Source organism: Bradyrhizobium sp. SZCCHNPS1003 (assembly GCF_032381555.1).
Lineage (GTDB): Bacteria > Pseudomonadota > Alphaproteobacteria > Rhizobiales > Xanthobacteraceae > Bradyrhizobium.
Genome location: NZ_JAUHIU010000007.1, coordinates 288,358 through 340,460, shown reverse-complemented (window position 1 = coordinate 340,460; position 52,103 = coordinate 288,358). Strand labels below are relative to the sequence as shown.

Here is a 52,103-nt window from a genome sequence, read left to right as displayed (position 1 = left end):
AGCGCGCCGACCCGGGATCCATAACCACAGGGTTCAGTTGTCTTGCACGGGACTCGCAGCCTGCCTCTTACAAACATCGCGCGGTATGGGTCCCTGCGTTCGCAGGGACGACACCGGTTATTTGGCGCGCGCTCGGCCCTCACGATCCAAACAAAAAGAAAGGGGCCCCAGCTTGCGCTGGAGCCCCTCAACGGTCAGGGCATTGCCGGGTATTTGCCCGAACCGAAGTTGCGGACCTGGTCGCGTACGACCAGTCCCGGGAGAACTCAGTAGTTGTAGGCGCGCTCGCCGTGGTCGGTGATGTCGAGACCCTCGCGCTCCTGCTCCACGGTCGGGCGCAGGCCGATGACCACGTCGACGACCTTGTAGAGGATCGCCGAGCCGACACCCGACCACACCAGCGTGGCGACGACAGCCTTGAGCTGCGCCAGCATCTGCGTGGCGAAGTCGTAGGTGCCGGCGTTGTTGCCGGTGATGTTGGTGTAGTCGGTGATGCCGACGCCGCCCAGCGCCGGGTTGACCAGGATGCCGGTGGCCAGAGCGCCGATGATGCCGCCGATGCAGTGCACGCCGAACACGTCGAGCGCGTCGTCATAGCCGAGCGCGTTCTTCACGGTGGAGACGAAGAACAGGCAGACCGGGGAGACGATCAGGCCGAGCACCAGCGCGCCGATCGGACCGGCATAACCGGAGGCCGGGGTGACGGCGACGAGACCGGCAACCGCGCCCGAGCAGATGCCGAGCAGCGAGGGCTTGCCCTTGACCGCCCATTCGCACAGCAGCCAGGACAGCGCCGCACCGGCGGTGGCGACCATGGTGTTGACGAAGGCCAGCGCGGTGACGCCGTTCGACTCCAGGTTCGAGCCGGCATTGAAGCCGAACCAGCCGACCCACAGCAGCGCGGCGCCGATCATGGTCATGGTCAGCGAGTGCGGAGCCATCAGCTCCTTGCCGTAGCCGGTGCGCTTGCCGATCAGGACCGCGCCCACCAGGCCGGCGATGCCGGCATTGATGTGGACGACGGTGCCGCCTGCGAAGTCGAGAGCGCCAGCGCCGGCGAGCCAGCCGACAGCGCCGGTGACTTCGTCGAGCTTGGCCTGGGCAGCGGTCTTGGCGGCAGCGTCGCCAGCGGCAGCGAGAGCCTTGGCAGCAGCAGCGATGTCATCGGGAGCTGCGATGAACCAGACCCAGTGCGCGATCGGGAAGTAGATGAAGGTCACCCAGAGCAGGATGAACAGCATCACCGCCGAGAACTTGATGCGTTCGGCGAAGGCGCCGACGATCAGGGCCGGGGTGATCATCGCGAAGGTCATCTGGAACACGAAGTAGGCCAGCTCCGGGATCACCACGCCGTTCGAGAAGGTCGGAACGGTCGAGTTGGCGTCGACGCCGTGCAGGAAGGCCTTGGAGAAGCCGCCGACCCACGAGGTCATGCTGCCGCCGTCGGTGAAGGCGAGCGAGTAGCCGTAGAGCGTCCAGATCACGCCGACCATCGCAACGATGGCGAACACCTGCGTGAGGACCGAGGCCATGTTCTTGGTGCGGACGAGGCCGCCATAGAACAGCGCGAGGCCGGGGATGGACATCATCAGGACGAGCGCGCTGGACACGAGCATCCAGGCGACGTCGCCCTTGTTGGGAACGGGGGCGGCTGCGGCAGCGGCGGCAGGCGCGTCCTCGGCGAACGCCACATCGGCGAGGCCTGCGACGCAGAGCCCTGCAATTGCGAGCGTAACCCATCCCGCGCTGGTTGGACGCTTGAACGTCATTTTATTGTACTCCGTAAGTGTTCTGGTTTGAGCGCGAAATCAAAGGGCCGCAGCGTCCGCTTCGCCGGTGCGGATGCGCACGGCGTGGTCGAGGCTGATGACGAAGATCTTGCCGTCGCCGATCTGGCCGGTCTTGGCGGCCGAGCTGATCGCATCGATGGTCTTGTCGACCTGGTCGGAGGGGATCGCGACCTCGATCTTGATCTTGGGCAGGAAGCTCACCGCATATTCGGCGCCGCGGTAGATTTCCGTATGACCTTTCTGACGGCCGTACCCCTTCACTTCCGTCACCGTGAGACCATGAACGCCGATGGCGGTCAGGGCGTCCCGGACTTCTTCGAGCTTGAATGGCTTAATGATCGCCATAACAATTTTCATGGGTCCTATCCCCGCTTGGGCCCGGCACGGACGTTACCGAGCGCTTCCTGTCGACTGAGGTTCACCACGCGGAGAGAGCTTCACGACGCGGGCACAGCCGGGAGCGATAGAATCAAATGCCGTGCCAGACGGCTGGTCAGGGCTAACGAGCGGTGAATCCTGACCTTTTCACCCCTCACCGGGGGCATCAAAGGCTGCGCTATTCCGTCGCGCTCAAGGAATGGGCATGCATGCGCAAAAGTTACGCATGTCAGGCTCAAGACACAATGCTGCTCACCGCGCGGGCAGAATCCCGCGACGCCGAACAGGTCAATTGGCGCCAATTGCTGCAGCTATTGCAGCGCCTCGCCATGCTGGGAGATGTCGAGTCCTTCCAGCTCGTGCTCGCGCGACACCCGCAGCGGCACGAAGGCGCTGACCAACTTCAGGAGCCCCCAGGTGACGCCGCCCGACCACACCAGGGTGACGGCGACGCCGTAGAGCTGGGCCGCAAGCTGCTTCGGGTTGCCCTCGATCAGCCCGGCTGTGCCGCCGATCGCGGCGGTCGCGAACACGCCGGCCAGCAGCGTGCCGGTGAGGCCGCCGACGCCGTGGACGCCGAACACGTCGAGCGAATCGTCATAGTTGAAGCGGTGCTTCAGCGAGGTGCAGGCCCAGTAGCAGATGATACCGGCGAGCGCGCCGATCACCAGGCCATGCCAGGGGGCGACGAAGCCGGACGCGGGCGTGATGGTGCCGAGGCCGGCGACCGCGCCGGAGATCATGCCGAGCACCGACGGCTTGCGCCGCGTCGACCATTCCAGCGCGCCCCAGGTGACGGCGCCGGCGCAAGCGGCCAGATGCGTCGTCAGGATCGCCATCACCGCATGCGCATTCGCCCCGAGCGCCGAGCCGCCATTGAAGCCGAACCAGCCGACCCAGAGCAGGCCGGTGCCGACCACCGCGAGCGACAGATCGAACGGCGAAAGGTTCTCGCTGCCATAGCCCTGGCGGCGTCCCATCACCAGCGCCGCGACCAATCCCGCGGTGCCCGCGGAGAGATGCACGACGAGACCGCCGGCGAAGTCGACCACGCCGGCCTGCGCAAGAAAGCCGCCGCCCCAGATCCAATGCGCCAGCGGCACATAGACGAAGATGAACCATGCAATGCTGAACAGGAGGTAGGCCGAGAAGCGCATGCGGTCGGCGACCGAGCCCGCCACCAGCGCCACCGTGATGATCGCGAACGTCATCTGGTACAGCATGAACAGCGACTCGGGGATCGTCCTGGCGCCGGGATGGACGCTGTCCATGCCCATGCCGGCGAGGAAGGCGCGGTCGAGCGAGCCGATCCAGGTGCCGTCGCCGACGAAGGCCAGCGAGTAGCCGAATGCGACCCACAGGATCGAGATCAGCATCACGGCTGCGAGGCTCTGCGCCATCGTCGCCAGCACGTTCTTCTTGCGCACCATGCCCGAGTAGAACAGCGCCAGACCGGGAATGGTCATCATCAGCACCAGAGCGGTGGCGACGATCATCCAGGCGGTGTCGGCCGGTTCGATCGTGGACGGCGCTGCGGCCGCTGCTGGCGTGGTGAAGGCAATCGCGCCCGCTGCAGCCAATGCTGCAGACGCGCGCAGGCAACGAGACGCGCAGGTCTCCATGACAGTCCCCCCGGCATGTCAGATGTTAGGATCTTGCAGTCCGCCGCGCCGTTGCGGCGGGCGTGCAGCCGTTGCGGCTGCTTGACGGGCTTAGAGTGCGTCGGTGTCGGTCTCGCCGGTGCGGATGCGGCGGGCATGATCGATCGGCGTCACGAAGATCTTGCCGTCGCCGATCTGGCCGGTGCGCGCGTGCGTCGTGATTACCTCGACCGCCTTCTCGGCGATGTCGGAGTTGACCGCGATCTCGATGCGCAGCTTGGGCAGGAAGTTCACGATATACTCGGCGCCGCGGTAGATCTCGGTATGGCCCTTCTGGCGGCCGTAGCCCTTCACCTCGGTGACGGTCATGCCGTGGACGCCGATCGCGGTGAGGGCCTGGCGCACCTCGTCGAGCTTGAAGGGTTTGATGATCGCGACGACGAGCTTCATGGGCGGGCCTTGGTTTCCTCGGGTCTGGGCAGCCTGCTTCTGAGGCAGGCGTCGAACGGCTGTTGTGGCCTGTTCCTAGGCAAATGGCACAAAAAGAGCGCAGCGTTAAGCGATATTTGATCGCCTATTGCTTGGATATCGTTCGGACAGCTAGTCTGAGCGCGACTCATTGCAGCGACCCCGCGCTCAGATTGAACGACGCTTTGCGGCTCATGTGCCACGAAAAACATTATTTTGGAGAGAAACCGTGGGCAATATTCCCGAGATCAATCCCCTTCCTTCCAGCTCAAGTACCGTTTCCGCAGTGCCACTGGATGTCCCGCCCCATCCGCTGGATGCGGAGTGGCACGTCCATATCAATGGACAGACCTATGGCCCTTACACCGGCCACCGCCTGGGTGAGTTCGTCAAGGAAGGCCGCATCGACAAGTCGACCCAAGTTCTCGCGGTTGGTAGCGAGGCTTGGTCCTTGGCTGGGCAAGACCTTCGTCTCGCCTCGCTGTTCAACCGGGCTCCGCCGCAAGCTCCGCCGATCTCCGCTGCAGCCGGCTCCACCGTTGTCCAGATAACCAACCAGATGGCGCCGACAGCCGTCCTTCTCGACGACACCGGAGCCTTCGGCGCGAAATCGCCGGGCGTCGCTCTGTTCCTTTCATTTCTCCTCTGCGGTGCGGGTCAAATGTACTGCGGCAGAGTCGGGAAAGGAATCCTGATGCTGATTGGGTGTATAGCTCTGTGGTTCATCTTTTTGGGATGGACAGTCTGGATTTGGTCGATGATCGATGCCTACGCTACGGCGAAGGACATGAACCTGCGATACCTGCGTCGCCTGCAGTCGGGCCAGCCAGTATGACGAAAGCTGCGCCCAATATTTCCTTTCAGAGCTGCCCGTCCTGCGGCTCCGCTTTGAGCGAAGGCGCGCTGACATGTGGCTATTGCGGCAGCGTCACTGCCGTCGAAAATATTTCGAGCCGCGTGAGATCTGAGTTCCGGTATTGGGTTGGACGGGCCGGGGCCTATCTGCAGGACCCCGCGGTTCTGATCTGGGTGCTTGCGACCGTTCCCGTACTGATCTTGCCACCATTACTGGCATTGATGATGTGTTTCAGAGGGAGCTGGAATAGCAGACGCGGCGATGCCGCTAGACAAGCTTACTTCTCTGTCTTCTCTGTTTCAGTCGTCGCCATCGTCAATATCGCGCTGAGCTTGATCTTTTGGCGCTGGCTGAGCGAGATATCGATGTCAGCAGGGCTGTCCTTTGGACTCTTTCTCAAGTCGCTGGGAATTGTTTCTCCAAGGGCGTCACTGCAGGCCATCTAACGCGCAGCTTACCGGCGCTCGCGGATCGAGCCCTCCTGCGCGACGGAGGCGACCAGCGTGCCGTCGGGCTTGAAGATCGAGCCGCGGGTGAGCCCGCGGCCGCCCTGCGCGCTCGGCGAATCCTGCGCATAAAGCAGCCATTCGTCGGCGCGGAACGGCCGGTGAAACCACATCGCGTGATCCAGCGAGGCCGGCATCATGCGCTTGTCGAACAAGGTGCGGCCATAGCGCGCCATGACCGCGTCGAGCAGCGAGAAGTCCGACGCATAGGCCAGCGCGCACATGTGCAGCGCCGGATCATCGGGCAGCTTCGCCGCCGTCTTGATCCAGACGTTGATGCGGCCATCCTCGATCTTCTGGCCGAAGTACCGGTTCAGTTCGACGGGGCGCAGCTCGATCGGCCGGTCGGATTCGTAGTAGCGGCGGATGAAGTCCGGCATCCTTTGGAAGACTTCCTGAAACATCGGCTGCTTGGAGATCTCCTCCGCCGTCAGCTTCTCCGGCGGCGGCACGTCCGGCATCTTGTCCTGGTGGTTGAATGCGCTGTCCTCGTCGCTGTGGAAGGACACCATGATCGAGAAGATCGCATTGCCGTGCTGGATCGCGGTGACGCGCCGGGTCGCATAGCTCTTGCCGTCGCGCAGGCGCTCGACCTGGTAGATGATCGGCACCTGCGGGTCACCGGGCAGGATGAAGTAGCAGTGCAGCGAATGCGGCAGCCGGCCCTCGACAGTGCGGCACGCCGCCATCATCGCCTGGCCGATCACTTGGCCGCCGAACACGCGCTGCCAGCTCGTCTTCGGGCTGTTGCCGCGGAACAGGTTCACCTCGATCGGCTCGAGATCGAGGATCGAGATCAGGTCGATCAGTCCCTTGGACATGGCGTGGTGCTTTCGCTGGCTCGGCCGTCAGCTCCGGCCCCGTTCCAGCGGGATCAGGCATCCGGAAATGACGGCCTCGGAGGGCAGACCTTGTTTCACGCCCCTGTTTCGCCCAGCTATACTCCACTCGCAAGAGTAACCGTGAGCAGGGCGGCATGACGACACAGCGAAGCATTGTCATTTGTGGCGGGGCGTTTGCCGGCCTGGCGCTGGCGTTGGCGCTCCGTCAGGGGCTTGGGCCCGAGGTGCCGGTGATCGTGGCCGATCCGGCGCTGGCGAACCGGCCGAGCCGTGATCCGCGCGCCAGCGCCATCGTCGCGGCCTGCCGCAAGCTGTTTGACGCGATCGGGGTCTGGGCCGATGTCGCGCCCGAGGCGCAGCCGATCCTCGACATGGTCATCACCGACTCCAAGCCCGAGGATGCGATCCGCCCGGCGTTCCTGACCTTTGCGGGCCAGGTCGAGGCCGGCGAGCCGTTCGCGCACATGGTCGAGAACCGGCTCTTGATCGACGCGCTGGTCCGGCATGCGGAGGCCGCAGGCGTCGAGCTCAAGGCGATGCCGGTGACCGGCTTTGCGACGCGGGCCGACGGCATTGCGGTGACTCTGGGCGACGGCAGCCAGCTCGAGGCGAGCCTGCTGGTTGCCGCTGACGGCGCGCGCTCGAAGCTGCGCGAGCGCGCGGGCATCCAGACCCATGGCTGGGACTATGACCAGTCCGGCATCGTCGTGACCATCGGTCACGAGCGCGACCATGGCGGCCGCGCCGAGGAGCATTTCCTTCCGCCCGGACCATTCGCGATCCTGCCGCTGACCGGCAAGCGCTCCTCGCTGGTGTGGACCGAGCGGCGCGCCGAGGCGAAGCGCCTCGTCGCGCTCAGCGCGGATGAATTCCAGGCCGAGCTGGAGAAGCGCGCCGGCCTGCATCTCGGCGAGTTGAAGGTGCTCGACCAGCCGCGCGCGTTTCCGCTGTCCTACTTCGTCGCCCGCTCGTTCATCGCGCCGCGGCTGGCGCTGGTCGGCGACGCCGCCCATGTGATCCACCCCATCGCGGGGCAGGGGCTCAACATGGGGCTGAAGGACGTCGCCGCACTGGCCGAGGTCGTGGTCGATGCGGCAAGAATGGGAATCGATCCGGGGCAGGTCGATGTCCTCGAGCGCTATCAGCGCTGGCGCCGCTTCGACACGATGGCGATGGGCGTCGCCACCAACTCGCTGAACTTCCTGTTCTCCAATAAATCGACGCTGTTGCGGGCCGTGCGCGACATCGGCCTTGGGATCGTCGATCGCGCGCCGCCGTTGAAGGAGCTGTTCATCAAGCAGGCCGCGGGCCTGACCGGAGAGATGCCGAGGCTGTTGAAGGGCGAGGCGCTTTGAGGCTCAGCGCGGGCCTGCGGCGGCGATGAAACCGGCGACGGCCTCGACCATGTCCGGATCGAGCGATCGGTCCGGATCGTTGTAGGACGACAGGTTCTCGTCCTCATTGGCGACGTCGACCAGCACGTGGTTCATGTCCGGCAGCCACAGCGTCTTGGCGGCCGGCGCGGCGGCGGCGAGCGCCACCATGTCGAGCCGTGGGATCTGGGAATCGCGGGCGCCACCGACGATGAGGGTCGGGATCGTGAGCTGCTTGAGCGGATCGATCGGATCCTCGGCGAAGGCGGAGCCGATGCCGGGCTGCATGCTTGGGGCGATCGGCAACTCGGACGGGGCGGGATCGACGACCTGCCCGGCCATGATGGCATCGATCGCCTTGGCGACCGGCTCCATCTTCGCGGCCGGCAGCTTCTTCTCGAGCTGCGCCTTCAACAGGTCGCCCTGCCGCCGCGCCGACGACGCAAGCAGGACGAGGCGGTCGACCGGGGTGCGACGGGCGGTGAGGATGGCGACCAGGCCGCCCTCGCTGTGGCCGACCAGGACGATCCGGGCGAACTTGCCGCGCAGGAAGTCGACCAGCGCGGCGGCGTCCCCGACATAATCCTTGAAGCGGAAGTCTTCCGGGCGGCCGAACTCCGCCTTCCAGCCGCGCGCGCCGCGCTTGTCGTAACGCAGGCTGGCGATGCCGCGGGCGGCGAGCTGCTCGGCGAGCTTCTTCAAGGTCGCCGGCTTGAGCTGCGGCCCATTGCCGTCCCGGTCCGTCGACCCGGAGCCGGCGATCAGCAGCGCCACCGGAGGGCGCTCGACGCCCGTTGGCGTGGTCAAGACGGCGTCGAGTGCGCCAATGCGGACGGCGCTCTCCTCGGCCGAGACCACCGAGGTGAGGGCCATCAGCGCCACGGCGAGTGCGCAGCGGATCACGACGGGCCGCATCGGTCAGTCGATCTTCCGCGCTTCCTCCGGCAGCATGATCGGGATGCCGTCGCGGATCGGGTAGGCGAGCTTCGCCGACCGCGAGACCAGCTCCTGCTTCGCCGCGTCGTATTCCAGCGGGCCCTTGGTCATCGGGCAGACCAGGATCTCGAGCAGCTTGGGATCGACGGAATTGGCGGGGCGTTCGAGCGGGGCGTTCATGGCAAGGGTCTCCGGCGGGCGCCTCTGTAGCATATCGTCCGCCTGGTTGTCGTCCTTCAAGGCTTGTGCAGGGCGATCCGGATCAGCTCCTCGATGACCGTGTCCAGTTGCTGGGCCGGCAACGGCCGATCCGACAGCGCGTGGCCGAGGAAGGCCCAGTACAGCACCTGGGCGCGTGCGTGCGCGATCGCCGGCATCAGTCCTTCGGCTGAAAGCAGGCTCTCGACATAGCCCAGCCGGCGTCTGTCGATGGCCTGGACGGCCTGGCGCGCGGCGGGGTCGGATCCGGCCCAGCTGCGCACGGCGCGCTCCAGGGTGAGTCTGACGGTGAACGCGCGCCGGAGGAGCGCGGCAATCGCCGGCTGGTCGCCGGCGCTCGCCTCCACCCCGGTGATGATCTGCTCGGCCGCAATCTCCCGCCACTTTTTGAGGAGGGCGGCGTGAAACGCGGCCACATCGGCGAAATGCCAGTAGAAGCTGCCGCGCGACACGCCCATGGCTTTCGCCAGCGGCTCCGCCTTCAGCGCGGTGAAGCCCCGGGTGGCCAGCACCTTCAATCCCTGTGTCAGCCAATCGTCGGCGGAGAGCTGATCGGTCATGTCGTCACCATCAGGACGACCATACATAACTGTATTGACGGCCGCCAGGGCTTCGTGCATCTTCCATACATAAATGTATGGAGGCGTGGCATGCGCGATGCGCTGCTCGTAACCGCGGGGCTCATGGCGATCACCGTCGCCGTGATCCATGGCGTGCTCGGCGAGACGATGGTGTTCGCGCGTGCCACCATCTCGCCGGAGCGGTTGCGAACCCTGCTGCGGCTGGTCTGGCAAACGGGCACGGTGGCGTGGATCGGCTGTGGCGTGCTGCTCACGGCCGCCCCGCGAATGGCGTCGGAGTCGGCGCGGCATTGGACGGTGGTCACGGTCATCGTCGTGTTCACCTTCGCTGCAGGCGCCAATGCGCTGGCGACGCGCGCGCGGCATTTCGGCTGGATCATGCTCGCCGGCGTGGTCCTCCTCGCCATCGCCGGCTACTGACGCTGCGAATCCGGTCGACATAGCCGCGGCACAAACTCGGCGAGATGACGGCATTGCGACGCTTTGCAACCGCTGCATCGCCTTAACTGCCGTTCGGCCGCACTCCGTTCACCGCGAGGCCACTGCCACGACACATTCGCCAAGAATGGTTCTAACTTAGAAGGAGTCTCTTTGCAGACACGGCGGCGAGCCGCTTAGTTGTTCGTCGTCGCGAACGGGTGCCCGGCGTCGACATCGATCCGGGCGCGCAACCGTTCTCCGATTTGCTTGTCGGGATAGGAGAGGGGACGGATCGATGTTGGTCGACGTGGTGCGGAAGTTGGTCGTCGTAGGTGGAAGCGTCGGCATGCTGCTGATGGCAGCGCAGGCGCACGCTGGGGAATCGAACGAGATCTGCCTCACCTATGCCAATGGTCAATTCGAGCCCAAGGAGCCGACCGTTCCTGCCGACGCGCCGCTGACGATCCGCGTCAAGAACATGGAGAGCAAGGCCATCGAGTTCGAGAGCGAGACCCTGAAGGTCGAGAAGGTGATCGCGGCCAACAGCGAGGCGGTGCTCAACGTTCGCGCCATGAAGTCCGGGCGGTACGAGTTCTATAACGACTTCAACGAAAAGGCCCGCGGCTTCGTCAACGTCCAATAGGTCCAGATCCCATGCTCGCCGCCCTGATCATCGTCTTCCGCGAAGTGTTCGAAGCCGGCCTGATCGTCGGCATCGTGCTCGCCGTCACCAGCGCGGTCCCGCATCGCCTGCGCTGGATCGGCGCGGGGCTGTTTGCCGGCCTGGTCGGCGCATGCATCGTCGCGGCGTTCGCGGGCACGCTGACTCAGCTATTCGAAGGCATGGGACAGGAATTGTTCAATGCAGGGGTCCTGTCGGCTGCCGTGATCATGCTGACCTGGCACAATGTCTGGATGGCCCGGCACGGCCGCGAGATGAGCAACGAGTTGCGGACGATGGGCCAAGCGGTGGCCGAAGGCGCCAAGCCGCTGGTCGCGCTGGCGACCGTAATCGCCATCGCCGTGTTGCGCGAGGGCAGCGAGGTCGCGCTGTTTCTCTATGGCGTGGCGGCGTCCGGTGACGGCGGCGGGCGGGCGCTGCTCGGTGGCGGCGTCCTCGGCCTGCTGCTCGGCGTCGCCGTCTGTCTCGCGACCTATCTGGGTCTGATGCGCATCCCGCCGCGCGCGCTGTTCAAGACCACCACCGTGCTGATCACCCTGTTGTCGGCGGGAATGGCCGCGCAGGCGGTGTTCTTTCTCGCCCGCGCCAACTGGCTGACATCGTTCGACCAGGTGGTGTGGGATTCGAGCGCGGTTCTGCCCGAGCGTGGCGTCGCCGGACGGACCCTCAAGGCCCTGATCGGCTATACGGATCAGCCCACCGCGATGCAGCTCGCGGTTTACATCGGGGTGATCCTCGCCACCATCGCGCTGATGCGTCTCACGGCGGCGCCGCCAGCGCCGCGTGCGGCCGCCGCCGAATGATCATTGCAGCGGCGGATCGCCCGAGGTCCGCTTCTTGGCGAGATCCATCTCGGTCACGGCGATGAGGATTTCGGCGCGGGTCTTCAGGTCCGGCGCCTCGAGCATCGCCTGCTTCTCCGCCGGACCGTAGGGTGACATCATCGCCAGCGCGTTCACGAGCGCTTCGTTCGGCGCGGCTTCGATGCCGGCCCAGTCGACCTTGAGATTGTTGGCCTTGAGGAAGTCGGTGAGCACCGCGAGCAGCGCCTCGCGGTCGACCGCGTCCTCACCCTTGCGCGCCGTGAAATCATCGACGAACGGGAAATAATCGACCTTGCACTGCCGATAGGGTGTGAGCACCGTCATTTCCTCGACCACCTTGAAGCGGGACACGCCGGTGAGCTCGAGGATGTAGCGGCCATCGCCGGACTCGGCGAGCTGCGTGATCCGGCCGACGCAGCCGACCTTGAACAGCACCGGCCGCTCCTCGCTGGAGGAATGCGTGACGTCGGGCTGGATCATGCCAATGAGCCGATGGCCGTCGCGAAGCGCATCATCGACCATCGCGAGATAGCGCGGCTCGAAAATGTTGAGCGGCATTTGGCCGCGCGGCAGCAGCAAGGCTCCCGCCAATGGAAACACCGGAACGATCTCCGGCAGCTCGGCGGGACCGCGATATTCGGCATTGATCGGCATGCGATACCTCGTGTCCGCTGGAACGAGCGCGCGTCCCGTCCAGCCGGGTTACGAAAACAGGATCGTCGACAGCCGCTTGCGGCCCTCGATGGTGGCCTCGTCTGCGCCGCCCCAGGCTTCGAAGAACTGCACGAGCTGCTTGCGCGCGCCGTCCTCGTTCCATTTGCGGTCGCGCTTCACGATCTCGAGCAGCTGGTCGGTGGCTTCCTTCCGCTTGCCCGCGGCGTTCAGCGCCGTCGCCAGGTCAAAACGCGCCTGGTGGTCGAGCGGATTGGCGGCGACCTTCTGTTCGAGCTCGCCGACCGGCCCGAGCGACTGGGCTTGCTCGGCCAGATCGATCGCGGCCTGCACGGCGGAGACCGCGGAATCGCTACGCTTGGCGTCCGGGACCATCGCAAGCGTCTGCTTGGCCTCGTCGATCGCGCCGAGCTCGACCTGGCACTTCGCAAGCCCGGCGATCGCCGGGATGTTGGCGGCATCGACCGCGAGCACCTCGGCATAGATCTCGGCCGCGCCAGCCGCATCGCCCTCGGCGAGTGCGGCTTCGGCTTCCTTGAGGATTTCGGCGATGTCGGGCTCGCCGACGCCCGGAACGCCCTTGGTGATCTTTTCGATGAAGGCGGCGACCTGGCTCTCGGGCACGGCACCCATGAAGCCATCGGCGGGCCGTCCGCCGACGAACGCGATCACGGCCGGAATCGACTGGATCCCCATCTGGCCGGGAATGGCCGGATGCTCGTCGATGTTCATCTTGACCAGCTTGACCTTGCCGTTGGCGGCCTTGACGGCCTTTTCCAGGATGGGCGTCAGCTGCTTGCACGGTCCGCACCACGGCGCCCAGAAGTCGATGAGGACCGGCTGCCGCTTCGATTCCTCGATGACGTCCTTCACGAAGCTCTGCGTCGTGGTGTCCTTGATCAGATCCGGCACCTGCGGCGCCGCTCCGCCGCCCTGCTCAACAATGGTCACGGGGTCCCTCGTCCGAAAAATTCCGATGGACGGCGACCGGGAACCGGCCGCCGCCGCGCCTCAATACACGTTTTCTCTCACTTTAAGTGGCGGTCCAGCTGGAAATTTCAATCAGCGCCCATCGCGGCCCGGTGATGGGCAGGTTTGGGCCCGGTTCGGCCGGCCCCGACCGCAAAAATTTGAACGTCGTCGGCGTACGAAACCTGTCGCAGACCTGTTGCATTCGTCCGCGGCATTTGGCATAGGTCTGCCCGTCGCTGGCGGCCACGCCGCCAAGGCGTCACGGATGCGGGTGTAGCTCAGTGGTAGAGCACGACCTTGCCAAGGTCGGGGTCGAGGGTTCGAACCCCTTCGCCCGCTCCAAAAATTCCGCTCCGTTCCCCTCTCGCCTTATGCCTCATCATTTCGTCGGCGGGGATTTGTCCCAGGCCGCGAGTGCGTCGGCGAATACCCGATCTCCACTGGGACCTTTGCCGATGGCGAGGATGCCCCGGCGCTGGTTCGCATAGACGACCGGGATGTCGAACCATTCGCGCCGTGCGAGGAGTTCCTCGTTGCGCGCGCGATCGGCCTCGACGTTGGACAAGCCCACCAGGAACGAACCTTCGGTGATCTTGACGGAAAGCCCGGCAAGCGGCGTCCCGCGCGACTTCTCGTCCGTCTTCATCAGCATTCCCGGGACGCTGCTGATGCCGCCACCGACGAAGTCGGCAGCGGGCCTGAATGTGAGCTCGGCGACATGGCTGGCCGGCAGGCTGGGATCGTCGTTGCGGCGCAACTGCAGGCTGACCTTCAGCTTGCGCTCGGGAATGTCGATCTCGCCACGGATCACCGGCGTGGGCCGCCCTGATTGTGCGTTCTTGACCGTCTCGGTCCGCCAGGTGATCGAGCCGGAATAGCGCCTACCCTTGGGGTCGGAGAGATCCTCATCATACAGCACGGCAAGTCCGGGCGTCCGCGCATCTGCCGCGTCGGACGAGGCGGTCGGGCTCGAAACGGGAGCGCTGCTCCGGGCGGCGTCAGGGCCGGCCGGTTGCGCCGGCTTCGCGGCGGCGGCGCTCAGTTGAGCGCCGCTGTCGATCGACGTGAACATCACGAGCGGCCGCTGCGTTCCGCTGGTGGCGCGCTCCACCGCGGCGTCGGTCTGGTTGAGGATCTCGATCAGACGTTGACCAGGCTGCTGGAGCGCCTCTGCAAGGGCTGCGGCGAACACGCCGTGGCCGTCCGGGCCGCGCTGTCCCGCCGTCCCGGCCTGTGCGGCAAAGGAGATCACGGTCCGTTCGGAAACGTCGACCGGGACGAGGCCGGCGGCAAGACCGGCGATGCCGCGCCCGGCGAACGGATTGGAGCGGAAGGCGTCGAGAATGATCACGTTCTGCCGGGGGCTCGATCCGCCCAGCTCGCGCAGAATCGCAGTCAGGTCGCGCAGCTCGGTGTTGAGATCCGCAGCTGTCGCCGGTGCCGCGTCGACCGGGACGAGATAATCGGCGCCGCCCAGGTTGAGCCCATAGCCGGCATAATAGATCAGCGCGACGTCGGCGTCGGCGATCCGGCCCTTGAACTCGGCAAGCGCGCGATCGAAGCCTCGCCTGTCGAGGTCGATCTGCGCGGCACCGCCGCTCAGGGTGAAGCCGAGCCGCGACAGGCTGTCGGCGATCAGCCGGGCATCCGCCGCCGGCTCGTCCAGCAGTGGCGCGCGCTCGTGAATGGAGTTGCCGATCACCAGCGCCACGCGCTTGTCGGCGGCAGCGGGCCCGGTCGAGATCAGGATCGCGCCGACGACAAGGATGGTTGCAGATAGTAGCTGTCCAACTCGGCCGATCACCCGACGCATGCCAACGATCTCCTGTCACCCGATCTGCGCGCTTGTGCGATTTTACCGCATTTCGAACAAAGCAGGAACAAGAAACGTGGCAGGAAAGAGAAATCGCCGTGGGCTGTCGGGCGGCCTAGACGACCACCGGCGTGCGCACCCGGCCGGCATCGCCGAACACGCGGAGATAACGGGCGATCTCGGCGGGATCGCCGGTCGCCTTCTCCGGGTTGTCGGACAGCTTCACGGCGGGATGCCCGTCTGCCGACGTCACCTTGCAGACCAGCGAGATCGGATCGAGGTCGACCGAGCCGTCCGGCGAGCAGCCGACGAAATCGTTGGTCAGGTTGGTGCCCCAGCCGAACGACAGCCGCACCTGATCGGAGAATCGATGATGGAGCTGCTCGATCGATTCGACGTCCATCGCGTCGGAGAACACGAGCAGCTTCTGCTTGGGATCGCGCCCCTTCGATTTCCACCAGGCGATGATCTCCTCGCCGGCCTGGATCGGCGGCGCGCTGTCGGGACGGAAGCCGGTCCAGTCGGCGACCCAGTCGGGTGCGTCGCGCAGGAAGGCCTTGGTCCCGAACGCGTCGGGCAGCGCGATCAGCAGGTTGCCTGCGTAGGTCTGCCGCCACTGGTCGAGAATGCGATACGGCGCGAAGCGCAGCTCGTCATCGTCCTTGGCGAGCGCCGCCGCGACCATCGGCAGCTCATGGGCGTTGGTGCCGATGGCTTCGAGATCGTTGTCCATCGCCAGCAGCACGTTGGAGGTGCCGGTGAACGACGAGCCGAGACCTTCCTTGACGGCCTCGACGCACCAGCGCTGCCACAGGAAGCCGTGGCGGCGGCGGGTGCCGAAATCCGACAGCCGCAGCCCCTCGAGCTTGCGCAGCCGCTCCACTTTGGCCCACAGCTTGGCCTTGGCGCGGGCGAACAGCACGTCGAGCGCGAACCGGCCCTGTCCCTTCATGGCCTGGCGCGAGCGCAGCTCGTTGACGATCGCGAGCGCCGGGATTTCCCACATCGTGGTGTGGGTCCAGGGTCCGTGGAAATGCAGCTCGTACTGGCCCTCCGACTTGCGCAGTTCGTATTCGGGCAGGCGGAAATTGGCGAGCCAGGCGATGAACTCCGGCGAGAACATGTGGGTCTTGCCGTAGAAGGTGTTGCCGGCCAGCCAGATCAGCTCCTTCTTGGCGAAGCGGATGGTGCGGGCGTGATCGAGCTGCGCTCGCAATTCGCCTTCGTCGATGACGTCGCCGAGCCGCACCCGCCGGGTCCGGTTGATGACCGAGAAGGTCACCTGCTGACTCGGGTAGAACTCCCGAATCATCTGCAGCATCAACAACTTGTAAAAATCGGTGTCGAGCAGGCTGCGCACGATCGGATCGAGGCGCCAACCGTGATTATAGGTTCTGCTCGCGATGTCTGTGACTGTCATGTGATCGTTTTACAGCGCTGGCCGCAAACCCGCCACTGGGCTTGTCGCAGGAGGCCCTCGTGGCGCAGCGGCATCCTTGCTCGGGTTCGTGGCGGCTATTTGCGCGCCAGGAGCGGCACGCCGGGATCGAACGCCAGCACCGCTTCGGCCCATTTCGCGACGCGGAGCACATGGAGGTCGTTGCGATAGGGGCCGGCGATCTGTACGCCCAGCGGCAGGCCGTTGTTGCCCAACCCGGCCGGCAAGGAGACTGCCGGCGCTCCGACGAAGGTCCAGGGCGCGCAATATTCGGCGTCTCCGGTCCAATCCAAGCCGCGCGGCGCTTCGCCGAACGCCGGCAAGGTGAGCACTGCGTCGAAGCCGTCGAGCTCAGCGGCGAGCGCCTTCTGCCTGAAGGCCTGGGCCGCCTTCGCGGCGAGATATTCCATGGCCGTCTTGCTTCGCCCGCTCTCGACGTGGCCCTTCATGACCTCGCTGACCCGGTCGGGATGGCGCGCGATCAGATCGGAGAAGATCGTGGTCGCCTCGCTGAGCATGATCGTGGTGATCGCATGCCAGTTCACCGCGTCGAGCTCTCTCAGTTCGACCTCGATGATCGTCGCACCGGCGCTGCGCAGCTTGTCGATGACGGACTCGAATACGGTCTTCTGCTCCGCCTCGGCGCGCTCCCATTTGGCGAAGCGCACCGCCGCGAGCCGTGGCGTGCGGTGCGGCGTGAGGCCCTGGTCGATGCCGACGGTGAAGCCCGGCAGCGGCCGGCCGTGGCGATCATCTGCGCTGGTGCCGGCGAGCAACGAGAGGGCGAAGGCCACGTCGTCGACGCGGCGGGCGAAGAAGCCGACATGGTCGAGCGACGGGCTAAGCGGATGCACGCCGTCGCGTGGAATCGCGCCGAAGCTCGGCTTGAAGCCGACGACGCCGTTGAAGGCCGCCGGTCGGATCACCGAGCCGAGTGTCTGTGTTCCCAGTGCCAGCGGCACGAGGCCGGCCGCAACCGCGGCGGCTGATCCGGACGATGAGCCGCCCGGTGTGTGCTCGGGGTTCCATGGATTGACGGTCGGACCGGGATGACGCCAGGCGAATTCAGTGGAGACCGTCTTGCCGAAGATGGTTGCGCCGAGATTGCGCAGCCGTTCGACCACCCAGGCGTCCGCATCCGGCACGTGATCGCGATAGATTTGCGAGCCGTTGGTGGTCGGCATGTCCGAGGTGGCGATGATGTCCTTGATGGCGACGGGAATTCCACCGAGCGGGCCGGTCTTTGGAGCGACATCCCGCGGCAGATATTCGAATGCTTTCAGCTGCGGTTCGATCGCCTGCGTCTTCTTCAGGCATTCTTCACCATAGGCGATGGCCGCTGCGGGGTCGGCTGCGAACCGCCGCAGCAAGTCGAGGACGCCGGCACCGGCCTTCGGTGTGGACACAGGGAAACGCTCGGACATTCATCGATCCTGTCGACTTGATCTCGTTGCCGGGCGGTGAACGGCCGCAGCGTGTTGTTCCGATCCTATCGGCTGTTCAAGCATACGCCAATCGTCCGGCCGATCGGCGCATATGAATACAGCGCATGGCGGCAGGCCCGTGCCGCGTGGCGGACAATCGCCGATGCGGCGCAGGCACGCGCACGGACATGCGCATCTGGCATGACATGAGTGGAGCGGCATCATTTGAGCCTCGCGCGAACCTGGCAGCAATCCGCTTCTCACCCGCTCAGGATGTGCTACCATTTTCGAGCAGGACCACTGATGTGGTCGGCCAAAGGACGTCTTCAGATACGTTCCGATAAGTAGACGCAGCCACATGAGCTGCCTCATGGGAGTGAAGCGATGATATCGGCTTTTCACCGAAGCATTCTTGCGCTTGCAACAATAGGTCTCCTCGCCGGCACCAGCATCGCCGGCGCGCAGCAGCAATCCGATCAGGGGAAGGGCCTGAAGAAATACGAATCCGGCACCAAGGAGTTCTGGACGCATCCGCCGGACGACTGGTTCCTCGGCGACGAGACCGAGGCGCAGAAGGGGCTGGCGCCGCCGTCGGGCCCGCCGACTGGCGCGTCCGATGCCGAGCTCGCGAAGATCGTCAAGCAGGTGAAGCTGCCGGACGGCTTCAAGATGGAGGTCTGGGCCTCGGGCGTGCTCGCCGCGCGGCAGATGGCCTGGGGCGACAAGGGCACGCTGTTCGTCGGCTCGTTCGGGCTCGGCAACGTCTATGCCATCACCGACAAGGGCGGCAAACGCGAGGTCAAGACGGTCCTCAAGGGCCTGAACATGCCGACCGGCCTCGCCTTCCAGGATGGCAATCTCTACGTGATCGCGGTCGACAAGCTGATCAAATACGAGAATGCCGAAGCCAGTCTCGACAATCTCGGCCAGGGCAAGGTCGTCTACGACGACATGCCGTCCTATGCGGCGCATGGCTGGAAATACATCGCGGTCGACAAGGAAGGCTGGTTCTATATCCCGTTTGGACCGCCCTTCAACATCGGCATCCCGCCGACGTCAGTCTCGCAGATCCGCCGAGTCGATCCGCGCACCGGCAATGCCGAGATCTATGCGCTCGGCGTCCGCAACAGCGTCGGCGGCGACGTCGACCCGCGCACCGGCAAATACTGGTTCACCGAGAATGCGCGCGACTGGGTCAGCGACGATCTGCCGAGCGACAAGCTCAACATGATCTCGAAGATCGGCGAGCATTTCGGCTATCCCTATTGCCACCAGGGTGACCTGCCGGATCCGAAATTCGCGATGGGTCACAAGTGCTCGGAGTTCACACCGCCAGTGCTGAACCTCGGTCCGCACGTGGCGCCGCTCGGCATGAAGTTCTACACCGGCGACCAGTTCCCGGCGGAGTACAAGAACAACATCCTGATCGCCGAGCACGGCTCCTGGAACCGGCACAAGTACCAGGGCGCACGGATCATGCGCGTTATCGTCGGCCCCGACGGCAAGGACCCCAAGCAGGAGGTGTTCGCCTCCGGCTGGCTCGAGGGCGACCAGGGCTATCTCGGCCGCCCCGACGACATCATCCTCGCCAAGGACGGCTCGATCCTGGTGGCGGACGACTGGGCCGGCGCGATCTATCGCATCAGCTACGAGAAGAAATGAGCTCGTCGTGAAAGCGGGGCTGCGCGCTGCCTTACGGCGGCCGCAGCCCCAACTATTTTGAATGTCGCGCGTTGATCAAGGACGACGTGCCGCACCCGGTCGCGGGTTTCGGGCATCGTCCGCGCGCCAAAGCAATGATGGGAGCGAGAACGCCTGCGATGAATCCAGGGACCTCCAGAATGCACCAGGTGATGGCCGCCGCGCTGATGCTCATGCTTGCGGCGCCTCCGGCCCATGCCGCCGATATCGAAGCGGGCAAGGCCAAGGCCGAGCTCTGCGCCGGCTGCCACGGCGAGAACGGCATCTCGCAGACCGAGAACATTCCTTCGCTCGCCGGCCAGCAGGATCAGTTCATCCAGTGGCAGCTCGTGTTCTTCCGCGCCGGCACGCGCAAGAACGAGGCGATGAAGCCGATCGTCGATCAGCTCACCAACGAGGACATCCGCAACCTCGGCGCCTATTTCGCCTCGCTGCAGCCGGCCAAGGCGCCGCCGGACAACGATCCGGATCTGTCGGCCAAAGGCGCGCAAGCCGCCGCCGGCCGGCGCTGTGCCTCATGCCATCTCGACAGCTATGCCGGCACCAAGGGCGTGGCGCGGCTCGCCGGCCAGCGCGAGGAATATCTCGTCAAGGCGCTGCACGACTACAAGTCCGGCCAGCGCGTCGGTGGCAGCCAGGCCGCGATGACCGATGTTGCCTATCCGCTAAGCGGCGAGGAGATCACGGCGCTGGCGCATTATCTGGCGCATCTGTAGTTGCTGGTGATGGGATGGGGTCTCGCGCCACACCCACAGCTGTCGTCCCGGACAAGCCTGCCGACGCGAAGCGTAGGCGGGCGCCGATCCGGGACCCATACCGCGGAGTCCATCGAGGGACTTCGCTGCGAGTTGCCTGCCTCACCACGGCCGCGGAGTATGGGTCCCTGCGTTCGCAGGGACGACACCTGTACTTGCCGCGGGACTGTGCCTGATCAACCTGAATCGCCTGATTATCCGGCCACTGCGGTCAACTTTGCCGCTGCGCCTCGTACACCTTGAGCTGCGTGTAGGATATGCGCAGGCGCGGCACCGGGACCTTGGCGGCATCGGCGCGGGCGACGAGATCGCCGATGACGTGATCGGCCTCGACCGGAAGGCCGGCGCTGAGATCGCGGAACATCGAGGCGGTCATCGGTGATCCCTCCGCGGTGAGCATGCCGGAGACGCGCTGGAAGAACGCGCCGGCTGGGGGGTAGCCTGCGGCCGCAGCGGTGGCGCTGCATTCGTCGAGCATGCCGAGCAGGAAATCCTTGCCGCCCGGCGCGGTCAGGATCACGCCGACCGGCGCACGCATCAATGTGGTCGATGCAGCGAGCGAGGACAGGAACACCCACTTCTCCCACATGTCCTGCATGACGTGGTCGCTGGCCGACGCATTGAAATTCCCGCGCCGGAAAATCTCGAAGATCGCGCGGACGCGGTCCGACGATCCGCCGTCGCGCTCGCCGAAGCTCAGCGATTGCATCGGCTGCAACTGCACGACCTCGCGCTGCTCGTTCAGGGTCGCGGCGATGGCGCAGAGCCCGCCAAGCACGCGCGCGCGCCCGAACCTGGCGTCGAGCACGTCGAGATGCTTCATGCCGTTGAGCAGCGGGATGATCGCGGTGTTCGGACCCACGGCCGGCGCGAACGAGGTGATCGCATCGTCGAGGTCGTAGGCCTTGCAGCTCAGCAGCACGACGTCGAAGTGCTGCTTCAGAGTGTCCGCCTGTACGGTCGGCGGATTGGGGAGGGTGACGTCACCGGTCGGACTGCGGATCACGAGGCCGGCACTGGCGAGTTCAGCCGCGCGGCGCGGGCGGACCAGGAAGGTGACATCGGCGCCGGACTGCAGCAGCCGGCCGCCGAAATAGCCGCCGATGGCGCCGGCGCCGACGACGAGAATACGCATGGGTAGGTCCTCTCTCTCAGCGAGGTCTCATCATGCAGGAGCGAATAGCGAATGGCGAGTAGCGAATGGGGATGGCCACCATGCCCTACTCGCTACTCCCTGTTCGCCATCGCTTCTCACCATTTCTCGCCAAACGGACGGATCTCCATCTCGAAGGTCCAGGCGCTCTTCGGCTGCTGGTAGAGCTGCCAATAGGCACCCGCGACCGAGGCCGGCGGCATCAGCAGGTCGGGATTGTCCAGCGCCTCCTTGCCCCAGAGTTGGGCGCGGCGCTCGCGCACCCAGGCGGTATCGACGCCGGAATCGATGATCAGGTGGGCGACATGGATGTTCTGCGGCATCAGTTCGCGCGCCATCGCCTGCGCCACCGCGCGCAGGCCGAACTTGGCCGAAGCGAAGGCGGCATAGCCGGAGCCGCCGCGCAGCGAGGCGGTCGCGCCGGTGAAGAAGATCTTGCCGCCGCCGCGGGGCAGCATCAGCCGGGCGGCCTCGCGCCCGGTGACGAAGCCGGCCCAGCACGCCATCTCCCAGACCTTGCGGAACACGCGGTCCGTCGTCTCGAGGATCGGGAAATTGACGTTGGCGCCGACATTGAAGATCAGGACCTCGAGCGGCGCATGCCTGTCGGCGTCGTTGAGGAAGGCGGTGGTCTCGTCCTCCTTGCGGGCATCGAGCGCGCGCGCCACGATCCGCCCGCCAGCGGCCTCGACCTCCGCGACCAGCGGCGCGAGCTTCTCGCCATTGCGCCGGCCGGCGAACACCGTGAAGCCTTCGGACGCGAATTTCTTGACGATCTCGGCGCCGATGTAGTCGCCGGCCCCGACGACCGCGACGGTAGCGTTGCGCTGTTGCATGCTTGCTCTCCCGATCTCACTCCAGCGTCATTGCGAGGAGCGAAGCGACGAAGCAATCCAGCCTTGCTTTGCGGCGGGATCGCGTTGCTGCGCTCGCGATGACGGCGATCACTTGCCCAGGATGTATTCCTCGACGTCGCGCAGCTGCTCCTTGCCGAAGAACATCTCATTGCCGACGAAGAACGTCGGCGAGCCGAACGCGCCGCGCTCGACCGCGCGCTGGGTGTTCTCCACGAGCTTCGCCTTGACCTCGGGCTCCTGGGCGCGGGCGAACAGCTTGGCCCCGTCGAGCCCGGACGATGTGATCGCGGCGATCGCGATCTCGGGATCGTCCATCTTCTTCGGCTCGCGCCACATGTGGTGGAACGCCGCGTCGACATAGGCCTCGAACACGCCCTCGAGCTCGGCCGCGATCGCCGCGCGCATCAGGTTCAACGTATTCACCGGGAAGTACGGGTTCCAGACCCAGGGCTGCACCTGATAGCGCTTGAGGAAGCGCTGGGTCTCGACCTCGTGGAATTCACGCTTGTTCTTGATGCCGGCGAGTGACTCGGCCGGTGACTTGTTGTTGGTCGCCTTGAAGATGCCGCCGAGCAGCACCGGGACATAATAGAACTGGACGCCGATCCGCTTCACGATCGCCGGGATCGCCTCGTGGCTCAGATAGGCGTTGGGACTGCCGAAGTCGAACATGAATTCTGGCGCCGGACGGCTCATGGGCGGTCTCCTCGATTTTTCGCATTGTGGTCCAGCGCAGCAGCCCCGTCCAGGGTTTTATGACGGTCATCATATTCCAGCGGCCGGGAGGCATCGAGGGTGCATCAGATCATCCTGTGCACGGTGCGCTTGCGCCAGACCAGGAGATAATAGCTCATCTGCAGCAGCATCATCGCGGCGAACGTGATGGGATAGGCGAGCCAGACGCCGTCGAGCCCGATGCTGCGGCTGAGCCAGGTGGCGGCGGGCACCTCGATCGCGGCGATCGCAAACGCCGAGATCGCCAGCGGCATCCACACCGTCCCGGAGGCGCGCATCGCCGACGAGAACGTGATGGACATGCCGAACAGCACGGAGCTCCACAGCACGATGTGCAGCGAATGCTGCGCCACCTCGATGACGGCAGGGTCGGTGATGAAGAGTCCCATCAGCACCCGTGAGAACAGATAGCCGATCGCGACCAGGCCGCCGGTCAGCACCACGTTCATCTCGATGCCCGTGCGCACGATGTCGCCGATCTGCTCGGCCTGGCCGCGGCCGATCGCCTGGGCGCCGAAGATCGAGACCGAGATCGCGATCGACAGCGCCGGAAACTGCACATAGCCGAGCACCTGATTGACCGCGCCATAGGCCGCCGTCGCGTCCGAGCCGAAGCCGTTGACGAGGCCGATCAGCACCATTTCGGCCAGCGACATCACGATCATGCCGATCGCGGCGGGGATGCCGAGCCGCAACACCGCCCGCAACAGTTTCGCGTCCGGCAGCATGCCCCGCAGGAACGCGGCATCGATCGCCAGCGGGTGCTTGCGACGGCGCAGATGGACATGGAGCCAGGCCAGCGTCGTCAACGTCGAGATCGCCGAGGCCCAGGCGGCGCTGGCGACGCCGAGCACGGGCGCGCCGAGCCAGCCGCGGATGAAGACCGGGGTGAGCACCAGCCCGAGCGTGGTCGATGCGGCGAGCGAGGCCAGCGGCGTCACGGTGTCGCCGACGCCGCGCATCTGCGACGACAGCAGGATGTAGGCGAAGGTCAGTGGCATCGTGATCATCATGATGCGGGCATAGCCCGCGGCTGCATCAAGGATGTTGGCGGGCGTGGCGAGCGCGGTCAGCAATTGGCGGCTGAACACGCCGCCCAATACCGCGATCAGGCCGCCGAGCAGCAGCGCAATGGTCAGCGTCGTGCCGGCGACCTGCTTCACCTTCGCGGGCTCACCGGCGCCCCAGGCCTGGCCGATCAGAACGCCGGCACCTGAGCCGAGGCCCATGACGAAGGAGACGAAGAAGAACATCGCCGGGAAGAACACCGAGACCGCGGCGAGCGCATCGACGCCGATCATCTGGCCGAGATAGACGTTGTTGATGGTGCCGAACAGCGACTGCAGGATGTTGCTCAGCATCATCGGAACGACGAACGTCAGGAACGGCTTGCGCAGCGAGGCGGTTGGCGGCGACACGGCATGTTTCTCCGTCGACCGCTCTTCATTCGGAGTACGGTCGCGTTGCGAGGAATTGGAATGAGAGCGGCCGCGAACGGCCGCTCTCATTGGCCGTTGAAATCAGCCGATCTCACTCGGCGCGGTGGCGGTGCGCGAGCGCGACGGCGTGGTCGCGGATGTCGGCCGGCCAGTCCGCGATCAAGGCGGCGAAGCGGCCGAGATCGCCGGCGAACAGCGCCCGCGACGCCTCCTCGAACTGCGGCAGGTTGCTGCCGATCCCGGACATGAAATGATAGGCCGCATCGCGTGCCTCACGGGCGCGGTCGGTGTCGCCGCTGGCACGGCGGGCGTCGTGGACCAGCTTGCGCAGTGCGACCGAGGCACCGCCCGGCTGCGCGTTCAGCCAGTCCCAGTGCTGCGGCAGCAAGGTCACCTCGCGGGCCACGACCCCGAGCTTCGGCCGGCCGCGGCCACGCGGCTCGGTCGGCCCTTGGTTCGCGGCCGCGCCGGCTTCGACCGGCAGGCGCGCCAGGATCTCCCGGTCGCTGCCGCGCAGATCGAGGTCGATCGGCTGCCCGGTGCGGTCGCTGAAAATCACGATCGGCTCGGTGCCCGGCGCGGCGTGTTTCAGCACCAGTGCCACCTTGGGCAGCGGCCCGGCGGCAACCCGGGTTTGGCCGGCAAATGCGGTGAAGGTGTCCATATCGGCAGTCCCATGTGATAACCCTAATAAAACCCGGGTGAAATTAAAGTCAATATTACCCGGGTAATTATTTCATGCCGGGGTGAGGATCCCCGCGCCTCGCCGAACCCGTCCTGTCCTGCTACGGAACGGCGCCCGCCACCCGATCCGTCCCTGGAAACCCCATGCTGACCGTTCACCACCTCAACAATTCCCGCTCGCAACGCGTGCTCTGGTTGCTCGAGGAGCTCGGCGTGCCCTATGAGATCATTCGCTACGAGCGCCAGCCCGACATGCGGGCGCCGAAGGAGCTGCGCGCCATCCACCCGCTCGGCAAGTCGCCTGTCATCACCGACAACGGCAACACTGTCGCCGAATCCGGCGCCATCGTCGAATATCTGATCGAGACCTACGGCAATGGCCGCCTGATCCCGCCGCCGAAGACACCGGAGCGGCTGCGCTATTCCTATTGGCTGCATTACGCCGAGGGCTCGGCGATGCCGCTGCTGCTGCTGAAGCTGCTGTTCAACATTATGCCGAAGCGAGCGCCGGCGCTGCTGCGTCCGATCGTGCGCAAGGTGTCGAACCAGGCCTTGAGCACACTGGTCAATCCGCAGCTGAAGCAGCACATGGCGTTCTGGGAAAGCGAGCTGCAGAAAAGCGAGTGGTTCGCCGGCGATTCGTTCACCGCGGCCGACATCCAGATGAGCTTCCCGCTGCAGGCGGCGGCATCGCGCGGCGGCCTGGAGCAGGGCCATCCGCGGGCGATGGATTTCCTCGCGCGCATCGAGGCGCGGCCTGCCTACAAGATCGCGCTGGAGAAGGGCGGGCCCTACGAGGTCGGCCGCTGAGCGCTATTTTGTGGCCGTCGCCGGCGCCGCGGTCGCCGCAATCACCTCGCGCACCAGCCGGGCGACGCCTTTGATGTCGCCGTTCGGATCCACGGAATCGCCGAGCCGGACCACGACCATGCGCTGGCTCGGCATGATCACCAACCGCTGGCCGAGCAGGCCGAAGGCGAAGAACGCGTCCGGTGGCATTCCCGCGCGGGCACGTCCCTGCGCGTGAAAATGCTGGCTGCGGTTGGTCCACAGCCCGGCGCCGTAGTCGGTGTCCAGCGTCGCAGTTGCCGACATCGCGACCCAGCCTTCCGGGAGAATGCGCCGGTCACCGACGACGCCGTCGCCGAGATAGAGCAGTCCGAGCTTCGCCCAGTCGCGCGCGCTCGCCAGCATGTTGCCGTAGCCCTGAACGGTCCCGCTCCCATCGTATTGCAGCGTCGCGCTGCGCATGCCGAGCGGGTTGAACAGCTCGCGCCAGGCCAGCTCGATGGTCTGCTCCGGTCCCCCGGCGGCGTCGCGGATGATGCGCGCCAGGATCTGGGCGCTCGCGCTCGAATAGGCCCAGCGCTGGCCGGGCGGCGCGATCAACGGCGCATGCACCGCGAACGCCGCCATGTCGCGGTGGATGTCCATCTGGCTCGACGGATCGAAGCCGGAATTGGTCTCGTCCAGCGCCAAGCCTGATGTCATGCGCATCAACTGCTCGATCGTGATGTCGTGGCGCGGATCTCTGGCCTCGCGCCACTCCGCGACCGGCGCCGGGATCGACGGGCTCAGCTTGCCCTGCCGGGTGAGGATGCCCAGCAGGGCATTGGTGACCGTCTTGGTCATCGAGAAGCCCACAAGTGGCGTATCGACGCCGATGCTCGGCGCATAGCGCTCTGCGATCAGGTGACCATCCTTGACGACGACGACCGCCTTGGTGCGGCGGAACGGCGGGCTGGCCGGCTCCTCGAAGGCATGATCGAGCGCCGCCTTCAGCGCGGGATCGCTGGGCTCCACCGCCGTGTTTTCCGCGAAGTCGGGCAGGGCGGGAGCAGGCCCCGCAGCACGCAGCGCAGCGACGTCGGTGTGCGGCAGGTAAGGCGGCTTCTGGCCCTGGAGCGTCACGCAACCGAGGCCGTCGTGAAACGAGGCGCGGGTGGCGTGCAGGCCGAGCAGCGACGCCTCCACCAGGCGCATGTCGGGCTCCACCCGGTAGCGCATTACGGCCCGCAACCGGCGCAGACCGGGCCGTTCCATGGTCTCCGCAAACACCGTTTGCGGATCGAGGCCGGAGACGTAGGTCTTGGCGCAGATCATCTCGGCGACCGCGCTGGTCGCAACGCGCAGCGCCCGGTCAGGCCGATAGGTGAGCCACCCCGCCACCAGCAGGGCCGCAAATACCAGCAGACCGACCACGAATCTTCGCAAATGCACCAGAACGTCCGACACCGTCTCGCGGGCGAGCCTCGCTGCGCCCTGGTATACTTCTAACGCGCCTCGGTCACCACGCCAACGGAGGGAAGCGGGTGAAGGGCCCCGCCAGGCGGCGGCAAATCGTCATCCGGGGCCACGATGTCCGACATCGCCTGGGAACCGGCGCCTCAGCGCCCGGCTGCGGTGGCGCCCTTGCTGCGCGGATCCGGCGCGCCGACGAATCCATCGGACGTCACCAGGATGGAGTTGGCCGAGGTCCGTCCCATCGGCTCCTCGATCTTGTGACCTCGGGCGCGCAGACCGGCGAGCACGTCATCGGCAAAACCCTTCTCGATTCGGACCTCGTCGGGCATCCATTGGTGATGCAGGCGAGGCGCGGTGACGGCCTGTCGGACGTCCATCCGATAGTCGAGCACGTTGACGGTCACCTGCAGCACGGTCGAGATGATGCGGCTGCCGCCCGGGGAGCCCGTGACGAGCACGGGCTTGCCGTCCTTCAGCACGATGGTCGGCGACATCGACGACAGCGGCCGCTTGCCGGGACCGGGCAGATTGGCCTCGAAGCCGACCAGGCCGAAGGCGTTGGAGGCGCCGGGCGCGGCGGTGAAATCGTCGAGCTCGTTGTTGAGCAGCACGCCGGTGCCCTCGGCGACGAGGCCGACGCCATAGGGGAAGTTCAGCGTGTAGGTGTTGCTGACGGCATTGCCGTCATTGTCGACGACCGAGAAATGCGTGGTGTTGCTACCCTCCCGCAGCGGCGTGGTGTTGAGCACGTCGCCGGCGCTGGTGGCGTGCGCGGGATCGATCCCGGCGCGCTGGCGCGCGGCATAGTCCTTCGACAGCATCGCGCGCACCGGCGCGTCGACGAAGGCGGGGTCGCCGAGATAGCGCGCACGATCGGCATAGGCACGCTTCATTGCCTCGATCAGCAGATGCAGCGACGCGGGCGAGCCCTGCTTCAGCTCAGCGAGCGGAAAGCCTTCGAGGATGTTCAGCATCTCGACCAGCACGGTGCCGCCCGACGACGGCAGCGGCATCGACACGATGTCATAGCCGCGATAGGTGCCGCGCACCGGCGTGCGCAGCACCGGCTGGTAGGATTTGAGATCGTCCGCTGTCATGATGCCGCCGGCATCCTGGATCGCCTTGGCGAGTTGGTCGGCGACCGGCCCTTCATAAAATCCGCGCGGGCCCTGCTCGGCAATGGCGGTGAGCGTCGCCGCCAGATCGCGCTGGATCAGCCGGTCTCCTTCCCTCAGCACCGTGCCGTCGGGACGAATGAAGATCGCGGCCGACGATTTCCATTTGGCCAGCCGCGGCGCCATCATCGGCAGGGTGACGGCAACGTCGTCGGTGACCGGGATGCCGTCGCGCGCCAGCACGATCGCCGGATGCAGCAACTGCGCCAGCGTGAATTTGCCCGAGCCGTATTTCTCCAGCGCCAGCGCGAGACCTGCGACCGATCCGGGCACGCCGATCGACAGCGCGGAGTCGCGCGACTTGGCATTGTCGGGCTTGCCATCGGCGCCGAGGAAGATGTCGCGCGTGATGGCAGCGGGGCCGGTCTCGCGATAGTCGATCGCCACGTCCTCGTTGGTCCTGGCGATGTGAATGACCATGAAGCCGCCGCCGCCGATGTTGCCGGCAACGGGATAGGTGACGGCCATCGCAAAGCCCGTGGCAACGGCGGCATCGACCGCATTGCCGCCCAGCGCGAGGATGCGCTGGCCGACCTCGGCCGCGATCCGCTCCTGCGCCACCACCATGCCATGAGCGGGCGGCTGCGCCGGCGCGGCGACACCGGGTGGCTGCGGGATGTCGATGGCTTGCGAATCCAGCGCCCGCGCCGGCAGGCAGCCGGCCAGCAACAGCATGAAACCCGCAAGGAGCCGTCGTCGATCAATCGTGAACGTGGTCATCGCAATTCCGCCGTTGCTGACATCCGCCTGGGATCGTCAGATGTTATAGGGCCCCGTCGCCGGCGTAAAACGCAACGCCGTGATCGTCGCGAGATGCGACGCCGTGATTGCAGAGGATTTTCGAATGGCCGTCATCACGATCGAGACCTCTGGCCCTGCCGACGGCCGAATCTATCCCGGGCGCGCGGCCGTCGTCAGCTGGATCTTCTTCGATTGGGCGGCGCAGCCCTACTTCACGTTGATCACGACCTTCGTCTTCGCGCCCTATTTCGCGGCGCATGTCGCGCCGGACGCGGCGAGCGGCCAGGCGCTGTGGGGCTTTGCGACCGCCGCGGCCGGCATCGTCATCGCGCTGCTGTCACCGGTGTTCGGCGCCATCGCCGATGCCACTGGGCGCCGCAAGCCGTGGATCGCGGCGTTCGGCGCGATGCTGGTGATCGGCGCCTCGCTGATGTGGATCGGGCGTCCCGGCGCGCCCGAGCTGATCCCGCCGCTGCTCGCAGCCTATGTGATCGCCACCATCGGGGTCGAGTTCGCCACCGTGTTCAACAACGCGATGATGCCGACCCTGGTGCCGCCGGAACGCATCGGCCGGCTGTCCGGCACCGGATGGGCCACCGGCTATGTCGGCGGCATCCTCTCGCTCGTCATCGTGCTCGGCTTTCTCGCCGCCAATCCAGACAGCGGCCGCACGCTGTTTGGATTCAAGCCGCTGTTCGGGCTCGATCCGGTGAGCCATGAAGGCGACCGCATCTCCGGTCCGCTCACCGGGCTCTGGTTCATCGTGTTCGTGCTGCCGATGTTCCTGTTCACGCCGGACTTTCCGGCGCGGCACCGGTTGGGCGCGGCCGTGCGCGAAGGCATCGGTCAGTTGAAGGAGACATTGCGCAGCCTGCCGCAGCAACGTGACGTTGCGTTCTTTCTCCTCGCCAACATGATCTACACCGATGGCCTCGTCTCGCTGTTCGCCTTCGGCGGCATCTATGCCGCTGGCACGTTCGGCTGGAACACGATCCAGATCGGCACCTTCGGCATCATCCTCGCCGCTGCCGGCACGTTCGGCGGCTGGCTCGGCGGCAAGCTGGATGATTTCCTGGGGCCGAAGCGCGTGATCGCCGGCAGCATGACCTTGCTGCTGCTCGCGATCATCGCGATTCTCATGGTGAGCCGCGAGTCGATTCTGTTCATTCCGGTCACGCCGGCTGCGCCCGGCGGCCCGCTGTTCGCCTCGCTGCCGGAGCGCGCCTACCTGCTGCTCGGCTGCATCATCGGCGCCTGCGGCGCGCCGCTGCAGGCGGCCTCGCGCTCGCTGCTGATCCGGATGGTGCCGAAGGAGCGCGTGGCGCAATATTTCGGTCTGTTCGCGCTCACCGGCAAGGTGACGTCGTTCATCGGGCCATTGCTGATCGGCACCATCACCGCGGTCACTGCGAGTCAGAAGGCCGGCATGGCCGTGCTCGTGCCGTTCTTTGCGGTGGGGCTGGTGTTGCTGGCGCGGGTCAACTCAGACCGTCATGCCCGGGCTTGACCCGGGCATCCATCCCGCTTCGACACGCTCTTCTTCAGACGATGGATTGCCGGGTCAAGCCCGGCAATGAGGACCTCGCTAGTGCCGGAAGTGCCGCACGCCGGTCAGCACCATGGCGATGCCGTGCTCGTCAGCCGCCTTGATGACCTCGTCGTCCTTCACCGAGCCGCCCGGCTGGATCACTGCGGTGGCGCCGGCCTCGATGCAGGCGAGCATGCCGTCGGCGAACGGGAAGAACGCGTCGGAGGCGACGACCGATCCCTTGGTCAGGGGCTCGGCGAGCTTCAGCTCCGCGGCCGCATCCAGCGCCTTGCGCGCGGCGATGCGCGCCGAATCGACCCGGCTCATCTGCCCGGCGCCGATGCCGACCGTTGCCGAATCCTTGGCATAGACGATGGTGTTCGACTTCACGTGCTTGGCGACGCGGAAGGCGAAGCGCAGGTCACGCAGCTCGGCCTCGGTGGGCGCGCGCTTGGTCACCACCTTCAGCTCCATGTCATCGACGACGGCATTGTCGCGGCTCTGCACCAGCAGGCCGCCGGACACCGTCTTCGCGGTCAGGCCGGCCTCGCGCGGATCGGGCAGGGCGCCGGCGAGCAGCAGCCGCAGTTTCTTGCGGCCGGCGATGATGGAGATCGCCTCCTCGGTGGCGTCGGGCGCGATGATCACCTCGGTGAAGATGCCGGTGATCGCGCGTGCCGTGGCGGCGTCGAGCTTGCGGTTCATCGCGATGATGCCGCCGAACGCCGAGGTCGAATCGCAGGCCAACGCCTTCTGATAGGCGGTGACGAGATCGGGCCCTTCCGCGACGCCGCAGGGATTGGCGTGCTTGACGATGACACAGGCGGCGGTGCGCGCCGGGTCGAACTCGGCGATGCACTCATAGGCCGCGTCGGTGTCGTTGATGTTGTTGTAGGACAGCTCCTTGCCTTGGAGCTGGCGTGCGGTGGCGACGCCCGGACGGCGGCCGGGAAGCGCGTAGAATGCCGCATGCTGATGCGGGTTCTCGCCATAGCGCAGTGACTGGATCAGCTTGCCGCCGAAGGCGCGGTAATCGGGCGCGTCGTTCTGGATGGTGGCGGCGAACCAGTTGGAGATCGCGGCGTCATAGGCGGCAGTGCGCGCATAGGCCTTGGCAGCAAGCCGGCGGCGCAGCAGCAGCGTGGTCGAGCCGTCATGCCGCGTCAGGTCGTCGAGCACGGCGTGATAGTCGTTGACGTCGACCACGACGGCGACGTCCTCGTGGTTCTTCGACGCAGCGCGGATCATCGCCGGGCCGCCGATGTCGATGTTTTCGATGCAGTCGTTGAACGCGGCGCCGCGCTCGACCGTGGCCTCGAACGGGTAGAGGTTGACGACGAGCAGGTCGATCGGCGCGATGTCGTGGCTCTTCATCGCCGCCGCATGCTCATCATTGCCGCGGATCGCGAGCAGGCCGCCATGCACCTTGGGGTGCAGGGTCTTGACGCGGCCGTCCATCATCTCCGGAAAGCCGGTGAGGTCGGAGACGTCCTTGACCTTCAGGCCGGCCTCGGAAATCGCCCTGGCGGTGCCGCCGGTCGATACGAGCTCGACACCGCGCGCCGCAAGCGCGCGCGCGAACTCGACCAGACCGGTCTTGTCGGAAACGGATAACAGGGCACGGTGAACGCGACGAAGCTGATTGGTCATGGGCAGAGTCCTTGTGCAGGAGTTCAATTTGCCCAGGCGCACGGCGGTCAATCCCGCGCTCCCCGATGGTGCTCCATCCAAAGTCGCCAGTCGCACGAGAGCGGGCCTCATATCAGCTTTTGCCGCCCGCGACAACGGGTGGGCGATCAAACGATCATCTTGGCCTCACAGCTCACCATGTGGGTGCACGGTCTCGCCCGAACATCGGCCGCGTCCCGAGGGCCCGCCGAAGGCGGACGGCTCGGGACGGTGATGTGAGATGATGTGAGAAGCGTTACAGCGGCAATTCCGGCTCTCTCCGAGCATTGCGGCGTCCGTTGGTCTCGGTCGGCGACGCCGACGAGCGCACGAAGCTCCAGCGGATCGATGGGGCTTGCTGCGCGTCCTGCCGGATCACCAGTTGCGTGGTGCGGCGCGGACCGTCATTGCCGGCGAGAAACACGCTGTCCTCGAGATCGACGCGATCGTCGAACGTCTCGAACGTCCAGACCTCGCGATTGGGCAGCACCAGCATGGCGCCGCGGCCGTCGCTGAGCCGGCTGGCCTTGACGGCCGGATGCAGGTGGAAGCGCAGCGCGTAGTCCGAGCCGCCGCCGCGAAGACGGGCGCCCTGCGCCGGCGTCACGGTGTCCTCGCCGTCCAGCCGGGAGCCGTCCTCGGCCGCCACCAGCACGCGGCGGTGGACGAGGCCGAACTTCGCCGCGTAGCCATTGTGCGAGGTCGACAGCACGGTGCCGTCAGGCACGACCTCGCGGAAGTTCTCGACCCGCGTCGGACCCGACACGATCGGCGCGCCATGCAGCAGGCGCTTCATCGCCGACATCTCGACGAAGGTGCAGGACGAGGTGTTGTGATAGGTCAGCGTCGAATGCGCCACCGTGCTGCGCGCGAAGGCGCGCCAATTGTCGCGGCCGGTCGACGGCATGCCGCAATTGATCACGATGCGGCACGGTCCGGAGGACATCTCGAAGGCGAGACAGCCGGCATGGGCCTCATGGCTCAGATGCGGCGGCGGCGGCGCACCGGTGTCGACGATCACCGTCATCGGTCCGGCGTCGAGCCGCTGGAAACCGGAATGCGGCATGCTCGCCATCGGCGTGCCGTGGGTGTCGTCATAGGCGAGCAGGGTCGCCAGCAGGTCGGACGGGGTGCCGCCCATGCCATTGAACAGCGCCATGTTGCCGTCGCCGTGCCGGAAGAAGCGCAGCATCGGCATCATGCGGTCGATGGCGTTGAGCAGCGCCGGCGGCGGGGCGATGTTGCGGGCCGCAAACGTCTGCCGCAGCGGCAGCAGGTCGATCAGCAGCTCGATCAGCGCGCCCGGATTGCGCGACACGTGGCCGCCATCGGGCAGGATCTGCCGCTGCAATTCGTCGGAGAGTTTTCGGGTCGCGCTGCGGATGTGCTTGGCCTGGTTGGCGAGGCACAGCGCCGCGTAACACAGTGCGATCAGCACCTGCAGCCGCGGCGCGCCATCCGGGATGTCGATGGTCGAATAGCGCAGATAGCGGATCTCGCGGGTCAGCCCCCGAAGATAGCGGCGGTAGAACTTGCCGTCGGAATCGGCCAGCACCAGCGGCGCCTGCGACAGCAGCGAGATCACCCGCCGGGCCAGCACGTCGGCGCGCCGGCTCAGCGGATGGCGGCCGATCTGGTTGGTGATCCAGTCGTCGACCAGGGCACGGGCGTTGGCGCGGGTCAGCGCGGTGTCGGCTGCGCGCAGATGTCGCAGCCAGCCGAAGCCGAGCAGGGCGACCTCCCAATCCTCCGATGGCGGCTCCAGGTCGAAGATCGAGCGGCCATGGCAGGTCACGATCTTGCCGGCGAAGACGAAGCGGCCGGCATAGATCTCGGCGGCCCGCGTCGCGTCCGAAGTGCGCAGATCATGCGGCGCAATGATGAGTCGGTCCGCCCGTCCGGGCCACAAGCCGGACACGGATACCGATACACCGCTGACGTTGGACATCAGGCTGCGCGCAAAGCGGCCCATCACCAGCGTCGATATGCGTCTGCGTTGAGCGGCGGACACGCCAAGCCTTGGATTCAGAGGGGGATTCGGTTGCGCATCCTTCATAGATCGCAACTGCCGCCGATACACCATTTTTGGCCCCGGTGCAGCACCATCGCGGGACCAGAATCTGGTGCAAAATCAGGATTTAACGGACTAACGCAACGCCGACGCCCTCAACCCGCGACCGACGCAGGGCCGGCGCACGGCGCGCACGATGACACGCTCACGGCCGCCGCTCCAGTCTCGCCGCATAAAAACCGTCGAGACCGCCAAGCCGGGGGTCCTGGTGCGGCAAATGGCAGGGCAGAGTGCGCAGGTCGCCGGCCGGGGTGACCAGCTCGGCCAGCCCCGCCACCTCGCCAGGGGTGACGGGGATGCGGCGCAGCTCGGTGGTTTCGGCCAGCACGCGCTCGACCACCTGCTCGCCCTCCTCGGGCTCCAGCGAACAGGTACAGTAGACCAGGGTTCCGCCCGGCTTGAGCAGGCCGCTCGCTCGGGTCAGCAGCCGCGCCTGGAGTGCTGACAGGGCGGCGATGTCGGCCTCGCTGCGCAACCAGCCGACATCGGGATGGCGCCGAATGGTGCCGGTCGAGGTGCAGGGGGCATCGAGCAGCAGGCCGTCGAAGCCGCCGCTTTCGGCGGGCTGCCATTCGGCGGCATCGGCCACGACCGTCTCGGCCGTGAGCTGCAGCCGGGTCATGTTGTCCTTCAGCCGGTTCATCCGGGCCGGCGACCGGTCGACCGCGGTGACGCGGGCGCCGGCGTGGGCGAGCTGGGCCGTCTTGCCGCCGGGTGCGGCGCAGAGGTCGGCGATGGTCTTGCCGCCGACGTCGCCGAGCAGCCGTGCAGGCAGGGCGGCGGCGGCGTCCTGCACCCACCATTGGCCCTCGACGAAGCCCGGCAGGACTGTCACCGAACCATGCAGCACGGTGCGCACGGTCCCGGTCGGCAGCACCTCACCATGCAGCCGCGACGCCCATTGCGCCGGGTCCGACTTCACTGTCAGGTCGAGCGACGGCTCCTGGCCGAGCGCCGCGGCGATGTCCTTCGCGGTCGCTTCGCCGTAATGATCGATCCAGCGCTTGAGCAGCCAGGGTGCGATGTCGAGCGGCTGGCCGGTGGCGTCGTCGAGCAGGCCCGCACCCTCGCGCGCGCAGCGCCGCAGCACCGCGTTGACGAGCCCGGCATACTTCGCGGCGCGGCGGTCGGCCTGGACCAGGCGGACGGAGAGGTCGACGGCGGCGTGGTCGGGGACGTCCATCCACAGGATCTGGGCGGCGCCGATCAAGAGCGCGCTCTGCGCCCGCGGCGCGTCGGTCGGCACGCCGCGATCCAACAGCCGCGACAGCACGTGGCCGAGCGTTCCGAGCCGCCGCAGGGTGGTGGCGACCAGCCGGCGCATCAGCGCGCGGTCGCGGTCGGCGAGATGCTTCAGTCCGGGATGCGCGCCGGTTCCGTCGAGCTGATCGTCGAGGGTGCGATGCTTGTGCAGCACGCCGTCAACCACGTCGGCGGCGATGCGGCGTGCCGCCAGGCCTGGGACTTCGGAAGGGGTCGCAAAACGCGGCGGAGGCATGCCTGGGAATTACTCGCGAAAGAAGAAAGGCAGTTCCGCGACGATCGGGTGCATGCCATCAGCTTGCGGGTCCTCTGTCACCGGAATATGCCAAATGTAAGAATCGGCTCCGCATTTTTTAGACCTGTTTTATCGCGTGCGCTCACACGATCTGATGATATCGGGAACGATCCGGTTCAACGGTGGAATGGTACGATGAGTAACGAGCCCAAGAGTGAGTCCAAGAGCGGGCCTGAGACCAGGCCCGCATTGTCGGTGGTCGCCAGCAACGACAATCCGCGCAAGCCGCTGACGCCGGCCGCGCAGCGCGCGCTGGCCGAGGCTGAGGAACGCCGCCGACTGGCAGCAGAACAGACGAAGCCGATGCCGACGGAGTTGCAGGGGCCGAAAGGGCCGGAGCCGACCCGTTACGGCGACTGGGAGAAAAAGGGAATCATCTCGGACTTCTGACGGGATGTCCGCGCGCGACGTTCGCGGTTCGGCGCCGGGCTCGTCGGTCCCGCGTTCTCCGCGCTCCCGGATCGCAGCGGTGACTCAGCGCGTGACCACCACAGTTGTGCCGATCGATACGCGCTCATAGAGATCGGTGATGTCGGTGTTGAGCATGCGGATGCAGCCGTAGGACACGTAGCCGCCGACCGAGTTCGGCACGTTGGTACCATGGATCGCATATTCGCCGCCCGCGAGCGTCATGGCGGCGACGCCCATCGGGTTCTGCGGCGAGCCGCCGGGGATCACGTCGGGGATGTTGGGCTTGTCGCGCTTGACGTCGGCCGGCGGCGCCCAGGCCGGATATCTGTACTTGCCGTCGATCTTGGTGGTGCCGGCCCATTGCCGGCCGGCCTTGCCGACGCCGACCGTGTAGCGCATGGCGTGGCTGCCATCGAGCACGAGATAGAGCTTCCGCTCGCCGGTCCTCACCACGATCGTGCCCGGCGAATAGTCGCCGGCGATGGCGACCAGCTCGGGACGGGCCGACGCAGAGTCGGCAGTCGTGACCATGGCTCCGACCACCGACGCGGCCACCATCGCGGCCTCTATTGTCAGCCCGACCGCCCCAGTCCGCATTTCCATCCCCTCAGGCCGTTCCGCGGCGCCTGCTCCCCGGCCGGGAGCACGCGGATGGCTTGAGGAAAGAAAAACTTCGTCCGCAAGTAAATGACCTGAAAACAACACTCCCGCGGAATCAGCCGCGGGAGTGCGATGAGCCTTGACGACTGCGGCGAGCGCGTCTCGCGCCCGCCGGGCATGGCGTGCCTACGCCTGCTTCTCCTTGCGGTTCTGACGGTGCTGCACGAGGTCGTCGACCACGCCGGGATCGGCGAGGGTCGAGGTGTCGCCCAGCGCGCCCGGCTCGTCCTCGGCGATCTTGCGCAGGATGCGGCGCATGATCTTGCCGGAGCGGGTCTTGGGCAGGCCAGGGGCGAACTGGATCTGGTCGGGCGAGGCGATCGGGCCGATCTCCTTGCGCACCCAGGCGACGAGCTCCTTGCGCAGCTCCTCGCTCGGCTGCTCGCCGGCCATCAGGGTGACATAGGCGTAGATGCCCTGGCCCTTGATGTCGTGGGGATAGCCGACCACGGCGGCTTCCGAGACCTTGGCGTGGGCGACCAGCGCGCTCTCCACCTCGGCGGTGCCCATGCGGTGGCCGGAGACGTTGATGACGTCGTCGACGCGGCCGGTGATCCAATAGTAGCCGTCGGCGTCGCGGCGGCAGCCGTCGCCGGTGAAGTACTTGCCCTTGTAGGTCGAGAAGTAGGTCATCTCGAACCGGGCATGGTCGCCATAGACGGTGCGCATCTGGCCCGGCCAGGAGCGGGTGAGGCAGAGATTGCCTTCGGTCGCGCCCTCCAGCGGCTTGCCGTCGGCATCGACGATCTCCGGCACGACACCGAAGAACGGCCGCGTCGCCGAACCCGGCTTCAATTTGGTCGCGCCCGGCAGCGGCGTGATCAGGATGCCGCCGGTCTCGGTCTGCCACCAGGTGTCGACGATCGGGCAGCGGTCGTCGCCGACGACGCGGTGATACCACTCCCAGGCTTCCGGATTGATCGGCTCGCCGACCGAGCCGAGCAGGCGCAGAGACGCGCGCGAGGTCTTCTTGACCGGCCCGTCGCCGCCCTGCATCAGGGCGCGGATCGCGGTCGGCGCGGTGTAGAAGATGTTGACCTTGTGCTTGTCGATGACGTTCCAGAACCGCGAATTGTCAGGATAGTTCGGCACGCCTTCGAACATCAGCGTGACAGCGCCATTGGCCAGCGGCCCATAGAGGATGTAGCTGTGGCCGGTGACCCAGCCGACGTCGGCGGTGCACCAGTAGACGTCGCCGTCGTGATAGTCGAACACGTATTGATGCGTCATCGCGGCGTAGACGAGATAGCCGCCGGTGGTGTGCAGCACGCCCTTGGGCTGGCCGGTCGAGCCCGAGGTGTAGAGGATGAACAGCGGATCCTCCGCATGCATCGGCTCGCACGGGCACTCGGTGGTCACCATCTCCGCGGCCTCGTGGTACCAGAGGTCGCGGCTCGGGTTCATCTCGATCTTGCCGCCGGTGCGCTTGACCACGACGACCCAGTCGACATTGTCGACCTTGTTCAGCGCGGCATCGACATTGGCCTTGAGCGGCACCTTGCGGCCGCCGCGCAGGCCCTCGTCGGCGGTGATGATGATCTTGGAATCGCAGTCCTTGATGCGCTGGGCAAGCGAGTCCGGCGAGAACCCGGCGAACACCACCGAGTGGATGGCGCCGATGCGGGCGCAGGCCAGCATTGCATAGGCGGCTTCCGGAATCATCGGCAGATAGATGGTGACGCGATCGCCCTTCTTGACGTTGCGGTTGCGCAGGATGTTGGCCATCCTGCACACCTCGTCGTGCAGCTCGCGATAGGTGATGCGCTTGGATTGCGAGGGGTCGTCGCCCTCCCAGATGATCGCGGTCTGGTCGCCGCGGGTGGCGAGGTGACGGTCGACGCAGTTGTAGGCGGCGTTGAGGACGCCGTCCTCGAACCATTTGATCGAGATGTTGCCGGGGGCGAAGGAGACGTTCTCGATCTTCGTCGGCGCCTTGACCCAGTCGACGCGCCTGGCCTGCTCGGCCCAGAAGCCGTTGGGATCCTTGATCGAGCGCGCGTACATCTCCTGGTACTTCGCGTCGTCGACAAAGGCGCGTTTCGCCCACTCGGCCGGAACGTCGTAGATCTTCTCGGACATTTCACACCCTCCACATGCGGCCCGCCGTGGTCCAGCGCAGGCCGTCGTTGTTCCCACTATGCGTCCGCGTAACCGGCGGCGACAAGGCAAGACAAGTAGAACCTTCGGCGGGGACCCGGTCTGCGCAGGATCAAAGAATTGTGCGCGGAGGTTGCGGCAGCCGGCCGCGCGGCAGAGGTCGCGACAATCAGCAGCATCAAGGTTACCCAGAATCGGGTCGCCGTCCGGTATTTTGAAACCGCTTTGCCCAAAATTAGGGACTCGCTATCCGGCCCATCACGCCCTAAATCGCCTTGAAGCTGTGGATAACTGGGCCGGAACCAAACCGGACTCCGGGGCATTGAGCGGATCAACACGACGGCAGGGCGTCTAAAGCAATGATGGACCAGCAGAATTTCGAGAGCCCGCGGGTCGGCCCGGCCGACGCCGAGGTCGCGCTCGCGAAAGCGCTGGGCCAGTGGCCGTCCAAGCCGCCGCGCCGCAAGCTGACCTTGAAGGATCTGGCCCACGCCAAGACCGCCGACGCCCAGGGCAATGCCAAGACCTCGGTCGAGGAGCTCGCCAAGCGCATCGGGCTGAAGCTCGGTGACCAGGCCGAGCTGACCATCCGCCGCATCAAGCGCGGCAAGAGCTATACCTTCATCCGCGCCAATGGCACCCCGATCCGCCACGCCGGCACGATCCGCCGCCTGCACGCCATGGCGGTGCCGCCGGCCTATCGCGAGGTACGCTACGCCCCCGACCCGAGCCTGCACCTGCAGGCGGTCGGCGTCGATGCCGCCGGCCGGCTGCAATACCGCTATCACGCCGACTGGGAGAAGGTGCGCGAGCATCGCAAGGCGCATCGCCTCGCCAAGCTCGTCGGCGCGCTGCCGCGCATCCGTCGCGCGGTATCGAAACATCTTGCCGGCGACGAGCCGACGCGCGAGTTCGCGCTCGCAGCCGTGATCGAGCTGATTGCGCGCACCGCGATCCGCCCCGGCAACGAATCCTATGCGCGGCTGAACGGCACCCGCGGCGCCACCACGCTCTTGAAGTCGAACGTCGCGCTCGAGGACGACAGCCTGGTGCTCACCTTCAAGGCCAAGGGCGGCAAGGCCGTGCGCAAGGAATGCGACGCCGCCAAGTTGGTGCGGGCCGTCGGCATCCTGCGCGGTGTGCCCGGCCGGCGCATGTTCCAGTATCGCGACGCGCAGGGCGTCGTGCGTGCGGTCTCGACCACGCAGGTCAATGCCTTCCTGCGCGAGATCGCTGGCATCAAGATCTCGCTGAAGGATTTCCGCACGCTGATGGCCTCCGCCGTCGCGCTGGAGACCTTGTCGCGGATCACGCCGGCGCCGAGCGCGCGCGGCCGCAAGAAGCAGATCCTGGAAGCGATCCGCGCCGCCGCCGACGAGCTCACCAACACGCCGGCGATCTGCCGCCGCAGCTATGTGCATGACACCATCGTCACGGCGTTCGAGGACGGCATTCTCGAACGCTTCGCCGCCACCATGAAGGGCCAGCGCTCGCAGACGCGGCGCGAGCAATTGCTGGCGCAAGTGGTGACGGCCGTCTCGGCCTGACGCAGCTAACGATCAAGCCTGGCAGCGCGTCCCGATCTTGGCCGACGCAAGGAAGCGGGCGATCGGATCGAGCTGCCGGCACGGCACCGCCGCGCTCTTCACCGTCGCGGCCTCGCGCTTGGCCGGCCGCAGCACGGTCGACTTGCTGGCCGGCTTGGCACGGCGGGCAGCCGACGCACCACGTCCCTCCGCGCGCACGGCCCTCGAGAGCAGCGGCAGGCGCGCGCCTTCGTTGAGATCGAGCGGCGGTGATTCGAAACTGCGATCGGACTCGTTCAACGTATCAACGCCGGGAATCGGCTCGCGGATCAGCGACGACGTCGCTTCGCCCGCGATGTCGCCGGGCGATACCGCGGCAAGCACCATCTTCGTTGCAAGCAAGCAGCAGATTATCACGAGGCAGAACCCCGCAATCCAGATCGTTCTGTTCACTGTAGGAAACCCCCGCCGATCGCGCCGGACAGTGCGGGACATCCCCTTCCCGCAGCCGGCGCCGTGCCGACCAATCAACCTTAAGAAAGTCTTACTCGCAATGTTTTCGGCAGGTTCGGCCGGGCTCGGCTCGCATTGTAGTTAATGACGACGATGATCGGTCATCGGCATCGGCCAATGACCGACAGAGAGCTGATCAGTTCGCAGCAGGCTGCGACATTGCGGCGCGGATCTCGTTCAATGAGTCGGCGAGACGATCTCGATGCCCTGAGGTTTCACGGATCACGTTAAGTTATTCGCCGAAACCAGCTTCCAAAAGCGTCCGTAGCTCGGCTCGACACGACGCGAGAGCAACAGCGCTCTCCAACGCATCGATGTCGCAGTCGAACTCATCGTGCGGCTCTGCCGCTGTCTTCATTAGGGAGCTACCCATGTCCAAGCGCATTGCCTTTCTCGCTGCCGCCGCCTTCGGCGCGCTGTCGCTGACCTCGACCTTCGTCGCGCCCGCCAGCGCCGAGGAGAAGACCGTGATGGTCGGAGGCGCGGCGATGTATCCGTCGAAGAACATCGTGCAGAACGCGGTCAACTCGAAGGATCATACGACGCTGGTCGCCGCGGTGAAGGCCGCGGGCCTGGTGCCGACGCTGGAAGGCAAGGGCCCGTTCACGGTGTTCGCGCCGACCAACACCGCCTTCGGCAAGCTGCCGGCCGGCACCGTCGACAGCCTGGTCAAGCCGGAGAACAAGGCGACGCTGACCAAGATCCTCACCTACCACGTCGTGCCCGGCAAGCTCGAGGCGTCCGACCTGAAGGACGGCCAGATGCTGAAGACGGTCGAGGGCGAGCAGCTCACCGTCAAGCGCGAGGGCAGGAACGTCATGATCGTCGACGCCAAGGGCGGCACTTCGATGGTGACGATCCCGAACGTCAACCAGTCGAACGGCGTCATCCACGTGGTCGACACCGTGCTGATGCCGGCGTCGTGAGGCCCGGCGCGACACCGGACACATCCGTTTCTTCCTCCTCCTCGCGGATGTGACCAGGAGCGAGCCGGGCCACCCCGGCTCGCTTTTTTGTGAACGCGATCGATTCTGCCTATCGTTTTGATCGGCGCCGCGGGTGTAACGGAGCCCGCCGAGCCGGCGTATACTTGGCGTGACGAATGCAAGCGACGTAAATGCAAGCGACGGAGCCGACCGCCATGACGAGCGCCACCACCAGCGCCCCCTCGACCCTCGCGGCGACCGAGGGGCCTGCAACCGCAGTCGCGACCAAAGTCATTCAGCCGGCCTGGGTGCGCGTCATGCATTGGATCAACGCCGTCGCGATGATCATGATGATCATGTCGGGCTGGCAAATCTACAACGCCTCGCCGCTGTTCGACTTCCGCTTCGACCGCAGCTTCACGCTCGGCGGTTGGCTCGGCGGCGCGCTGCTGTGGCATTTCGCGGCGATGTGGCTGCTGATGCTGAACGGCCTTGCCTATCTCGTCACCGGTCTCGCTACCGGCCGGTTCCGCCGCAAGCTGCTGCCGATCTCGCCGGCGTCCGTCATCGCCGACCTCAAGGCCGCGCTGACCTTCAAGCTCGCCCATGACGACCTCACCGTCTACAACGCGGTGCAGAAGCTGCTCTATCTCGGCATCATCTGCGTGGGCATCGTCGTCGTGCTCACAGGCCTGTCGATGTGGAAGCCGGTGCAGCTGCACTGGCTGGTGAGCCTGTTCGGCGACTATCCGGCGGCGCGCTACGTCCATTTCGTCTGCATGGCGCTGATCTGCGCTTTCCTGGTGATCCATATCCTGCTCGCGCTGCTGGTGCCGAAGAGCCTGCGCGCGATGATCATCGGCCGCTGAGAGGAGAGACAGCCATGGCGAAACGTCCGTTCTTCATTCCCGGCGTCGACAAGCGGCTCCTGATCAAGGACTCGCTGAAGGTGATGCCCGATCTCACGCGGCGCCGCTTCATCACCGGTGGCGCCAGCCTCGGCGCGCTGACCTTGCTCGCCGGCTGCGACGTCGTCGATGGCGACACCGCCGAGGAGCTGCTCAAGAAGGTCTCGAAGTTCAACGACGCGGTGCAGGCCTGGATGTTCAATCCGGACGCGCTGGCGCCGACCTTCCCGGAGAGCGCGATCACCAAGCCGTTCCCGTTCAATGCCTACTACACGCTCGACGAGGCGCCGGAGATCGACGCCGCCGACTGGAAGCTCGAGGTGCGCGGCCTCGTCGACAACAAGAAGTCGTGGACGCTCGACGAGCTGCATGCGCTGCCCCAGGTGACGCAGATCACGCGCCACATCTGCGTCGAGGGCTGGAGCGCGATCGGCTCCTGGACCGGCACGCCGCTGCGCGATTTCCTCAAGCTGATCGGCGCGGACACCCGCGCGAAATATGTCTGGTTCAACTGCGCCGACAAGGACGGCTACAACTCGCCTCTGGACATGCGCACCGCGCTGCATCCGCAGACCCAGATGACCTTCAAGTTCGCCGACCAGATCCTGCCGCGCGCCTATGGCTTCCCGATGAAGATCCGCGTCCCCACCAAGCTCGGCTTCAAGAACCCGAAATACGTCGTCGCGATGGAAGTCACCAACGATTACAAGGGCGGCTATTGGGAGGACCAGGGGTACAATTCGTTCAGCGGGAGCTGAAGACGTCGATCGATTGAGCCGCGATCGCCGCCACATCCTCCGCTGTCGTCCCGGCCTTGAGCCGGGACCCATAGCCACCGGCGGTGATGACGCGGGCAACTGGCAGCCTCGTCCCTCGATGGCTTCCGCGGTATGGGTCCCGGCGTTCGCCGGGACGACACCATTTGTTAGGCTCGATCGGCGGCTTTCAACTTCCCCTGCATCGCCGCCATGACCGCCCCTAACAGCAACAAGGCCGCCGACACATTCAGCGCATAGGTCAGGCTGCCCAGCGCATCGGTGATCGCCCCGACCACGAACGGACCCAACGTCTGGCCGATGCCGAACACGATGGTCAGGGCCGCGATCGCGCGCGACCACGCCGCCTGCGGCAGGTTGAAGCGCACGAACGCGGTGGTTGCCGTGGTGACGGTGGAGAAGGCGACGCCGAAGATCGCGGCCGACAGCGCCAGCATGGCTGGCGAATGGCTGAGCGCCGGCAGCGCGGCGCCGATGGCGTTGACGGTGAGGATGATCGCGGCCGGCATACCGCCGCGATCCAGCGCCAGCACGCGGCGCCACACCCACGGCGTGGTGAAGCCGGCCAGCCCGATCAGGCACCAGAACGCGGACTGGGCCGCGGCGCCGCCGCCGAGGTCGCGGACATAGGCGATCATGAAGGTGAGATAGGCGATGTAGCCGGCGCCATAGAGGAAGTAGCCGAATAGATAGATCGCCATCGGCCGCAGCGACACCGGGGCTGCGCCGCCGCCGGGCACGGCCGCCATCGCCGGGATCGGCGTCAGCAGCAGCGGCAGGATCAGCACGCAGCCAAGCGCGGTCAGCGCCAGCCAGACGATCCACCACGAGCCGGGTCCGAACGCCTGCAGCACGAACGGCGCCACCAGGCCGGAGGCGACGATGCCGAGCGGCGGTCCGGCATAGAACAGGCTGAGGATGAAGCTCGCCTGGGCCGGCCGCGATTGCGCGATCCGCGCCGCCAGCGTGCCGCCGGCGACGAAGGCGACGCCCGCGCCGATGCCGGTGATCAGCCGCGCCAGGCTGAGCGCGACGAAGTCGCCTGTCAGGGCGCAGACCGCGAGCGAGGCCAGCGCCGCCAGGGTTCCGCCACGCACCGTCGCCGGTGCGCCGATTCGGCCGATCAGACGCGACGCGATCAGCGCGCCGATCAGATAGCCGGCGGCGTTCACGGTGTTCATGAAACCCGCGGCCGAGTACGACCAGTGCAGCGAGTCCCGCATGTCCGGCAGCACCAGCGCATAGGCGAAGCGGCCGATGCCGAGGCCGACGATGGGGCCGAGCGAGAGCGTCAGGTTGAGCCGCGCCGGATGGGCCGGAGGCGGATCGGGCGTGGGATTCAGCAAGACATGCTCCGGCGCAGCGATCGTCCGGCAGTCCATGCTCTCTAGCGGCGATCCTGGAGAACATAGCAGCTCGGCGCGCCGGTCCAGAAGACGTGCGGCGGCAATGGTGGCTTGCCAACCGTGCAGGAGGGCTTTAGCACTCCGCGCGGATTTTCGTTCCCGTCATTGCCGGTTTGGCCGGCAATCCGGCCAGGAATGCTGGATGCCCGCGCAACGCCCGGGCATGACAAGCCCCGCGAGGACAACGACCATGGCGACCCAGAAGCTCCTTTTGCTGCCCGGCGACGGCATCGGCCCCGAAGTGATGGCGGAGGTGAAGCGGCTGATCGGCTGGCTCAACGCCAAGGGGCTCGCCTCGTTCGAGACCGAGGACGGGCTGGTCGGCGGCGCGGCCTATGACGCCCACGGCGCGTCGATCTCCGAAGCCGACATGGACAAGGCCAAGGCGGCGGACGCCATCATCTTCGGCGCCGTCGGCGGCCCGAAATGGGATGGCGTTCCCTACGAGGTCCGCCCCGAGGCGGGCCTCTTGCGCCTGCGCAAGGATCTCGGCCTGTTCGCCAATCTGCGTCCGGCCGTGTGCTATCCGGCGCTCGCCGATGCCTCCAGCCTGAAGCGCGAGATCGTCGAGGGCCTCGACATCATGATCGTGCGCGAGCTCACCGGCGGCGTGTATTTCGGCGAGCCCAAGACCATCACCGATCTCGGCAACGGCCAGAAGCGCGCCGTCGATACCCAGGTCTACGACACCTATGAGATCGAGCGCATCGCCCGCGTCGCCTTCGACCTCGCGCGCAAGCGCCGCAACAAGGTGACGTCGATGGAGAAGCGCAACGTCATGAAGTCGGGCGTGCTCTGGAACGAGGTCGTCACCGCGGTCCACAATCGCGAATACAAGGACGTCACGCTCGAGCACCAGCTCGCCGATTCCGGCGGCATGAATCTGGTCAAGTATCCGAAGATGTTCGACGTCATCGTCACCGACAACCTGTTCGGCGACATGCTCTCGGACATCGCGGCGATGCTGACCGGCTCACTCGGCATGCTGCCGTCCGCTTCGCTCGGCGAGGTCGACGCCAAGACCCACAAGCGCCGCGCGCTGTACGAGCCGGTGCACGGCTCGGCGCCGGACATTGCCGGCAAGGGTCTCGCCAACCCGATCGCGATGCTGACGTCGTTCGGCATGGCGCTGCGCTACTCCTTCGACATGGGCGCGCTCGCCGACAAGCTCGACGCCGCCATCGCCGCCGTGCTGGCGTCAGGCCTGCGCACCGCCGACATCAAGGCCGAGGGTTCGACCCCCGCCTCGACTACGCAGATGGGCGAGGCGATCATCAAGGAGCTGGAGAAGCTCACGGCGTAGGCGGAGCCGAGGTTCCGCCGCGCCGAAGGTGCACTCCCCTCCCCCTTGCGGGGAGGGGTCGGGGGTGGGGGTCCACACCCAGTGAGCCCCGCTTGAGGCACCGTCTCACCTGCCCAGACGATTACTTTTCGTCGTTGCACGTCTCGACCCGAACTCATCACATCAAGTATCGCCCGGGGACCCCCACCCCCGACCCCTCCCCGCAAGGGGGAGGGGGGCTCACCGTCGTTGTCGAGATCGCGCAAATCCAACGCACGACGTGTTCGATCTCGCCACCGGGCGCGTCGTCGCTATTCCGCGGTCGCGTCCTGCATGCGCATCGCAAGGCCTGTCGATTTTACCTATAGACTTTCATCCCCGGATGAATAGCCTGACCACAACGCCGCGCCATTGAATGGACGCGGTCTCGTACGCGTTCGACATGATGCGTGCGAAGGCCGGGGAGGATGAATGTGATCGCGCTTGCGATGCGATATGTCGCTCGCCGTGCATGGTGTCGCCGCCAATGTCGCGACCATCGCCCCGTGGCGATTGTACGCGACCTCCCTCACCACATGCGCTGACGCATGAGCGCGCCGCTCATCTCCGTTCACGGCCTGTGCAAGAGCTTCCCCGGCGTCCGGGCGCTGCACAATATCAGGTTCGAGCTGCGCGCAGGCGAGGTCCATGCCGTGATGGGCGAGAACGGCGCCGGCAAGTCGACCTTGATGAAGATCCTCGCCGGCGTCTACCGCAAGGACTCCGGCGAGATCATCTACGACGGCGCCAGCGTCGATTTTCCAGGACCGCGCGAGGCGCAGGCCGCCGGCATCGGGATCATTCATCAGGAGCTGCAGCTGATGAACCACCTCACGGTGGCGCAGAACATCTTCATCGGGCGCGAGCCGATGAAGGCGTTCGGGCTGCTGCTCGATGAGGACAGGCTCAACCGGCAGGCGGCCGAGCTGCTTGCCCAGCTCAATCTGTCGATCGACCCGCGCACGACAGTCGGCGGGCTGACGGTGGCCAGGCAGCAGATGGTGGAGATCGCCAAGGCGCTGTCCTTCAACTCGCGCGTCCTGATCATGGACGAGCCGACCGCCGCGCTGAACAATCGCGAGATCGCCGAGCTGTTCAAGATGATCCGCGCCTTGAAGGCACGCGGCGTCGGCATCGTCTACATCTCCCACAAGATGGACGAGCTGAAGCAGATCGCCGATCGCGTCACCGTGCTACGCGACGGCGAGTATGTCGCGACGGTGCCGGCCGAGAGCACCACGATCGAGACCATCATCGGCATGATGGTCGGGCGCAGCCTGAGCGATGCGCGCGTGGCGGGCACGGCGCCGGCCGGCGAGATCGCGCTCGAGGTGCGCAGGCTGAATTGCGGGCCGCTGGTCCGCGACGTCAGCTTCACCTTGCGCAAGGGCGAAATCCTCGGCTTTGCCGGACTGATGGGCGCCGGCCGCACCGAGGTCGCGCGCGCGATCTTCGGCGCCGACGCCGTTCCGTCCGGGGATATTCTCGTCGACAATCGCAAGGTGACGATCCGCTCGCCGGCGCATGCGGTCGCCCACGGCATCGGCTATCTCTCCGAGGACCGCAAGCGCTTCGGCCTCGCCACCGGCATGGACGTCGAATCCAACGTCGTGATGTCGAACCTCGCGAACTACCTTGCAATGAAGTTCGTGCTCAGGAAGCGCGCGATCCGCGACACCGCCGGCCGCTTCATCCGGATGCTGAACATCCGCACGCCTTCGGTGTCGCAGCAGGTTCGCCTGCTTTCCGGCGGCAACCAGCAGAAGATCGTGATCGCCAAATGGCTCGATCGCGATTGCGACATCCTGTTCTTCGACGAGCCGACCCGCGGCATCGACATCGGCGCCAAGAACGAGATCTACCGCCTGCTCCGCTCGCTGGCCGACCAGGGCAAGGCGATCGTGATGATCTCGTCGGAGCTTCCCGAGGTGATCAGGATGAGCGATCGCATCGTCGTGATGTGCGAGGGCCGCATCACCGGCGAATTGTCGCCGGACGAGGCCACGCAGGAGCGGATCATGCAGCTGGCCACCCAGCGCGAAACCATGAAGGCAGGCTGACGGCATGAGCGACCCCGCATTGGTCAAGGATCAGGTCAAGGATGGCCTCGCGCCGAGCGGCGCGATGGCGGCGCTGCGGCGCCGTCTGCTCGGGCCCGCAGCGCTGCAGAAGCTGCTGGCGTTCGCGAGCCTCGTGCTGCTGCTGGTCTATTTCAGCTTCGCGTCGCCGGCGTTCATGCAGACCGACAACATGATCAACATCCTGCAGGCGACCGCGGTCAATGGCGTGCTGGCGATCGCCTCGACCTTCGTCATCATCACGGCCGGCATCGATCTGTCGGTCGGCACGCTGATGACCTTCTGCGCGGTGATGGCCGGCGTGTTCCTCACCTATTGGGAGCTGCCGATGTGGACCGGCATCGTCGCGGCGATCGCCACCGGCGCGCTCAGCGGCGCGCTGTCGGGCACGGTCATCACCAAGATGAAGGTGCCGCCGTTCATCGCGACGCTCGGCATGATGCTGGTGCTGAAGGGGCTGGCCCTGGTCGTCTCCGGCAGCAAGCCGATCTATTTCAGCAACACCGAGAACTTCTCGATGATCTCGCAGGACTCGCTGCTCGGCACTGTCGTTCCTGCCCTGCCGATTCCCAATGCGGCCCTGATCCTGTTCGTGATGGCGGTGCTGGCGGCCGTCGTCCTCAACCGCACCGCGCTCGGCCGCTACACCTTCGCGATCGGCAGCAACGAGGAAGCGGTGCGGCTGTCCGGCGTCAATGTCGATCGCTGGAAGATCGTCATCTACGGCCTCGGCGGCGCCATCTGCGGCGTCGCCGGCCTGCTGCTCGCTTCACGTATCAATTCCGCGCAACCCGCGCTCGGCCAGGGCTATGAGCTCGATGCGATCGCCGCCGTCGTGATCGGCGGGACGTCGCTGAGCGGCGGGACCGGCACCATCCTCGGCACCATCATCGGCGCATTCATCATGAGCGTACTGACCAACGGCCTGCGCATCCTGTCGGTGGCCCAGGAATGGCAATTCGTCGTCACCGGGGTCATCATCATTCTCGCTGTTTACGCCGACATGCTCCGTCGAAACCGCGCCTGACCCTTCAAGGAGGACCAGCTACCAGCACCGCTACGACGTCGCGCTGAAGATTGCGCTGCCCGCCGACAGCGAGCGGCCACGACCACGATCATCAATGTAACGATAAGGTCACTGAAGAGAGCAGAGGAAACACCAATGTTGAGCAAGCATCTCCTCGGCGTCGCGCTCGGCGCCGTCATGGTCGCGGGAGTGTCCGCGAGCGCGCGCGCCGACGATGTCTACATCCCCCTTGTCTCCAAGGGCTTCCAGCACCAGTTCTGGCAGGCGGTGAAGCTCGGCGCCGAGCAGGCCGCGAAGGCCGCCAACGTCAAGATCACCTTCGAGGGGCCGGAGACCGAGGCCATGGTCGACAAGCAGATCGACATGCTCTCGGCGGCGCTCGCCAAGAAGCCGCAGGCGATCGGCTTCGCCGCGCTCGATTCCAAGGCAGCGATTCCGCTGCTGAAGAAGGCCGATGCGGGCAAGATCCCGGTGATCGCCTTCGACTCCGGCGTCGACAGCGACATTCCGTTGACGACCTGCACCACCGACAACCTCGCCGCGGCCGGCCTCGCCGCCGACAAGATGGCGGACATGATCGGGGATGCCGGCGACGTCGCCGTGGTCGTGCACGACCAGACCAGCCGCACCGGCATCGATCGTCGCGACGGCTTCCTGAAGCGCATCAAGGACAAGCATCCGAACATCAAGATCGTCAGCGTGCAGTATGGCGGCGGCGATCAGCTGAAGTCGACCGAGATCACCAAGTCGATCCTGCAGGCCAATCCGAACCTCAAGGGCATCTTCGGCGCCAACGAGGGCTCCGCGATCGGCGTGCTGAACGGCGTCAAGGAGATGAAGAAGAAGATCGTCGTGATCGGCTACGATTCCGGCAAGCAGCAGAAGGCGGCGATCAGCTCGGGCGAGATGGCGGGCGCGATCACGCAAAATCCGATCGGCATCGGCAGCTGCACAGTGGAGTCGGCGGTCAAGGCGTTAAAGGGCGAGAAGCTGCCGAAGGTCACCGACACCGGCTTCTACTGGTACGACAAGTCCAACATCACCGATCCGAAGATCGCGGCGGTGCTGTACGATTGAGACGGGTGCGAGGTCGGGCCGGGCGATCGCATATGATGATCTGAGTTTGTGGCGGCCCATCTCCGCGTCGTCATGGCCGTGCTCGTCCCGGCCATCCACGTCGCGAGGCCTCCCGGGAAGGACGTGGATGCCCGGGACAAGCCCGGGCATGACGGAGCAACCCACTCGGACGCTTGCTTGTCGCGACTGCCCGTCGGGCAAATCGGATCAGTTCTCGGGTGCGATCGATGGCGATTGACGGAGGTTGCCGGTCGTCCCGTTGCTCTATTCCCGTCGCGGCGAAGAACTTATTTCGCCCGCGATTTCAATCTCGTCCGCTCGATCAGTCGAACTCCGTCAAAAATTTCACTTTCGTTTTTCCAGAATCCATGGTCTTCTCCCTCCATCCCGCTTCGCTTGCGAGGGGCGTTTCGCGATCGTCACGAGGCGTGAGGCGGGAATGCGGTGGCCGCGAAGGCTCGCAGCATGTCCTAGGGGCATGCGGACGAACGATGCCCTTGCGGACGTGAAGCTGCGTGGTCCTGGCGCCCCGATGCTGGCGCCAAGTCGTCGGGCGATGATCCCGAAGGCGACGGTGGCTAACAGGCCGGACACCGGGGAGAGCGCACATAAGCGTGAAGACCATCGCGCGGGGAAGGCCGGGTCGATCCGGCTGTACCTGTGGTTCCTGCCCCGTGCATTTTTCCCGCACGGGGGCCACGGGCCTCAGCCGAGGCCCGGCCTTCCCTGCGCCCTCTGCAAGGAGAGGGCGATCCGACGAGCAAAGACTCGGACGCGAAAGCGGGTGCGAGGATGACCAGTCGTGCCGAAAATTCCGGTGTCGTCCCGGCGAACGCCGGGACCCAGACTCCCCGACATGGGTGTGAGGCACGCTGGAGCGATGAGACCGGGCGGTCATGCCGGCCGGTGGTTATGGATCCCGGCGTTCGCCGGGATGACACTGAGGGGTGGGAGCAGGCTGGCCTCCATCGGCGTGTAGCGATGTGTCAGCCATGTCTCCGAACGGTCGTCTCACACGTTCGAAATCGAGCAGTGACCAGCTCATGATCGATGACGACGCGATGGAACGTCAGCGCGGCAAAACAGCAAAAAGCCGGGCGGGGCCCGGCCTTGATGATCTGACGATGCGGCCGCCCTCAGTAGGGGATCGGAATCCGGGTCGGATAGCCGCCGAGATCGGATGGCGCCATCAGCGGCTGGCGGTCGATCGGCCGGTTCAGATTCTCGCGCGCGAACGACGGGTAGCCGACAGCCGGCGGGAACGCATAGTCCG

47 protein-coding genes, 1 tRNA gene and 1 riboswitch (1 of these 49 running past the window's edge) are annotated in these 52,103 nt (G+C 66.1%); of the genes, 20 read left to right on the top strand and 28 right to left on the bottom strand.

Annotation, left to right across the window (positions count from 1 at the left end):
- Positions 1 to 266: 266 nt before the first annotated feature.
- The 4 genes from QX126_RS14240 to QX126_RS14225 all read right to left on the bottom strand — a co-directional run bounded on the left by QX126_RS14240 (position 267) and on the right by QX126_RS14225 (position 4,219).
- Complete coding sequence (locus tag QX126_RS14240; RefSeq protein ID WP_315777331.1) at positions 267 to 1,769, bottom strand: ammonium transporter; 1,503 nt, start codon at positions 1,767 to 1,769, stop codon at positions 267 to 269.
- A 39-nt stretch (positions 1,770 to 1,808) separates the two neighbouring features.
- On the bottom strand, positions 1,809 to 2,147 hold the full coding sequence (locus QX126_RS14235) for a P-II family nitrogen regulator (protein ID WP_006611147.1): 339 nt from the start codon (positions 2,145 to 2,147) through the stop codon (positions 1,809 to 1,811).
- Positions 2,148 to 2,479: 332 nt separating this feature from the next.
- A complete protein-coding gene (locus QX126_RS14230; protein WP_315740633.1) occupies positions 2,480 to 3,790 on the bottom strand; it encodes an ammonium transporter in 1,311 nt (436 codons plus the stop codon).
- Positions 3,791 to 3,880: 90 nt separating this feature from the next.
- The gene (locus QX126_RS14225) at positions 3,881 to 4,219 is read right to left on the bottom strand and encodes a P-II family nitrogen regulator (protein WP_172112996.1); all 339 of its coding nucleotides are present in this window, start codon (positions 4,217 to 4,219) and stop codon (positions 3,881 to 3,883) included.
- 247 nt (positions 4,220 to 4,466) lie between these two features.
- On the opposite strand from QX126_RS14225, the gene QX126_RS14220 reads away from it, so the two are divergent.
- On the top strand, positions 4,467 to 5,072 hold the full coding sequence (locus tag QX126_RS14220; RefSeq protein ID WP_315781740.1) for a GYF domain-containing protein: 606 nt from the start codon (positions 4,467 to 4,469) through the stop codon (positions 5,070 to 5,072).
- Positions 5,069 to 5,539 carry a zinc ribbon domain-containing protein gene (locus QX126_RS14215; protein ID WP_315781738.1) on the top strand — a complete coding sequence of 157 codons (471 nt, stop codon included), beginning with the start codon at positions 5,069 to 5,071 and terminating at the stop codon, positions 5,537 to 5,539. Before QX126_RS14220 ends, QX126_RS14215 begins: the two co-directional genes overlap by 4 nt.
- A gap of 8 nt (positions 5,540 to 5,547) precedes the next feature.
- Here the strand turns inward: QX126_RS14215 and tesB are convergent, their stop codons facing one another.
- Positions 5,548 to 6,420 (bottom strand): acyl-CoA thioesterase II, encoded by an 873-nt coding sequence (tesB, locus tag QX126_RS14210; protein WP_315770610.1) that lies wholly within the window; start codon positions 6,418 to 6,420, stop codon positions 5,548 to 5,550.
- A gap of 155 nt (positions 6,421 to 6,575) precedes the next feature.
- Between tesB and QX126_RS14205 the strand changes: the two genes are divergently transcribed.
- A complete protein-coding gene (locus QX126_RS14205) occupies positions 6,576 to 7,796 on the top strand; it encodes a ubiquinone biosynthesis hydroxylase (protein ID WP_315740636.1) in 1,221 nt (406 codons plus the stop codon).
- A 3-nt stretch (positions 7,797 to 7,799) separates the two neighbouring features.
- Here QX126_RS14205 and QX126_RS14200 read toward each other — a convergent pair whose 3' ends face one another.
- Genes QX126_RS14200 through QX126_RS14190 form a run of 3 tightly spaced genes read right to left on the bottom strand, consistent with a single transcriptional unit; the run spans position 7,800 to position 9,529 of the window.
- The gene (locus QX126_RS14200; protein WP_315781736.1) at positions 7,800 to 8,729 is read right to left on the bottom strand and encodes an alpha/beta hydrolase; all 930 of its coding nucleotides are present in this window, start codon (positions 8,727 to 8,729) and stop codon (positions 7,800 to 7,802) included.
- 3 nt (positions 8,730 to 8,732) lie between these two features.
- On the bottom strand, positions 8,733 to 8,930 hold the full coding sequence (locus tag QX126_RS14195; protein WP_006613415.1) for a Trm112 family protein: 198 nt from the start codon (positions 8,928 to 8,930) through the stop codon (positions 8,733 to 8,735).
- A 56-nt stretch (positions 8,931 to 8,986) separates the two neighbouring features.
- Positions 8,987 to 9,529, bottom strand: a complete 543-nt coding sequence (locus QX126_RS14190; protein ID WP_315781734.1) for a TetR/AcrR family transcriptional regulator — start codon at positions 9,527 to 9,529, stop codon at positions 8,987 to 8,989.
- A 90-nt stretch (positions 9,530 to 9,619) separates the two neighbouring features.
- Between QX126_RS14190 and QX126_RS14185 the strand changes: the two genes are divergently transcribed.
- The 3 genes from QX126_RS14185 to QX126_RS14175 all read left to right on the top strand — a co-directional run bounded on the left by QX126_RS14185 (position 9,620) and on the right by QX126_RS14175 (position 11,455).
- A complete protein-coding gene (locus QX126_RS14185) occupies positions 9,620 to 9,970 on the top strand; it encodes a hypothetical protein (protein ID WP_315740639.1) in 351 nt (116 codons plus the stop codon).
- 346 nt (positions 9,971 to 10,316) lie between these two features.
- Positions 10,317 to 10,613, top strand: coding sequence for a cupredoxin domain-containing protein (locus QX126_RS14180; RefSeq protein WP_315740640.1), 297 nt, complete (start codon positions 10,317 to 10,319; stop codon positions 10,611 to 10,613).
- An 11-nt stretch (positions 10,614 to 10,624) separates the two neighbouring features.
- On the top strand, positions 10,625 to 11,455 hold the full coding sequence (locus tag QX126_RS14175) for an FTR1 family protein (RefSeq protein ID WP_315758703.1): 831 nt from the start codon (positions 10,625 to 10,627) through the stop codon (positions 11,453 to 11,455).
- On the opposite strand, the gene QX126_RS14170 is transcribed toward QX126_RS14175, so the two are convergent.
- Positions 11,456 to 12,130 (bottom strand): LON peptidase substrate-binding domain-containing protein, encoded by a 675-nt coding sequence (locus tag QX126_RS14170; RefSeq protein WP_315715855.1) that lies wholly within the window; start codon positions 12,128 to 12,130, stop codon positions 11,456 to 11,458.
- A 48-nt stretch (positions 12,131 to 12,178) separates the two neighbouring features.
- Positions 12,179 to 13,099 carry a thioredoxin gene (gene trxA / locus QX126_RS14165; protein WP_315781732.1) on the bottom strand — a complete coding sequence of 307 codons (921 nt, stop codon included), beginning with the start codon at positions 13,097 to 13,099 and terminating at the stop codon, positions 12,179 to 12,181.
- A gap of 288 nt (positions 13,100 to 13,387) precedes the next feature.
- Here trxA and QX126_RS14160 point away from each other — a divergent pair.
- A tRNA-Gly gene (locus QX126_RS14160) sits at positions 13,388 to 13,462 on the top strand.
- Between the two features lie 37 nt (positions 13,463 to 13,499).
- On the opposite strand, the gene QX126_RS14155 is transcribed toward QX126_RS14160, so the two are convergent.
- From QX126_RS14155 to QX126_RS14145, 3 genes are all read right to left on the bottom strand, one after another.
- Positions 13,500 to 14,933, bottom strand: coding sequence for a caspase domain-containing protein (locus tag QX126_RS14155; protein WP_315781731.1), 1,434 nt, complete (start codon positions 14,931 to 14,933; stop codon positions 13,500 to 13,502).
- A 115-nt stretch (positions 14,934 to 15,048) separates the two neighbouring features.
- Positions 15,049 to 16,353: a nicotinate phosphoribosyltransferase gene (gene pncB, locus QX126_RS14150; RefSeq protein WP_315758706.1), complete on the bottom strand. Its 1,305-nt coding sequence runs from the start codon at positions 16,351 to 16,353 to the stop codon at positions 15,049 to 15,051.
- 95 nt (positions 16,354 to 16,448) lie between these two features.
- The gene (locus tag QX126_RS14145; protein ID WP_315781729.1) at positions 16,449 to 17,795 is read right to left on the bottom strand and encodes an amidase; all 1,347 of its coding nucleotides are present in this window, start codon (positions 17,793 to 17,795) and stop codon (positions 16,449 to 16,451) included.
- A gap of 384 nt (positions 17,796 to 18,179) precedes the next feature.
- Here QX126_RS14145 and QX126_RS14140 point away from each other — a divergent pair, with 384 nt between their 5' ends.
- Complete coding sequence (locus QX126_RS14140) at positions 18,180 to 19,457, top strand: PQQ-dependent sugar dehydrogenase (RefSeq protein ID WP_315781727.1); 1,278 nt, start codon at positions 18,180 to 18,182, stop codon at positions 19,455 to 19,457.
- 179 nt (positions 19,458 to 19,636) lie between these two features.
- On the top strand, positions 19,637 to 20,212 hold the full coding sequence (locus QX126_RS14135) for a c-type cytochrome (protein WP_315781725.1): 576 nt from the start codon (positions 19,637 to 19,639) through the stop codon (positions 20,210 to 20,212).
- A 250-nt stretch (positions 20,213 to 20,462) separates the two neighbouring features.
- Here QX126_RS14135 and panE read toward each other — a convergent pair whose 3' ends face one another.
- From panE to QX126_RS14110, 5 genes are all read right to left on the bottom strand, one after another.
- Complete coding sequence (gene panE, locus QX126_RS14130; protein WP_315781723.1) at positions 20,463 to 21,386, bottom strand: 2-dehydropantoate 2-reductase; 924 nt, start codon at positions 21,384 to 21,386, stop codon at positions 20,463 to 20,465.
- Between the two features lie 116 nt (positions 21,387 to 21,502).
- Positions 21,503 to 22,240, bottom strand: a complete 738-nt coding sequence (locus tag QX126_RS14125) for an SDR family oxidoreductase (RefSeq protein ID WP_315781721.1) — start codon at positions 22,238 to 22,240, stop codon at positions 21,503 to 21,505.
- A gap of 108 nt (positions 22,241 to 22,348) precedes the next feature.
- Positions 22,349 to 22,957: a 2-hydroxychromene-2-carboxylate isomerase gene (locus QX126_RS14120; RefSeq protein WP_315781719.1), complete on the bottom strand. Its 609-nt coding sequence runs from the start codon at positions 22,955 to 22,957 to the stop codon at positions 22,349 to 22,351.
- 104 nt (positions 22,958 to 23,061) lie between these two features.
- Positions 23,062 to 24,360: an MATE family efflux transporter gene (locus QX126_RS14115; RefSeq protein WP_315781756.1), complete on the bottom strand. Its 1,299-nt coding sequence runs from the start codon at positions 24,358 to 24,360 to the stop codon at positions 23,062 to 23,064.
- Positions 24,361 to 24,526: 166 nt separating this feature from the next.
- Entirely contained in the window at positions 24,527 to 25,099 is a 573-nt protein-coding gene (locus QX126_RS14110) for a DUF2239 family protein (protein WP_315781717.1), read from the bottom strand.
- Positions 25,100 to 25,263: 164 nt separating this feature from the next.
- Here QX126_RS14110 and QX126_RS14105 point away from each other — a divergent pair, with 164 nt between their 5' ends.
- Positions 25,264 to 25,929, top strand: a complete 666-nt coding sequence (locus tag QX126_RS14105; RefSeq protein ID WP_315740652.1) for a glutathione S-transferase — start codon at positions 25,264 to 25,266, stop codon at positions 25,927 to 25,929.
- A 3-nt stretch (positions 25,930 to 25,932) separates the two neighbouring features.
- On the opposite strand, the gene QX126_RS14100 is transcribed toward QX126_RS14105, so the two are convergent.
- A complete protein-coding gene (locus tag QX126_RS14100; RefSeq protein WP_315781715.1) occupies positions 25,933 to 27,339 on the bottom strand; it encodes a serine hydrolase in 1,407 nt (468 codons plus the stop codon).
- A 167-nt stretch (positions 27,340 to 27,506) separates the two neighbouring features.
- Positions 27,507 to 29,213, bottom strand: coding sequence for a gamma-glutamyltransferase (gene ggt / locus QX126_RS14095; protein WP_315740737.1), 1,707 nt, complete (start codon positions 29,211 to 29,213; stop codon positions 27,507 to 27,509).
- 169 nt (positions 29,214 to 29,382) lie between these two features.
- On the opposite strand from ggt, the gene QX126_RS14090 reads away from it, so the two are divergent.
- Positions 29,383 to 30,786, top strand: coding sequence for an MFS transporter (locus QX126_RS14090; protein WP_315781713.1), 1,404 nt, complete (start codon positions 29,383 to 29,385; stop codon positions 30,784 to 30,786).
- A 78-nt stretch (positions 30,787 to 30,864) separates the two neighbouring features.
- Here the strand turns inward: QX126_RS14090 and purH are convergent, their stop codons facing one another.
- The 3 genes from purH to QX126_RS14075 form a co-directional block, all read right to left on the bottom strand.
- Positions 30,865 to 32,457, bottom strand: coding sequence for a bifunctional phosphoribosylaminoimidazolecarboxamide formyltransferase/IMP cyclohydrolase (gene purH, locus QX126_RS14085; RefSeq protein ID WP_315777314.1), 1,593 nt, complete (start codon positions 32,455 to 32,457; stop codon positions 30,865 to 30,867).
- A 23-nt stretch (positions 32,458 to 32,480) separates the two neighbouring features.
- A riboswitch (ZMP/ZTP riboswitch) is annotated at positions 32,481 to 32,561 on the bottom strand.
- Between the two features lie 170 nt (positions 32,562 to 32,731).
- Positions 32,732 to 34,447, bottom strand: a complete 1,716-nt coding sequence (locus tag QX126_RS14080; protein WP_315758723.1) for a heparinase II/III family protein — start codon at positions 34,445 to 34,447, stop codon at positions 32,732 to 32,734.
- A 244-nt stretch (positions 34,448 to 34,691) separates the two neighbouring features.
- The gene (locus QX126_RS14075; RefSeq protein WP_315781711.1) at positions 34,692 to 36,044 is read right to left on the bottom strand and encodes an RsmB/NOP family class I SAM-dependent RNA methyltransferase; all 1,353 of its coding nucleotides are present in this window, start codon (positions 36,042 to 36,044) and stop codon (positions 34,692 to 34,694) included.
- A 195-nt stretch (positions 36,045 to 36,239) separates the two neighbouring features.
- Here QX126_RS14075 and QX126_RS14070 point away from each other — a divergent pair, with 195 nt between their 5' ends.
- Entirely contained in the window at positions 36,240 to 36,494 is a 255-nt protein-coding gene (locus tag QX126_RS14070) for a DUF1674 domain-containing protein (RefSeq protein ID WP_315740657.1), read from the top strand.
- 84 nt (positions 36,495 to 36,578) lie between these two features.
- On the opposite strand, the gene QX126_RS14065 is transcribed toward QX126_RS14070, so the two are convergent.
- Both QX126_RS14065 and acs read right to left on the bottom strand, forming a co-directional pair.
- Complete coding sequence (locus QX126_RS14065; protein WP_409999098.1) at positions 36,579 to 37,073, bottom strand: L,D-transpeptidase; 495 nt, start codon at positions 37,071 to 37,073, stop codon at positions 36,579 to 36,581.
- A gap of 228 nt (positions 37,074 to 37,301) precedes the next feature.
- Positions 37,302 to 39,254, bottom strand: a complete 1,953-nt coding sequence (acs, locus tag QX126_RS14060) for an acetate--CoA ligase (protein WP_315758728.1) — start codon at positions 39,252 to 39,254, stop codon at positions 37,302 to 37,304.
- 377 nt (positions 39,255 to 39,631) lie between these two features.
- Here acs and QX126_RS14055 point away from each other — a divergent pair, with 377 nt between their 5' ends.
- Complete coding sequence (locus QX126_RS14055) at positions 39,632 to 40,819, top strand: DNA topoisomerase IB (RefSeq protein ID WP_315770588.1); 1,188 nt, start codon at positions 39,632 to 39,634, stop codon at positions 40,817 to 40,819.
- Positions 40,820 to 40,831: 12 nt separating this feature from the next.
- Here the strand turns inward: QX126_RS14055 and QX126_RS14050 are convergent, their stop codons facing one another.
- Positions 40,832 to 41,200: a hypothetical protein gene (locus QX126_RS14050; protein ID WP_315781708.1), complete on the bottom strand. Its 369-nt coding sequence runs from the start codon at positions 41,198 to 41,200 to the stop codon at positions 40,832 to 40,834.
- Between the two features lie 482 nt (positions 41,201 to 41,682).
- Between QX126_RS14050 and QX126_RS14045 the strand changes: the two genes are divergently transcribed.
- The 3 genes from QX126_RS14045 to QX126_RS14035 all read left to right on the top strand — a co-directional run bounded on the left by QX126_RS14045 (position 41,683) and on the right by QX126_RS14035 (position 43,903).
- Positions 41,683 to 42,237, top strand: a complete 555-nt coding sequence (locus QX126_RS14045) for a fasciclin domain-containing protein (RefSeq protein ID WP_315777310.1) — start codon at positions 41,683 to 41,685, stop codon at positions 42,235 to 42,237.
- Positions 42,238 to 42,452: 215 nt separating this feature from the next.
- Entirely contained in the window at positions 42,453 to 43,106 is a 654-nt protein-coding gene (locus QX126_RS14040; RefSeq protein WP_315781706.1) for a cytochrome b/b6 domain-containing protein, read from the top strand.
- Positions 43,107 to 43,120: 14 nt separating this feature from the next.
- On the top strand, positions 43,121 to 43,903 hold the full coding sequence (locus QX126_RS14035) for a molybdopterin-dependent oxidoreductase (protein ID WP_315781704.1): 783 nt from the start codon (positions 43,121 to 43,123) through the stop codon (positions 43,901 to 43,903).
- Positions 43,904 to 44,070: 167 nt separating this feature from the next.
- Here the strand turns inward: QX126_RS14035 and QX126_RS14030 are convergent, their stop codons facing one another.
- Complete coding sequence (locus QX126_RS14030) at positions 44,071 to 45,303, bottom strand: YbfB/YjiJ family MFS transporter (protein WP_315781702.1); 1,233 nt, start codon at positions 45,301 to 45,303, stop codon at positions 44,071 to 44,073.
- 214 nt (positions 45,304 to 45,517) lie between these two features.
- On the opposite strand from QX126_RS14030, the gene leuB reads away from it, so the two are divergent.
- The 4 genes from leuB (at position 45,518) to QX126_RS14010 (ending at position 50,830) form a co-directional block, all read left to right on the top strand.
- Positions 45,518 to 46,630: a 3-isopropylmalate dehydrogenase gene (gene leuB / locus QX126_RS14025; protein ID WP_315781700.1), complete on the top strand. Its 1,113-nt coding sequence runs from the start codon at positions 45,518 to 45,520 to the stop codon at positions 46,628 to 46,630.
- A gap of 566 nt (positions 46,631 to 47,196) precedes the next feature.
- A complete protein-coding gene (locus QX126_RS14020) occupies positions 47,197 to 48,708 on the top strand; it encodes a sugar ABC transporter ATP-binding protein (protein WP_315740666.1) in 1,512 nt (503 codons plus the stop codon).
- 4 nt (positions 48,709 to 48,712) lie between these two features.
- Positions 48,713 to 49,753, top strand: coding sequence for an ABC transporter permease (locus tag QX126_RS14015; RefSeq protein WP_315781698.1), 1,041 nt, complete (start codon positions 48,713 to 48,715; stop codon positions 49,751 to 49,753).
- A 135-nt stretch (positions 49,754 to 49,888) separates the two neighbouring features.
- Complete coding sequence (locus QX126_RS14010) at positions 49,889 to 50,830, top strand: ABC transporter substrate-binding protein (RefSeq protein WP_315781696.1); 942 nt, start codon at positions 49,889 to 49,891, stop codon at positions 50,828 to 50,830.
- 1,136 nt (positions 50,831 to 51,966) lie between these two features.
- Here QX126_RS14010 and QX126_RS14005 read toward each other — a convergent pair.
- A protein-coding gene (locus QX126_RS14005) for a hypothetical protein (RefSeq protein WP_315740669.1) crosses the window boundary here: on the bottom strand, positions 51,967 to 52,103 show its 3' end. 247 nt of this gene lie beyond the right edge of the window; 137 of the gene's 384 nt are visible here — the last part of the coding sequence; the start codon falls outside the window, past its right edge; the stop codon is at positions 51,967 to 51,969.

Excerpts from the sequence above, each read along its gene's own strand:
- QX126_RS14010 (WP_315781696.1), top strand. The coding sequence starts at position 49,889 with ATGTTGAGCAAGCATCTCCTCGGCGTCGCGCTCGGCGCCGTCATGGTC.
- QX126_RS14175 (WP_315758703.1), top strand. The coding sequence starts at position 10,625 with ATGCTCGCCGCCCTGATCATCGTCTTCCGCGAAGTGTTCGAAGCCGGC.
- QX126_RS14105 (WP_315740652.1), top strand. The coding sequence starts at position 25,264 with ATGCTGACCGTTCACCACCTCAACAATTCCCGCTCGCAACGCGTGCTC.
- QX126_RS14155 (WP_315781731.1), bottom strand. The coding sequence starts at position 14,933 with ATGCGTCGGGTGATCGGCCGAGTTGGACAGCTACTATCTGCAACCATC.
- QX126_RS14125 (WP_315781721.1), bottom strand. The coding sequence starts at position 22,240 with ATGCAACAGCGCAACGCTACCGTCGCGGTCGTCGGGGCCGGCGACTAC.
- leuB (WP_315781700.1), top strand. The coding sequence starts at position 45,518 with ATGGCGACCCAGAAGCTCCTTTTGCTGCCCGGCGACGGCATCGGCCCC.
- QX126_RS14135 (WP_315781725.1), top strand. The coding sequence starts at position 19,637 with ATGCACCAGGTGATGGCCGCCGCGCTGATGCTCATGCTTGCGGCGCCT.
- QX126_RS14205 (WP_315740636.1), top strand. The coding sequence starts at position 6,576 with ATGACGACACAGCGAAGCATTGTCATTTGTGGCGGGGCGTTTGCCGGC.
- QX126_RS14120 (WP_315781719.1), bottom strand. The coding sequence starts at position 22,957 with ATGAGCCGTCCGGCGCCAGAATTCATGTTCGACTTCGGCAGTCCCAAC.
- purH (WP_315777314.1), bottom strand. The coding sequence starts at position 32,457 with ATGACCAATCAGCTTCGTCGCGTTCACCGTGCCCTGTTATCCGTTTCC.
- QX126_RS14180 (WP_315740640.1), top strand. The coding sequence starts at position 10,317 with ATGCTGCTGATGGCAGCGCAGGCGCACGCTGGGGAATCGAACGAGATC.
- panE (WP_315781723.1), bottom strand. The coding sequence starts at position 21,386 with ATGCGTATTCTCGTCGTCGGCGCCGGCGCCATCGGCGGCTATTTCGGC.
- QX126_RS14195 (WP_006613415.1), bottom strand. The coding sequence starts at position 8,930 with ATGAACGCCCCGCTCGAACGCCCCGCCAATTCCGTCGATCCCAAGCTG.
- QX126_RS14170 (WP_315715855.1), bottom strand. The coding sequence starts at position 12,130 with ATGCCGATCAATGCCGAATATCGCGGTCCCGCCGAGCTGCCGGAGATC.
- QX126_RS14115 (WP_315781756.1), bottom strand. The coding sequence starts at position 24,360 with ATGATGCTGAGCAACATCCTGCAGTCGCTGTTCGGCACCATCAACAAC.
- QX126_RS14015 (WP_315781698.1), top strand. The coding sequence starts at position 48,713 with ATGAGCGACCCCGCATTGGTCAAGGATCAGGTCAAGGATGGCCTCGCG.
- QX126_RS14045 (WP_315777310.1), top strand. The coding sequence starts at position 41,683 with ATGTCCAAGCGCATTGCCTTTCTCGCTGCCGCCGCCTTCGGCGCGCTG.
- QX126_RS14080 (WP_315758723.1), bottom strand. The coding sequence starts at position 34,447 with ATGGGCCGCTTTGCGCGCAGCCTGATGTCCAACGTCAGCGGTGTATCG.
- QX126_RS14145 (WP_315781729.1), bottom strand. The coding sequence starts at position 17,795 with ATGTCCGAGCGTTTCCCTGTGTCCACACCGAAGGCCGGTGCCGGCGTC.
- QX126_RS14215 (WP_315781738.1), top strand. The coding sequence starts at position 5,069 with ATGACGAAAGCTGCGCCCAATATTTCCTTTCAGAGCTGCCCGTCCTGC.
- QX126_RS14185 (WP_315740639.1), top strand. The coding sequence starts at position 9,620 with ATGCGCGATGCGCTGCTCGTAACCGCGGGGCTCATGGCGATCACCGTC.
- tesB (WP_315770610.1), bottom strand. The coding sequence starts at position 6,420 with ATGTCCAAGGGACTGATCGACCTGATCTCGATCCTCGATCTCGAGCCG.
- QX126_RS14040 (WP_315781706.1), top strand. The coding sequence starts at position 42,453 with ATGACGAGCGCCACCACCAGCGCCCCCTCGACCCTCGCGGCGACCGAG.
- QX126_RS14190 (WP_315781734.1), bottom strand. The coding sequence starts at position 9,529 with ATGACCGATCAGCTCTCCGCCGACGATTGGCTGACACAGGGATTGAAG.
- ggt (WP_315740737.1), bottom strand. The coding sequence starts at position 29,213 with ATGCTGTTGCTGGCCGGCTGCCTGCCGGCGCGGGCGCTGGATTCGCAA.
- QX126_RS14065 (WP_409999098.1), bottom strand. The coding sequence starts at position 37,073 with ATGGTGGCCGCGTCGGTGGTCGGAGCCATGGTCACGACTGCCGACTCT.
- QX126_RS14070 (WP_315740657.1), top strand. The coding sequence starts at position 36,240 with ATGAGTAACGAGCCCAAGAGTGAGTCCAAGAGCGGGCCTGAGACCAGG.
- QX126_RS14225 (WP_172112996.1), bottom strand. The coding sequence starts at position 4,219 with ATGAAGCTCGTCGTCGCGATCATCAAACCCTTCAAGCTCGACGAGGTG.
- QX126_RS14200 (WP_315781736.1), bottom strand. The coding sequence starts at position 8,729 with ATGCGGCCCGTCGTGATCCGCTGCGCACTCGCCGTGGCGCTGATGGCC.
- QX126_RS14140 (WP_315781727.1), top strand. The coding sequence starts at position 18,180 with ATGATATCGGCTTTTCACCGAAGCATTCTTGCGCTTGCAACAATAGGT.
- QX126_RS14030 (WP_315781702.1), bottom strand. The coding sequence starts at position 45,303 with ATGGACTGCCGGACGATCGCTGCGCCGGAGCATGTCTTGCTGAATCCC.
- acs (WP_315758728.1), bottom strand. The coding sequence starts at position 39,254 with ATGTCCGAGAAGATCTACGACGTTCCGGCCGAGTGGGCGAAACGCGCC.
- QX126_RS14055 (WP_315770588.1), top strand. The coding sequence starts at position 39,632 with ATGATGGACCAGCAGAATTTCGAGAGCCCGCGGGTCGGCCCGGCCGAC.
- QX126_RS14110 (WP_315781717.1), bottom strand. The coding sequence starts at position 25,099 with ATGGACACCTTCACCGCATTTGCCGGCCAAACCCGGGTTGCCGCCGGG.
- QX126_RS14035 (WP_315781704.1), top strand. The coding sequence starts at position 43,121 with ATGGCGAAACGTCCGTTCTTCATTCCCGGCGTCGACAAGCGGCTCCTG.
- QX126_RS14240 (WP_315777331.1), bottom strand. The coding sequence starts at position 1,769 with ATGACGTTCAAGCGTCCAACCAGCGCGGGATGGGTTACGCTCGCAATT.
- QX126_RS14020 (WP_315740666.1), top strand. The coding sequence starts at position 47,197 with ATGAGCGCGCCGCTCATCTCCGTTCACGGCCTGTGCAAGAGCTTCCCC.
- QX126_RS14075 (WP_315781711.1), bottom strand. The coding sequence starts at position 36,044 with ATGCCTCCGCCGCGTTTTGCGACCCCTTCCGAAGTCCCAGGCCTGGCG.
- pncB (WP_315758706.1), bottom strand. The coding sequence starts at position 16,353 with ATGACAGTCACAGACATCGCGAGCAGAACCTATAATCACGGTTGGCGC.
- QX126_RS14235 (WP_006611147.1), bottom strand. The coding sequence starts at position 2,147 with ATGAAAATTGTTATGGCGATCATTAAGCCATTCAAGCTCGAAGAAGTC.
- QX126_RS14090 (WP_315781713.1), top strand. The coding sequence starts at position 29,383 with ATGGCCGTCATCACGATCGAGACCTCTGGCCCTGCCGACGGCCGAATC.
- QX126_RS14230 (WP_315740633.1), bottom strand. The coding sequence starts at position 3,790 with ATGGAGACCTGCGCGTCTCGTTGCCTGCGCGCGTCTGCAGCATTGGCT.